We start from the raw sequence: 55,090 nt of genomic DNA, 5'->3' as shown, positions 1-55,090 counted from the left end.
CGACGACGACGCCGCGGGAGTTCGCGCGGGCGTCGCGCTGCACGACCCCGGCGACGACCTCGCCCTCCTGGGTGGCGAACTCGCCGTAGGTGCGCTCGTGCTCGGCGTCGCGCAGCCGCTGCACGATCACCTGGCGCGCGGTGGTCGCGGCGATCCGGCCGAAGCCCTCGGGGGTGTCGTCGAACTCGGGGCCCGGCGTGCCGTCCTCGCCCGCCTCGTCGGGGTCGCGGGCCAGCACCCGGACGACCCCGGTCTTGCGGTCGATGTCGACGCGGGCGTCGGAGAAGCTGCCCTCGGTGTGGCGGTAGGCGGTGAGCAACGCGGACTCGATCGCCTCCAGCACGGTCTCGAACGGGATCTCCTTGTCCCGCTCGATGGCCCGCAGGGCGGGGATGTCGACGTTCACCGGTTCTCCTCGTGCGTGTGCGTGCTGTCCGTGTCCCCGTCGCCGTCCCTGCCGCTGTCGCCGCTGCCGCTGTCGCCGCTGTCGCCGCCGGGGTCGAGCAGCGCGGTCTCGGCGGCCGGGGGCGCCTTGAACTCGACCTCGACCCGGGCCTTGTCCACCTCGTCGTAGGGCAGGTCGCGCAGCTCGGGCCTGCGGCCCTTGCCGGTGCCGCGCACGGCGACCTGGACCCGCTCCTCGCCGGCCTTCCCGATCCGCGCCTCGATGGCGTCGCCGCCGGTGAGGGTGATCGTGGCCAGCCGCAGGAAGTTGCGGCGCCAGTCCCGCGGGCGGGTCAGCGGGCGGTCGAGCCCCGGCGAGGTCACCTCGAGGGTGTAGGAGCCCTCGATGAGGTGCTCGTGCGGGTCGAGCTCGGCGGCGGCGGCGCGACTCAGCTTCGCGATGGCGTCGAGGTCGATGCCGGTCTCGCCGGAGGTCTCCGGGTGGTCGACGACCAGCTTGACCGAGTGCTTGCGGCCCGCGGTCCGCACCTCCACGGCGTCGATCTCGAGGCCGGCGTCGCTGACGACGGGCTCGAGCAGGCCGCGCAGCTGCTCGGACAGCTCTGCGGGGTCCGTGCTGCGCATGGGAGGCCTTCCTGGTCGCGGGTGCGGTCGCCGTCGCACGCCGGGCCGCACCGGTCCGGGCGAAGTGGCTCCCGGCTGCGGGAGTGCACGACGGACGGCCGGTGGATCGGTGGGCGGGGACGGCCGACGAGCCTAGCGTGCCGCCGCCGGTGATCGGCGGCCGACCGGCCTCCGCCGCCCGTCCGGCGCCGCGGTGAGCGGCCGGTACGTGGCCCGGGCCACGTGGGTGGCTGCCGGACACGGCCCGTCCGGCTGGCACCATGACCGCTCGTGAGCAGACGACCGCGCGCCGTGCGAGCGGCCGACCAGACCCGAGGCGGCTCCGTCGCCTCCCGCAGGCAGGTGCTCCGCATCGCGGCCACCGCCGTCGCCGCCACTCCCCTGCTGGCTTCCTGCAAGTCGGACTCCGGCGGGAACAACGGCTCGTCCGAGCCGCTGCTCGGCATGGCGGACCAGGCCCGGATGGACGCCTCGATGATCGCCGCGGCCGTGACGTCGGACCCGAAGCTGGCCGAACGCCTCGAGCCGCTGCGGGCCGCGCGGATGGAGCACGCCACCGCGCTCGACGCGGCCGCCGGACGCACCCCCGGCGAGGCGCCCGTCCCGGCGACCCCGCAGCGGGCCTCGCTGGCCGACGTCCGCGACGCCGTGGACGCCTCGGCCCGCACGGCAGGCGAGGTCGTCAACCAGGCACCGGCCATGCAGGCCGGCCTGGTCGCGGAGATCGCGGCCTGCTGCTCCACCTACGCCGGGATCCTGACGTGACCGGCACCGCGGCAGCGTCGCCGCGCCAGGACGACGACTCCGGTGACGACTCCGACGACCGCTCCGGGCTGCCCAAGGTGGCCGTGGAGGCCCTGCAACGGGCGCTGGCCAGCGAGCACGCCGCGCTGTGGGCGTACTCGCTCGCGGTGGCGTTCGTCCCCCCGGACTGGGCGAAGCACGCCCGCGGCGACATCGAGGCGCACAAGACGCTGCGCGGGCAGGTGACCGCGACGCTGTCGAGCGTCGGTGAGCGCCCGGTCTCCGCGCTGCCCGCCTACTCGCCGCCGCAGCCGGTGGTCGACGCGCCATCGGCCGGGGCGCTGCTGGTCGCCGCCGAGACCGACGCGATCGCCGGGTGGCGCTCGGTGCTGGAGCGTTCGAGCGCCGCGGCGCTGCGCGGGGCCGCGCTCAGGGCGATGGTCGCCTGCACCGGCCGGGTCGCGTTCTGGCGGCAGGTGACCGACCGGTCGCCGGTCGTGCCGGTGTTCCCCGGCCGCACCTGAGTCGCCCCGCTCCTCGGCCGGTGACCGCCCCTCAACCGGCGAGCGCGGCGCCGGACAGCGCCCGGGCGGCCGCGTCGACGTCGTCGCCGGTGGCGGCGAGGTGGAACGCCAGCCGGGCCGCACCGCCCCGGACCGACGCGGTGATCCCCTCCCCGGCGAGCCGGTCGGCCACACCGGGGTCGCGCACCGACACGACCGCCGAGCCGGACGGTGCGAGCCCCAGCCGGTCGCGCAGCGCGTCGGCGTGCCCGACGACCTCGTCGTACAAGGCCTGCGGGTCCAGCTCCGCCAGCCAGGGCAGCGTCACCGCCGCGCCGACGTGGGCGAGCCACACCGGGGACTCCTCGGTCCCGGCCGGACCGGGCCGCGGCGCCGGGTCGGGCACGTACATCCCGGTGGCGCGGTCGGCGGCGCCGTACCAGCCGGCCGCGCTGCCCGGGGGCTCCGGCCACGCCCGTCCGCGCGGCGGACCGTCCGTCCACGTCGGACGGCGGGCGAGCCAGGCCGCGCCGCGCGGGGCCATGAGCCACTTGTACCCGGCCGCGACGACGGCGTCGGCCCCGGTGACCGCGGTGCGGCGGACCGGGAACCAGCCCGCGGCCTGGCTGAGGTCGTAGAGCAGCCGGACGCCGTGCCGGGCGCGGGCGTCGTGCAGCGCGTCGAGGTCGGCGATACGGCCGTCGGCGGACTGCACCACCGACACCGCGACGACGTCGTGCCCGCCGGCGTGCGCGGCCAGCTCGGGCAGCGGAACCGCGGTGACCCGCACCCCGCGCCGGGCCTGCCGGGCGAACGGCCGGGTGAGGCTGGCGAACTCGTGCTCGGCGACGAGCACCCGGGTGCCGTCCGGGACGCCGGCGGCCAGATCGGCGACCAGCCCGGACACGGTGGCGCCCTGGGCGACGTCGTCGACCGGCATCCCGGTCAGCGCCGCGAACCCGGCGCGGGCGGTCTCGACGGCGGAGTCGAAGTCGGCGGGCCGGGACCGGCCGTCGGCCCAGGAACGCACCGCCTCGGCGACGGCGTCGGCCGCTTCCTGCGGGGGAACGCCGATGGACGCGGCGTTCAGGTAACCCGGTCGGTGGCGGAACTGTCGCCCGAAAGCATGCACGGTCACAGCGCGTTCCATGCTGCCCGACCCTAGTGACGAGCCTAGGGTTCGTGGACGTGCACAGCGAACTGATCGAGATCCACACCGGGGCGGAGGAGACCGTCGTCGATCTGACGCACCGGATCGAACGGTTCCTGTCCGAGGCCGGTGCGGTCGACGGACTGCTGAACGTCTTCGTCCCGCACGCCACCGCCGGTATCGCCGTGATCGAGACCGGGGCAGGCAGCGACGCCGATCTGCTCGCCCGTCTGCGGGAGCTGCTCCCCGCCGACGACCGCTGGTACCACCGGCACGGCAGCGCCGGCCACGGCCGCGACCACGTACTGCCCGCGTTCGTCCCGCCGTCGACGACGGTGCCGGTGCTCGACGGCCGGCTCGCGCTCGGCACCTGGCAGTCGATCTGCCTGGTGGACACCAACGTGGACAACCCGACCCGCTCGGTGCAGTTCACCCTGCTGCCCGGCTGACCTGCACGGCGACGCCCGTACCGCGGGTCCCGCACCGGCTCGGGGTGACGCTCGGAGCCGCCCGTACCCTGCTCGGGTGACCTCCCCCGGCCGGACGCCGACGACCCGCCGTCCGGGCGACTCCCCCGGGCATCCGGCGGAGCCGTCCCCCGAGCCCATCCGCTGGTGGCGCCCCGCGCTCGCCGCGCTCGTCGTGGTGCTGCTCGTCGCGGGCACCGTGATCGCCTTCGCGGTGCCGCGCTCCGCACCGCCGCCCGCCGGGGCCCCCGCGGCACAGCCCCGGGACGGGGCCCCCACGGCACAGACCCGGGACCCGGACGCGTTCGCCGTCCAGTCCCCCGACGGCTGGGCCCCCGTGGCCGCCGGGGCCGCACCGCTGGAGGTCTTCGGGGTGCCCTTCACCCCGCTCACCGAGGTGCCCGCGCCCGAGGCCGTCGCGTGCCCGTCGCCGGTGGCGACGCAGGGCGTGGCCGCGTCCGGGCTGGTCGCCGTACCGGCCGGGACGAGCGTCGAGCAGGCCGCAGGCGCGTTCGCCCGCGGCACGGGCGAGGCCGTCTACGCCGGGACGCAGCCGCAGGTCACCGTGGGTGCACCGGGGCCGCGGCCGGGCAGCGGTGCGGGGATCGAGCAGGGCACCTGGGTCGAGGCGACCGTGCACACCGACGGCACCGGCCCGGTCGCGGGCGGGGCGCCGTCACCCGGCTGCCGCGCGACGGACGCGCACGTCGGGGTGCTCGCCGTGCCGCGCACCCGCGCCCAGGACGGCTCGGTCGGCGTCGCGATGCTGCTGGTGGCCGCGGACGCCGCCGGCGGTCCGGGCAGGCCCGTCCCGCACGACGACCTCACCCGGCTGGCGTCCTCGGCGGTCCCGCCGCGCTGAGCCCGGCTACACGCCCGGCCCGCCGCACGCTCGGCCCGTCGCCCCGAGGGGCACCCTGGTTGCCACCGGCGGTGGCGAGGGTGCCCCTCGGGGCACACGGGTCAGACCCCGTGGACGATCGCGGCGACCTGACCGGCGACGCCGTCGCGGTCGACCTCGGTCCGCTCCCCCGAGGCCCGGTCCTTGATCTCGACCTTGCCGTCGGCCAGCCCGCGCCCGACGACGACGATCGTCGGCACCCCGACCAGCTCGGCGTCGGCGAACTTCACGCCGGGGCTGGCCTTGCGGTCGTCGAGCAGCACCGACAGGCCCCGCTGCTCCAGCTCCGCGGCGACGGCCTCGCCGCCCTCGAGCAGCTCCGCGGACTTCCCGGCGACGACGACGTGCACGTCGAACGGGGCGACCGCGCGCGGCCAGACCAGGCCCTTGTCGTCGTGCGCCTGCTCGGCGATCGCGGCGACCAGCCGGGAGACACCGATGCCGTAGGAGCCCATGGTGATCCGGACCGGCTTGGAGTCCGGGCCCAGCGCGTCGAGGGAGAACGCGTCGGCGTACTTGCGGCCCAGCTGGAAGATGTGCCCGATCTCGATGCCGCGGGCGGCCTCCAGGACGCCCTGGCCGTCCGGCGAGGGGTCACCGGCGCGGACCTCGGCGGCCTCGATGGTGCCGTCCGGGGTGAAGTCGCGGCCCGCGACCAGGTCGACGACGTGGTGGTCGGCCTTGTCCGCCCCGGTCACCCAGGCGGTGCCGGTGACGATCCGGGGGTCGACGAGGAACCGGACGCCGTTCGCGGCGAGCGCGCCCGGCCCGATGTAGCCCTTGACCAGGAACGGGTTGCGGGCGAAGTCGGCCTCGTCGAGCAGCTCCACCTGAGCGGGCTCCAGCGACGCCTCGAGGCGCTTCATGTCGACCTCGCGGTCGCCGGGCACGCCGATGCCGAGCAGCTCCCACTCGTCGGCACCGGGCTGCTTGATCTTCACCAGCACGTTCTTGAGGGTGTCGGCCGCGGTGAAGGTGCGGTCGGTGGTCGCGTTCAGGTGGTCCACCAGCGACTCGATGGTCGGGGTGTCCGGCGTGTGGTGCACCTGTGCGGCGGGCAGCCCGTCGAGCGGGATCTCCGCGGGCGCGGGCGTGGTGACGGCCTCGACGTTGGCCGCGTAGCCACCGGGGCCGCGGACGAAGGTGTCCTCGCCGGTCTCGGACTCGGCCAGGAACTCCTCCGACGCCGAGCCACCCATCGCCCCGGACGTCGCGGCCACGATCACGTAGTCCAGCCCGAGCCGGTCGAAGATCCGGATGTAGGTGGCGCGGTGGTTCGCGTAGGACTCCGACAGGCCCTCGTCGGACAGGTCGAACGAGTAGGAGTCCTTCATCAGGAACTCGCGCCCGCGCAGGATGCCGGCGCGCGGCCGCTCCTCGTCGCGGTACTTGTTCTGGATCTGGTAGAGCACGACCGGGAAGTCCTTGTACGAGGAGTACTCGCCCTTCACCGTGAGGGTGAACAGCTCCTCGTGCGTGGGGCCGAGCAGGTAGTCCCCGCCCTTACGGTCGTGGAGCCGGAACAGGTTGGGGCCGTACTCGGTCCACCGGTTCGTCGACTCGTAGGGCTCGCGCGGCAGCAGCGCCGGGAGCTGGATCTCCTGGCCGCCCATGGCGTCCATCTCCTCGCGCACCACGTTCTCGATGCGGCGGAGCACCTTGAGCCCGAGCGGCAGCCAGGAGTAGACCCCCGGGGCGACGCGACGGACATAGCCGGCGCGGACCAGCAGCTTATGGCTGGGCACCTCCGCGTCGGCCGGGTCCTCACGCAGGGTGCGCAGGAACAGCGACGACATCCGGGTCAACACCCGGCACAGGGTAGCCACCCCCTGCGGGGCGGCTCACCCCGGTTCCGGTGGGAACACCTCGCGCGCGTCCGCTCGTTGACCGGGCATGGGAGACGAACAGCACGAGCTGCTGGCCGGAGCACGCCAGGGCGTCCTCGCGACGATCAAGCGCAGCGGGATGCCGCAGCTGTCGCCGGTCACGCCGTACTACGACCGCGAGGCCGGGACGATCCAGGTCTCGATGACCGCGGGCCGCGCGAAGACCGCCAACCTCCGCCGCGACCCGCGGGCCGCGCTGTCGGTGGAGAGCGAGGACGGCCGCGCCTGGGCCACCGCCGAGGGCCCCGTGGAGCTCGCCGGCCCGGACGAGACCGTCGACGGCCCGGCCGTCGAGGCGCTCGTCGCGTGGTACCGCGCCGCGGCCGGGGAGCACCCGGACTGGGACGAGTACCGCGAGGTCATGGTGCGCGACCAGCGCGTGCTGATGACGATGCGCGTGCAGCGGGTCTACGGCGAGCGCGTCGGCTGAGAGCCACGCCGGGGCCCGCATCGGCGGGCGCCCCGGGGGCGCCGGGGTGCTCAGCCGATCGCGGGGCGCACGGCCCAGCGGCCGGGGAGGTCGTAGAGCCAGGTGCCGTGCGCGGCGCGGATCGCCTTGTGCAGGCCGAGCGCCCCGGCGATCGTCGCCACCACCATCACGGCAAGCACCGCCACCTGCGCCGGGGCCGGGAGGGCCAGGCCCGCGACCGGCGTCGTCAGCAGGCCGATGAACAGGATGTTCGTCAGGTAGATCGGCAGGGTGCGGCGGCCGAGGAAGATCGCGACCCGGCCCACCTTCCACCGTGCGAGCAGCCCGGCGACGAGCACCCCGCCGCCGACGGCGACCACGTTGAGCGCGAACGCCACACCGAACACGTTCTTCAGGTTCAGCAGCACCTCGGCGCCGGCACCGAGCCCGGCGAGCACCGCGGCCAGCCCGACCCGCAGCGGCGTCGCGGCGGCGGCGAGCTTCTCCACGATCGACCGGGCGTGCCAGCCGAGGGCGAAGAAGAACGCGTAGCGGGCCATGAACTCCCAGGCGAACGCGTCCACCTGCAGGATCTCCGCGCCGGCCAGCGCGGACAGGATCCCGGTCGCGCCGAGCAGCACCCAGGTGGGGACGTTGCGGGTCAGCCGCGCACCGATGGAGAACACGGCCAGCGCGTAGAGGAACCACATCGACGGCGCCGGGAGCAGCGGGCTCAGCAGCAGCGACGACAGGTCCTGGGTGGCCAGCGACGGCGCGACGCCCGCGGGCAGCAGCGAGGTCACCCCGAACTGGATCCCGGTCCACAGGAAGTAGAGCCAGGCGAACAACGCGACCCGGCGGTGCAGCAGCGTGCGCCACGGCTTCGCCAGCACCGAGGGCAGGAACAGCCCCGAGACCAGGAAGAACAGCGGCATCCGCAGCGACGCGAGCGCGGTGTTGAGCATGTTCAGCGGGCCCGGGATCAGCCCGTGCGGCTCCAGGAACATCACCGCGTGGTGCACGACGACCAGCACGATGCAGATGCCCTTGGCCGCGTCGACCCAGTCGGTACGGCGACGGCCGCCGCGCTGCTGCGGGAACGCCTGCCCGACGACGCCGCGCTCGGCGGCCCGGCGGGCCCCGGCACTGCGCTCGACCGACTGCTCCGGCGACCCGTTCGCCTCGGCGTAGGCGGCGCGGGCGGACCGCGCGGCCTCCCGGCGGTGCCGACCGGTGTCGGTGGGGGTTCCGGCCGGGCGGCCCGGGGCCGTCACATTCCCGGCCACATCCCCGGCGGGGTCGATCGGAGCGGTCGGGGCCCCCGCCTCGGGAACGCGGCCGGACACCCGACGATGCCGACCGGTGCCGGTGGCGGTCACCGTCGCGGTCTGCGGACGTGCCGTCGTGTAGGTCACGGTGCGCTCTTCCGGATGGGGTATCGGGACGAGCGGAACACTAGGGACATGGCGCTGAGAGAACACTGAGAGTGGCTGAAACCCTCTCAAGATCGACACAGCGCAACTCCTGTTGCGCCGTTCAGCTGACGATCATGCCGATTCGGCGAGCAGCTCCGTGAGCAGGCGTCCCACCGTCGGCGTCTCGATGAGGAAGCCGTCGTGGCCGTACGGGGAGTCGATCACCGTGAGGTCACCGGCGCCGGAGATGCCGTCGGCGAGCCGCTGCTGGTCCGCGATCGGGTACAGCCGGTCGGACACGACGCCGGCCACCCGGGTCCGGGCCCGCACCCGGCGCAGGCCCGCCTCGACGCCGCCGCGCTCGCGCCCGACGTCGTGCAGGTTCATCGCACGGGTCAGCAGCACGTAGGACGCGGCGTCGAACCGGCGCACCAGCTTGTCGGCGTGGTGGTCGAGGTAGGACTCGACGGCGAACCGGCCGCCGTCGAGCGGGTCCTCCCCCGGCTGCCGGTCGCGGCCGAACCGGGTGTCGAGCTCGATCCCGGAGCGGTAGCAGAGGTGCGCGATCCGGCGGGCGACGCCGAGGCCGCGCCACGGCCCCTCCCCGGGCCCGAGGTCGTGGTAGTCGCCGCCGTGCCAGCCCGGGTCCGCGCGGATCGCCTCGATCTGCGGTGCGGCCCAGCCGATCTGGTCCGCCGACGACGCCGCCGGACCGGCCAGCAGCGCGAGGCGCCGCACCCGGTCGGGCTCGGTCGCGGCCCACTCCAGCGATCGCATCGAGCCCATCGACCCGCCGATCACGCAGGCGAAGGAGTCGATGCCGAGCGCGTCGGCGAGGTGCTGCTCGGCGGCGACGGTGTCGCGGATGGTGACCGCCGGGAACCGGCTGCCCCACGGCCGCCCGTCCGGGGCCGGCGACGCCGGGCCGGTCGAGCCCTGGCAGCCGCCGAGCGCGTTCGGGGCGACGACGAACCAGCGCGCCGGGTCCAGCGGCAGGCCCGGCCCGATCAGGCCGGGCCACCAGCCCGCGGTGGGCTGTCCGGGCCCGGCGGGGCCCTCGACGTGCGCGTCCCCGGTGAGCGCGTGCAGCACCAGGACCGCGTTCGAGCCGTCCGGGGCGAGCTCGCCCCACGTCTCATAGGCCAGCCGGGCCTCCGGCAGCTCCCCGCCGGCCTCCAGCTTCAGCGGACCCGGCAGGTCCAGGAACCGTCGCGCGCCGGGGTCGTCTCCCTCCCGCCAGGCACCGCTGGCGGGAGGGAGACGGTCGGCACTCACGCGCCCTTGGCCGCGCGGAAGCCCGCGTCCAGGTCGGCCTTGAGGTCCTCGGCGCCTTCCAGGCCCACCGACAGGCGCACCAGGCCGGGGGTGACGCCGGAGGCCAGCTGCTCCTCCGGGGAGAGCTGGCTGTGCGTCGTCGACGCCGGGTGGATCACCAGGCTGCGCACGTCACCGATGTTGGCGAGGTGACTGAACAGCTCGAGCGAGTCGACGAACTTCCGGCCCGCCTCGACCCCGCCGCGCAGCTCGAACGCGACGATCGCACCGGCGCCCTTGGGCAGGTACTTCTGCGCCGCGGTGTGCCACGGCGAGGACTCGAGCCCGGCGTAGTGCACGGTCTCGACCTCGTCGCGCTCCTGCAGCCACTCCGCCAGCTCCTGGGCGTTGGCGTTGTGCTTGTCCATCCGCAGCGACAGCGTCTCGATGCCCTGCAGGATGTAGAACGCGTTCTGCGGGGAGATCGCCGGGCCGAGGTCGCGCAGCAGCTGCACGCGGGCCTTGATGATGTAGGCCAGCGGGCCGACGGCGTCGGTGAACACCGCGCCGTGGTAGCTCGGGTCCGGCTGGGTCAGGCCGGGGAACTTGTCGGCGTGCGCGGTCCAGTCGAAGTTGCCGGAGTCGACGATGATGCCGCCGACCGAGGTGCCGTGCCCGCCCAGGAACTTGGTCAGCGAGTGGACGACGATGTCGGCGCCGTGCTCGATCGGCCGCAGCAGGTACGGCGTCGGGACGGTGTTGTCGACGACCAGCGGCACGCCTGCCTCGTGTGCCACCCCGGCGACGCCCTCGACGTCCAGCACGTTGCCGCGCGGGTTGCCCAGGGTCTCGGCGTAGAGCAGCTTGGTGTTCGGCCGGATGGCCGCCTTCCACGCCTCCAGGTCGTCCGGGTCGTCGACGAACGTGACCTCGAGCCCGAGCTTGGGGAACGTGTAGTGGAACTGGTTGTAGGTGCCGCCGTAGAGCGAGGCGCTGGCGACGATGTGGTCCCCGGCCTCGGCGATGTTCAGCACGGCGAGCTGCTGCGCGGCCTGCCCGGAGGCGACGGCGAGCGCCCCGACCCCGCCCTCCAGGGCGGCGACGCGCTGCTCCAGCACGTCCTGGGTCGGGTTCATGATCCGGGTGTAGATGTTGCCGAACTCCTGCAGGCCGAACAGCTTCGCGGCCTGCTCGGAGTCCCGGAAGACGTAGGACGTCGTCTGGTAGATCGGCGTGGCCCGCGCGTTGGTGGTCGGGTCGGGCTCGGCGCCGGCGTGCACCTGCTTGGTCTCGAACGACCAGTTGGCGGTGGGGTCGGGCTCGGTCATGACGGGATGTGCTCCTCGGATGCGGTCCGGCGACTTCCGTGCCTCGGCAGCGGTGCCGGACGGGACGGGTCGTGCGGGGCGCCCGGCCTGCGGGACGGCAGGTGCGCCCTCGGTCGGGCGGAGGTCAGCCGCAGCGTCGACAACTCGCGCTGGACAGGCGCATGAGGTCGACGTGCAGGCGCGCCACGAGGCAGGTCACGGCCTCGAACCTAGCGGCGCCCGGGATGGGGCACAACGCCCCCGCCGGGCGGCGCGCTGTGGCCGCGATCGCAGGTGGGGGCCGCCGCCGGTGATCACCGGGGAAGTACTCTCGCCCGCCGTGCTCGTGCTGCTGCCGCCCTCGGAGACCAAGCGCGCCGGCGGGGACGGCCCGCCGCTCGACCTCGCCGCGCTGTCCCACGACGCCGACCTCGGCGCCGTCCGCAAGGAGCTGGCCGACGAGCTGGTGGCCCTGGCCGCGGACCGCCCGGCCGCCCGCGCCGCGCTCGGCGTCTCCGCCCGGCAGGACGCCGAGATCGACCGGAACGCCGCGCTGTTCACCTCGCCGACGATGCCGGCGCTGGACCGCTACACCGGGGTCCTCTACGACGCCCTCGACGCCGGATCGTTCACCCGCGCCGTCCGCGACCGGGCCCGCTCCCGGCTGGCCGTGCAGTCGGCGCTGTTCGGCGTCGTCGGCGCGGACGACCCGATCCCGGCCTACCGGCTCTCGGCCGGGTCGAAGCTGCCCGGCTCGGGGACGCTGGCGTCGCGGTGGCGGCCGGTGGCCGACCCGCTGCTGGCGCGGATCGCCGCCGGTGAGCTGGTCGTCGACCTGCGCTCGGGTGGCTACGCCGCCCTGGGCGCGGTGCCCGGCGCGGTCACCGTGAACGTGCTCGCCGAGCGCCCGGACGGGTCCCGATCGGTGGTCAGCCACCACAACAAGTCCCACAAGGGCGGGCTGGCGCGGCTGCTCGCGGCCTCGCGCGCCGAGCCCGCCGACGCGACCGCCGTCGCCCGGATCGCGCGCCGTGCCGGGCACACCGTGGAGCGCGACGGCGACCACCTGGACCTCGTCATCCCGGCCTGAGGGGTCCCGGCCGCGAGTTCCCGACCGCGAGTTCCCGACCGGAGACCGGCACGACAAACCGGACATACGGCACCATCGAGGCATGATGGAGCAGCTGAACGCGTGGGTGACCGACCTGCACCCGGTCCTGGCGTTCCTCGCGGTGTTCGTGATCGGCGTGGTGCCGTTCCTGGAGTCCTACATCGGCACGCTGGTCGGGACCGCGGCCGGGATGCCGGTCCTGCTCGCCGGGACCGGGGCGGTCGTGGGGAACCTGCTGGCACTGGCCGTCGCGGTGTGGCTCGGGGACCGGGCCCGGCGGGGACTGGACCGCCGCGCGCAGCGGCCGCCGAGCGCCCGGCGGCAGAAGATGATCGCGCGGGTGGACCGTTACGGCGTCCCGGTCGCCTCCCTGCTCGCACCGACGCTGCTGGCGATCTCGCTGACCGCGTTCGGGATGATCGCGGCCGGGCTGGACCGGCGGCAGGTCGTGATCTGGCAGGTCGTGACCGTCGTGGTGTGGGCGCTGGTGTTCGGACTGATCGGGATCGGGGCGCTGCGGACGTTCGGCTGAACCGGCTCGCCGCTGACGTGACGGTGACCACCCGGCCCCGGCTGCGGGGCGGGTGGCGGTCCCGCACCGGATCCACGGGGCGTACGGTGATTCGACGAGTGCCCCGGGCAGACAACCCGCCGGGCCCACCGTTCGAAGCCCTTCCCATCACGGAGCGCGCCCGCATCGACGCGGCGACCGCGCCCGGGCCCGTCGGCCGAGCTCCCTCCCCGAGGTCTCCGCATGGCGTGCCACGTCCTGCGAGGAGCCCTGTGACCAGGCCCCAGTTCCGTTCGCCGTCGTCCGACCAGACCGGTGACGCCGGTGAGCGCCGTCCGCGCCGTCGCGCCACCCGGCCGACCGGCGCCCCCGAGCAGCCCCGTTCCGAGCGTCAGCGCCCGGAGCAGCACCGTTCCGAGTCCGCCGGTTCCGGCCGCCCGCGCCCCGAGCGCCGGTCCGACCGCGACCGCCCGGCCCGTACCGAGAACACCGACCGCACCGCCGGCCGCGGCGGCCGTGACAGCCGTGACGGCCGTGACGGCCGCGACGGGGACCGTCCGGCCGGTGAGCAGAGCCGTCGCCGTCGTGGTGGCGGCGGCCGTGGCGGGGCCGGGTCGGCCCCGAAGCCGCGCAACAACACCCCCCGCAACGGCGGCGGGAAGGCCCCGAAGCAGAAGTCCGCACCGCAGGGCCAGGCGGTGAGCACCGACGTCGAGCCGTGGACCGAGCCCGCGTCGGGCATGCCGTCGTTCGCCGAGCTGGGCCTGCCCGAGCGCCTGGTGAAGGCGCTCGCCGAGGAGGGCTTCACCGCCCCGTTCCCGGTGCAGGCCGCGACGCTGCCCGACACCCTGTCCGGGCGTGACCTGCTCGGCCGCGGCCAGACCGGCTCCGGCAAGACCCTGGCCTTCGGGCTGGCGCTGCTGGCCCGCCTCGCCGGGGAGCGCTCGCGCCCGTCGACCCCGCGCGGGCTGGTGCTGGTGCCGACCCGCGAGCTCGCCACCCAGGTCGTCGACGTGCTCGCGCCACTGGCGAAGGCCGTGGACCTGAAGGTCGCCGTGGTCGTCGGCGGGATGTCGATGAACCGGCAGATCGCCGAGCTGCGCCGCGGGGTCGACCTGCTCGTCGCCACCCCGGGCCGGCTCACCGACCACCTCCAGCAGGGCACCTGCGACCTGTCCGAGGTCACCGTCACCGCGCTCGACGAGGCCGACCGGATGGCCGACATGGGCTTCCTGCCCCAGGTCCGCGCGATCCTCGACCGCACCCCCTCCGACGGTCAGCGGCTGCTGTTCTCCGCGACGCTCGACGGCGACGTCGACACCCTCGTCCGCCGGCACCTCACCGACCCGGTGACCCGGTCGGTGGCCGCCCCCACCGGCAGCGTCTCGACGATGGACCACTACGTGTTCGTCGTGGACCGCGACCAGCGCAACGACGTCGTCGCCGAGATCGCCGCCCGCGAGGGCCGCACCATCCTGTTCGTGCGCACCAAGCACGGCGCGGACCGGCTCGTGCGGGTGCTGCGTCGCCAGGGCGTCCCGGCAGGCCCGCTGCACGGTGGCCGCTCGCAGAGCCAGCGCAACCGAGCGCTCGACGACTTCCGCTCCGGTGAGGTCCCGACGCTCGTCGCGACCGATGTCGCCGCCCGCGGCATCCACATCGACGACGTCGGGCTGGTCGTGCACGTGGACCCGCCCGCCGACCCGAAGGCCTACCTGCACCGTGCCGGGCGCACCGCCCGCGCCGGGGAGGACGGCGTCGTCGTCACCCTGGTCACCCGTGACCAGCGCCGGGAGGTCGACACCCTGACCCGCCAGGCCGGGGTCGACCCGACCGTCGCTGAGGTCTCCCCCGGCGACGCCGAGCTGGTCCGGGTGACCGGCGCCAGGACCCCGTCCGGGGAGCCGATCGTCGTCGCGAAGCCGGCGCAGCCGCAGCGCAAGCCGCGGGCGGCCAAGGACGGCTCGCCTCGCCGTCAGAGCGGCAACGCCGGCGGCGGGCGCCAGCGGGGCCGCCGCCGCTGACCCTCGGACGACCTCGTACGACGCGGAGACGCCGCCCGGTGCTGCACCGGGCGGCGTTCTCGTGTCGGGAGCGGCGTCTCAGCCGGCCTTGCGGATCGCGCGGCGCAGCTGCGCGATCCGGATGCTGCCCGGGATCGCGACCAGCACGATCCCGGCGATCGCGGCGAACAGCAGCGCGACACCGGTCGGCAGCTCGCCCTCGTAGCCCAGGAAGTTGATCTGTGCGGGCGCGGTGTTCTGCGCGATGAAGATCAGCAGGATGATCAGGACGAGCGCGGACAGGATCAGTCCCGCCCAGAGCCCGCCGGTGCGGCTCTTCGGCGCCTTCTGCTTCGTGCGCCCCTTCTTGCCGGCCGGCTCCTGGGGAGTGCCGTGCTCGCCGGTCGACGGCTGCCCGCCGGGCTCACCGGTCGGGATGGCGGTCGTCGGCTCCTCGGGGCGCGCGTGCGCGCCTCCGGTCCGTTCCGGCGTCATGGCCGGCTTCGTCGCGGGGTCGGCCGAGGGGTCCTCCGGCCCGACGCGGCCCCACGACGGCGAGTTCTCGCGCGTTCGGTCGTCGCTCATGCGCTCCCGTCCCTCCGGGTCGGTGCCCCGGCCGCACGGCCGGGCATTCGGCGCATTGTCGCGCAACGATGGCGTCCCGTCCGTCCGGCGCGCTCACGTGATCGGGGGGTTTGACGCTGCGTTGTGTGGGGAAAGTCCGCTGGTCAGGCGGGATCCGGCTGCGGCCGCCAGGCCATCGGGACGTGCGGGATGCCGTCCTCGACGAACTGCTCCCCGGTGACGACGAACCCGTGCCGGGCGTAGAACGCCTCCTGCACCACCTGGGCGTCGAGCACGCAGGGCGCGCCGCCGACGTCGTCGAGCACGGCGGTCATCAGCCGGTGACCGAGGCCGCGGCCGCGGGCGTCGAGCCGGGTGCAGACCCGCCCGATCCGGAACCCGCCGCCGGGCTCGACGAGCAGCCGCAGCGTGGCGAGCACGGTGCCGTCGTCACCGGTCAGCCAGTAGTGCCGGGTGCCGGGTTCGAGGTCGCGGCCGTCGATCTCGGGGTACGGGCACTCCTGCTCGACGACGAACACGTCGACCCGCAGCCTGAGCAGCGCGTGCAGCGTCGCGGCGTCGAGGTCGGCGGCGGAGCTGCGGTGCAGGGCCGGGTCCGGGGGGTGCAGAGCGGGATCCGGGGCGTGCGCGGTCATGCGGGCGTGCGTACCAGAGCGGCGGCGGTGTGCGGTGAGCGGTTAGCCTCGCGGTCGTGGCTCACCATGATCTGGTCGTCGTCGGCACCGGCTCGGGCAACACCTTCCTCGACGAACGGTTCGCCGGCCTGGACGTGGCACTGGTCGAGCACGGCGTCTTCGGCGGGACCTGCCTGAACGTCGGCTGCATCCCGACCAAGATGTACGTCTACGCCGCCGACGTCGCCGAGGAGATCCGGCACTCCTCGGTCTACGGCGTCGACGCGAGCATCGACAAGATCCGCTGGACCGACATCCGGGACCGGGTGTTCGGCCGGATCGACCCGATTTCCGCCGGCGGGCGCGAGTACCGCGTGGACCGCAGCCCGAACGTCACCGTGTACTTCGGGCACGCCCGGTTCACCGGGGACCGGGAGTTCGCCGTCGAGCGCACCGACGGCTCGGGCACCGACACCCTCACCGCCGACCGCGTCGTCATCGCCGCGGGCAGCCGGCCCGTCGTGCCCCCCGTGGTCGCCGACTCCGGGGTCCCGTTCGAGACCTCCGACACGGTCATGCGGGTCGACGCCGTGCCACGCCGGCTGGTGATCCTCGGTGGCGGCTACATCGCCGCGGAGTTCGCGCACGTCTTCCACGCGCTCGGCGCCGAGGTCACCATGGTCGCCCGCGGGCCGCGGCTGCTGCGCCACCTCGACGAGACGCTGTCGCAGCGGTTCACCGAGATCGCGCAGGACCGCTGGGACACCCGGCTGAACACGCAGGTCACGGGCCTGTCCGGGGACGGGAGCGGCGGGCCGGGCGAGGTCACGGTCACCCTCGACGACGGCTCGGAGATCGTCGCCGACACGTTGCTGGTCGCGACCGGCCGCCGCCCCAACGGCGACCGGATGGACCTGCCCGCCGGCGGGGTCGCGACGCTGCCCGACGGCCGCGTCGAGGTCGACGCCTACCAGCGCAGCGTCTCCGCCGACGGCGTCTGGGCGCTCGGTGACGTCAGCTCCGAGCACCAGCTCAAGCACGTCGCCAACCACGAAGCGAAGGTGGTGGGGCACAACCTCACCCACCCCGACGACCTGTGGGCCACCAACCACCGGTTCGTCCCGGCGGCGGTGTTCACCGAGCCGCAGATCGCCTCGGTCGGGCTGACCGAGGCCGCCGCCCGCGAGGCCGGCCACGACATCGCGGTGAAGGTGCAGAACTTCGGCGACGTCGCCTACGGCTGGGCGATGGAGGACACCACCGGCCTCTGCAAGATCATCGCGGAGAAGGGCTCCGGACGGCTGCTGGGCGCGCACCTGCTCGGCCCCCAGGCGTCGACGGTGATCCAGCCGCTGATCCAGGCCATGTCGTTCGGCCTCGACGCCCGCGCGATGGCCACCGGGCAGTACTGGATCCACCCGGCCCTGCCCGAGGTCGTGGAGAACGCGCTGCTCGGCCTCGACCTCTGACGGAGCTCGGACCCACCTCACACCCCCGCGCCGGTCCCCACACCCCATATTTCGGGTGTGCGAACCCCGGCAGAGGTGTGCGGGCCGGCGCAGGGGTGTGGGAACCGGCTGCGGGGTCAGCCGGCCGCGGTCAGCCGGCCGCGGTCAGCCGGCTTCGCGCTCCCCCACCGGCGTGCCCGGTGCCGCCGGGGCGTCGGCAGGCGCGGCGATCCCGGGGGCGGCCTTCTTCGCCGCGGCCGGGTCGTACGGCGGCCGGTCGGGGGCCTTCTCGCCCCGCAGGTCCTCCAGCAGCACCAGCACCGCGTCCATGATCTTCGTGGTGGCGGCGTCGAGGGTGGTCTTCGTCAGCGGCTTGCCGGCGAACTCCGACAGGTCGACGGGCGGGCCAACCGAGATGCCGATCCGCTTGCGCGGGAACATCTTCGGCTTCCCGTCGGCGGGCAGGAAGTCCTGGGTGCCCCAGTTCGCGACCGGGATGACCGGGGCCCCGCTGCGCAGCGCGATCCGCGCGACGCCACTCTTGGGCTTCATCGGCCAGCCCTCGGGGTCCTCGGTGTAGGTGCCCTCCGGGTAGACGGCGACGATCTCGCCGCGCTCCAGGGCGTCGATCGCACCCTGGAACGACTCCCCCGCCCGCTTCGACGCGCGGTACACCGGGATGTGCCCGCCGCCGCCGAGCACCCACTTCACGACCGGGACGTCCCACAGCTCGGCCTTGGCCATGAACCGCGGCATCCGCCCGTGCGCGGTGCCGAACGCGATGTCGAAGATCGGGTCGGAGAACGACACGTGGTTGCCGACCAGCAGCGCCCCGCCGGACTTCGGCAGGTTCTCCCCGCCGCGCCAGCCGAGCCGGGTGCCCCACAGCACGATCGGCCAGATCACCGCGATCGCGAGCCCGAACCAGAATCCCGAGGTCCGGCGACGCCTGCGCAGCGTCGCCTCGATCCGCTGCCACACCGTCAGCTCCGGTGGCATGCCCATCTCGTCGTTCTCCCTCGTTCTCGTCCGGTTCGTCGGAGTGGCCGATTCCGGGGGTACGGTCCGGACGGCCTGCTCACATCTTCGCCGGTCGCCGGTGGCCGGATCACCGCACCCGGGCGATGATCCGATCGGACACGTTCACATGGTCCGCGACCGGGGAGACCCGGTGCAGCGAACCGCTTGTGACTCCTGTCGCACCATCCGGCCGTCCCGGACGGACCGGACGAACGCCCCGGTGTCCCGCACCCCGACCGCGTCCGAGGAGGCCAGCCCGTGTCCGACCGTCCGCTGCCGCGGCTGGAGGCCGTGCCCGGGGCGCACGTCCGGGCGGAACCGGCCGCCGTCGTCCTGGTCGCGCACGGCGGGCAGTCGCACTCGACGGTGCCCGCCACGCGCCGCGGGCTGGCGTACTGGCGGATGCGGCCGTTCGCGCACGCCCTGGACCGGTACGGCCGGCACGCCCGCAGCGAGCTGGGCGTCGGCGTCGCGGTGTACCTGCTGCGCTACCGGGTGCGGGGCTGGAACGGTGCCGCCCGCGACGCGCTCGTCGACACCGAGTGGGCGATCGGCGAGCTGGCCCGCCGGCACCCCGGGCGCCCCCTCGCGCTGGTCGGGCACTCGATGGGCGGCCGCGCCGTGCTGTACGCGGCCGGTGCCCCGGACGTCGTCGCGGTCTGTGCGCTGGCGCCCTGGCTCGACGGCACCGACCCGGTCGCGCAGCTCGCCGGGCGCTCGGTGCTGATCGCGCACGGCGACCACGAGCGGATCACCGACCCCGCCGAGTCCCTCGCCTACGCCGAACGCGCCCGCGCGGTGACCGACCGGGTCGCCCGCTTCGACGTGCACGGCGACGGGCACGCGATGCTCCGCCGCGCCGCGGACTGGACGTCGCTGGTGCGGCGCTTCGTCCTCGGCGAGCTCGGCGCCGAACCCCCGGACCCCTCGATCACGAACGCCATGGCGGAGCCCGCGCCCGCGGGGCTGCAGGTCCCGCTCGAGGCGGGATCCCGCCGAGGACCCCGAAGGAGCACGACATGAACGGACGGCCGACGGTCGCGGTGGTCGGCAGCGGGGTGTCCGGCCTGACCGCCGCGTACCTGCTGGCGCCGTCACACGACGTGACCCTCTACGAGGCCGACGACCGCACCGGCGGGCACGCCCACACCCACGAGCTCGCCGCCGCCGACGGCCGCACGACCCGCGTCGACACCGGGTTCATCGTGCACAACGACCGGACCTACCCGAACCTGCTCCGGCTGTTCGACGAGCTCGGCGTGCCCACCCAGGACTCGGACATGTCGATGTCGGTGCGTTGTGAGGGCTGCGGACTGGAGTACGCCGGGGCGCGCAAGCTCGGCGGGCTGTTCCCGCAGGCGTCGAACCTGTTCCGGCGGCCCGCCTACCTGCAGATGCTCGGCGAGGTCGTCCGCTTCCACCGGCACGCCCGGCGGGTGCTGGAGTCCCCCGACGCGGGCGACGTGACGCTCGGGGCGTTCCTGGCGATCGGCGGCTACTCCCGCTACTTCGTCGAGCACTTCATGATCCCGGTGGTGTCCTGCGTGTGGTCGGCGGGCGCGGCGATCTCGCTGGACTACCCGGCCCGCTACCTGTTCACGTTCCTGCACCACCACGGGATGCTCGGGATCGGCGGCTCGCCGCAGTGGCGCACGGTCACCGGCGGCTCCCGTTCCTACGTCGACCGGATCGTCAAGCAGCTCCCGGCCGTGCGGACGTCGACGCCGGTGCGGTCGGTGCTGCGCACCCCGGCCGGCGTCGAGATCCGCGACGACGCCGACGACGTCGCCGGGTTCGACCGCGTCGTGATCGCCACGCACCCGGACCAGGCACTGGCGCTGCTGGCCGACCCCTCCGCCGACGAGCGCGACGTCCTCGGCGCGTTCACCTACTCCCGCAACGAGACCTGGCTGCACCACGACACCGGGGTGCTACCCACCCGGCGCGGGGCGCGGGCGTCGTGGAACTACCTCAAGCCCGCCTGCGGGGATGCCAGTGACAGCCCGGTACTGGTCAGCTACGACATGAACCGGCTGATGCGGCTCACCGACCCGGAGTCCTGGGTCGTCACGCTCAACGGCCGCGACCGGGTCGCCCCGGACACCGTCGTCGCCCGGATGACCTACGAGCACCCCGTCTACACGCCCACCTCGGTCGCCGCGCAGCGCCGCCTACCGGAGCTGAACACCCCGGTCACCGCCTACGCCGGCGCGTACCACGGCTGGGGTTTCCACGAGGACGGCTGCGCCTCCGGGGTGCGCGCCGCCCGCGCACTGGGGGTGGCCTGGTGAGCGGGGGCACGGCCGGCAGTGACACGGCGAACAGGGCCGCCCCGGTGCTCTACGACGCCGAGGTCCGCCACGCCCGCCGGCGCGACCTGCCGACCGCGTTCGCGCACCCGCTCTACGTGTGGCTCGTCGACCTCGACGCGTTGCCCGAGCTGCCCCGGTGGCTGCGCCCGTTCGCCCGGTTCGACGCCGCCGACCACCTCGGCGACCCGGACCGTTCGATCCGCGAGAACGTCGACGCCTACCTCGCCGCGCACGGCATCGACCTGCGCGGCGGCCGGATCCGGATGCTCGCGCACGCCCGGGTGCTGGGCTACGTGTTCAACCCGATCTCGGTGTTCTGGTGCCACCACCCCGACGGGTCCCTGGCCTGCGTGGTCGCGGAGGTGCACAACACCTACGGCGAGCGGCACTGCTACCTGCTCCACCCGGACGAGGCGGGGCGGGCGACGGCGGACAAGGAGTTCTACGTCTCGCCGTTCCTCACCGTCGACGGCAGCTACTCGATGCACCTGCCCGAGCCCGGCGAGCGGCTCGGCATCTCCGTCACGCTGCACCAGGAGGGCGCGCCCGCCCTGGTCGCGACGCTGGCCGGCACCCGCCGCCCGGCGACGGTCCGCGAGGTCGCGCGCACGGTACTGCGCCGGCCGCTGGTCACCCAGCGCACGTCGGCGCTGATCCGGTGGCACGGCATCGGGTTGTGGTTGCGCCGCATCCCGATCGTGGCGCGCTCCACTCCTCCGCCGCAGAACCAGACGACCCAGCTGCCCGAATCTCCTCCCGTAGCGGAACGCCACCAGGAAGGGGTCACGCGATGACCACGCAGCACGACCTGTCCCGCGCCACCGCGGCCGGACCCCGCGGCGGCGCGTCGCCGGGCCGTGGCCGCAGCCACGCCGTGCCCCGCCCGAACGAGGGCGTCTGGCCGGGACTCGCGACGCCGCCGGTGGCCCCGGTGAAGGCGCGGGTCGCGGAGTCGTTGTTCCGCAACGCCGTCCGCAGCCTCCCGGTGCGGGTGATCTTTCCGGGCGGGGCGCGGATCGGGGCCGGGGACGCGTCGTCGCCGGTGATGCGCATCGAGCGCCCGGAGGCGTTCTTCGCCCGGCTCGGCGCCAACTCCAAGATCGGGTTCGGCGAGTCGTACATGGTGGGCGACTGGACGACGACCGACCTGCCGGGCCTGCTCACCCCGTTCGCGGCGCGGCTGTCGACGCTGATCCCGCCGGCGCTGCAGCGCCTGGGCCGCCGGTTCGCCGAGGCCCGCCAGCCCGCCGCGGAGGTCAACTCGGTGGAGGGGTCGCGGGAGAACATCCACCGCCACTACGACCTGTCCAACGACCTGTTCTCGATCTTCCTCGACGAGACGATGTCGTACTCCGCAGGCTGGTTCGCCGACGACTCCGACGACCTGGTCCTCGCGCAGGAACGCAAGATCGACGGCATCCTGGACATGGCCGCCGTCCGCGAGGGCATGCACGTGCTGGAGATCGGGACCGGCTGGGGCGGGCTCGCGACGCGGGCCGCGCAGCGCGGCGCCCGGGTCACCACGCTGACGATCTCCCAGGAGCAGAAGGAGCTTGCCGAGGCGCGGGTGGCCGAGGCCGGGGTCGCCGACCGCGTCCAGGTGCTGCTGCGCGACTACCGCGAGGCCCAGGGCTCCTACGACGCCGTCGTCTCGGTGGAGATGATCGAGGCCGTCGGGGTGGCGTACTGGCCGACGTTCTTCGCCACGCTGGACCGGCTGCTCAAGCCGGGCGGCCGCGTCGGGCTGCAGTCGATCACCATGCCGCACCAGCGGATGATGCTGGCGCGCAACGACTACACCTGGATCCACAAGTACGTGTTCCCCGGCGGCATCATCCCGTCGGTCACCGCGATCGAGGAGAACCTCGACGCGCACACCGGCCTGCACGTCGCCGAGCGCCGCAGCCTCGGCTTCGACTACGCCCGCACGCTCGGCCACTGGCGCGAGCGGTTCCTGTCCCGCTGGGACGACGTCGCCGCCCTCGGGTTCGACGAGACGTTCCGCCGGATGTGGGAGTTCTACCTGGGCTACTGCGAGGCCGGGTTCCGCGTCGGCTATCTCGACGTCTTCCAGTTCTCCCTGCAGCGCAAGCCCTCCTTCGTCCCCGGAGCCGCCTCGTGAGCACCACCCCCGCCGCCCGTCTCGCCGGACTGCTGGAGGACGTCCTCGGCGCCCCGCTCCCGGTGCGGCTGCGGGCCTGGGACGGCAGCGAGGCCGGGTTCACCGGCACCGCGGACGACCCGAACCCGCCGACGGTGATCGTCAACCGCCGTCGCGCGCTGCGCAGGCTGCTGTGGGCGCCGGGCGAGCTGGGCCTGGCCCGGGCGTTCGTGTCCGGCGACCTGTCCGTCGACGGCGACGTGGCGGACGGGCTGTCCCGCTTCTGGAAGCTCTCGCGGAGCGCAGGCGGAGCGAGCACCGGCACGGCACGGCCCGGCGCGGGTGCGGTGAAGCTCGGGTGGCGGCAGAAGCTGGGCGCGCTGCGCACCGCGGCACGGCTCGGCGCCGTCGGGCCGCCGCCCGCGCCGCCGGCGTCGGAGGCGAAGCTCGGGGGCAGGCGGCACACGCGCCGCCGCGACCGGGACGCGATCAGCCACCACTACGACCTGTCCAACGACTTCTACGAGTTCCTGCTCGACCCGCAGATGGCCTACTCCTGCGGCTACTGGGCCCGCGACACCGACGAGCACTACGGCCTGGAGCAGGCCCAGCGCGACAAGCTGGACCTGATCTGCCGCAAGCTCGGGCTGGCGCCGGGGATGCGGCTGCTCGACGTCGGCTGCGGCTGGGCGTCGCTGCTGGTCCACGCGGCCGAGCACTACGGCGTGCACGCCACCGGCGTGACCCTGTCCGCCGAGCAGCGCGACTACGGCCTGGAACGCGTCCGCCGCGCCGGGCTGGCCGACCGCGTCGAGATCCGGCTGCAGGACTACCGCGAGATCGCCGAGGACCCTGCTGCGGCATTCGACGCCGTCTCCTCGATCGAGATGGGCGAGCACGTCGGCCAGGAGAACTACGCCGTCTACGCCGGACAGCTGCACCGGATGCTGCGCCCGCACGGCAGGCTGCTGCTGCAGCAGATGTCGCGCGGCTCGGTCGGTGCGAACACCGCCCCGGGCGGCGGCGCGTTCATGGAGGCCTACGTCGCCCCGGACATGTACATGCGCCCGCTCGGCGAGACGCTCGGGTTCCTGGAGCAGGCCGGGCACGAGATCGTCGACGTCCAGTCGCTGCGCGAGCACTACGTCTGGACGGTCCGGCCGTGGCTGGACACCCTGCAGGACCGCCGCGACGAGGCCGTCGCGCTGATCGGCGAGGAGCAGTGGCGCGTCTGGCTGCTGTACCTGGCCGGTGCGGCGCTGGCGTTCGAGGAGAACCGGATGGGCGTGCACCAGATCCTGACCGTGCGCCCCGGCGCCGACGGCGCTTCCGGGCTGCCGCGCAGCCGCACCGGGATCCTCGGGCTGGACCCGGCGGTCTCCCCCGGCTCGACGGTCACCACCGAGTCCGCGAGCGCATGACCGGCTTCCCGTGGGCGGCACTGGCCGCGAACCTCGGCGTCACGCTCGTCGCCGTCGCGGTGGTGATGGGCGTGGCGTGCCTGGTCGGGCTGCGGCGCGACCGGCACGACGGCGTCGACGTCGTCTGGGGGCTCGGGTTCGTGGTGATCGCGCTGGTCAGCGCGGTCACCGCCGGGCTGCTCGACCCGGCGGGCAGCACGTGGCGGCGGGTACTGGTGGTGCTGCTCGTCGCCGTCTGGGGCGGGCGGCTGGCCTGGCACGTGGGCCGGCGCAACCACGGCAGGCCCGAGGACCGGCGCTACGTCGATCTGCGCCGCCGTGCCCCCGCGACGTTCCTGGCGAAGATCTACCCGACCCAGGGCGCGGTGATGTGGATCGTCTCGCTGCCCGTGCAGATCGCCTGCTACGGCGGCGTCGGCGGCTGGGGTGTGGCCGTCACCGTCGCCGGGGTGGCGCTGTGGGCGGTCGGGTTCGTCTTCGAGACCGTCGGCGACGCCCAGCTGGCCCGGTTCACCGCCGACCCCGCGCACCGCGGCGAGGTGATGGACCGCGGGCTGTGGCGCTACACCCGGCACCCGAACTACTTCGGCGACGCGTGCGTCTGGTGGGGCCTGGGCGTGCTCGCCCTGCACCATCCGGCCGGGCTGGTCGGGCTGGTCGGGGTCGCCGCCATCACGGCGAACCTGGTGAAGGGCACCGGCGCCGCGCTGCTCGAACGCGACATCGCGGCGCGCCGCCCCGGCTACGCCGACTACGTCCGCCGCACCAGCGGGTTCCTGCCGATGCCGCCGCGAACCCCCATGCCGCCACGAACCCCGATGCCGCCACGAACCGGATCGTCGCGCCCGACGAACACCCCCTGACCGACCCCGTCCCCCGAGGAGCTCCCCATGGCCGTCGGCGATCTCGCCACCGACTTCACGCTGCCCGACGACACCGGCACCCCACGCCGGCTGAGCGAGCTGCTGGCCACCGGCCCGGTGGTGCTGTTCTTCTACCCGGCCGCGATGACCGGCGGCTGCACCGCCGAGGCCTGCCACTTCCGCGACCTGGCTGCGGAGTTCGCCGAGGTCGGCGCGCAGCCGGTCGGGATCTCCTCGGACCCGCCCGGTAAGCAGAGCATGTTCGCCGCCGCGAACGGCTTCGGCTTCCCGCTGCTGTCCGACGCCGACCACACCGTCGCGAAGTCCTTCGGCGCGTGGCGGGCCTGGCTGCCCGGCAACTTCCACACCCGGCGCCGCACCTACGTGATCGACACCGACCGGGGGATCCTGGCCGAGATCGGGTCGGAGACGGCGATGGAGCGCCACGCCGACGACGCCCTGGCCGCCCTGCGCGAGCGCCGGGCCGCCTGAGCCCGTCCCAGGTTCGCAGAGACCCGGCCCGGTCAGGGCAGGGTCAGGATCTCCGAGCCGTCGTCGGTGACCAGGATGGTGTGCTCGAACTGGGCGACCCAGGACTTGTCCTTGGTGACGACGGTCCAGTCGTCGTCCCAGGTGTCGTAGTCGATCCCGCCGAGGGTGATCATCGGCTCGATGGTGAAGGTCATGCCGGGCTCGATGACGGTGTGCACGTCGGGCTGGTCGTAGTGCAGGACGACCAGCCCGGAGTGGAACTCGTGGCCGATGCCGTGCCCGGTGAAGTCGCGGACCACGCCGTAGCCGAAGCGCTTGGCGTAGGACTCGATGACCCGGCCGACGACGTTGAGCTCGCGCCCGGGGCGGACGGCCTTGATCGCGCGCATCGTGGCCTCACGGGTGCGCTCGACGAGCAGCCGCGCCTCCTCGGACACGTCGCCGGCGAGGAACGTGGCGTTGGTGTCGCCGTGCACGCCGCCGATGTAGGCGGTGACGTCGACGTTCACCACGTCCCCGTCGTCGATCACCGTGGTGTCCGGGATCCCGTGGCAGATGACCTCGTTGAGGCTGGTGCAGCAGGACTTCGGGAAGCCGCGGTAGCCCAGCGTCGACGGGTAGGCGTCGTGGTCGATCAGGAACTCGTGGACGGCGCGGTCCACCTCGTCGGTGGTGATCCCCGGCCGGACGGTCTCCCCCGCCACCTGCAGCGCCTGCGCCGCGATCTTCCCGGCGTACCGCATGGCCTCGATGGTCTCGGGCGTCTGGACGTCGCCGCTGCGGCTGCGCGCCGGGGCCGCCTTGCCGACGTACTCCGGGCGCGGGATGTGCTGGGGCACGTCCCGGATCGGGGTCGGGGTGCCGGGGACGAGCAACGTGCGGGACGACATGTCCCCCATGGTAGGCCTCGTCCGACGCCCGGGCCGGGGTCCCCGGGCCCGTAGCACGGTGCAGCCCGGTGCAGATCAGTGCTGGGAGGGCTCGCGGGTGCGCAGGTAGGCCACGACGGCCGCCAGTCCCCGCCAGCCGAGCAGCAGCACCGCGAGCGAGATCGTGGCGACGACGGCGAACGACAGCGGCAGGCGGTCCAGGAACCCGAGCCGCAGCACGAACCCGACGACGACGCTGCCGGCCAGCACCACCGCGCCGGCGCGCGCGGTCGTCGGCGCGGCCCGCACCCACGGCGTCGCCCAGGCGGCGACGACCCCGAGGGCGAAGGGGAGCGCGGTGCCGATCAGGCCCAGGATGCTGTCGGCCTCGGCGTGGCTGATGCGCCCGATCGCCGCGAAGACGACGACGGCGACCAGGTCGGCCACGAGCGCCAGGGCGGGGACACGGCGGGGATCCACGGCGTACAGGGTAGGCCCTCGTGGCAAGGGTGCACGGCGTCAGCACCACATCCGTTGTGCGCCACCGGCCTCAGCGGGGTGCCTTCCCCAGGAACTTCGCCGCCATCTCCACCGCCGGGCCGGAGGACTTGCCGTCGACGATGAGCGCGGCGAACGCGAGGTCGCCGCGGTAGCCCATGAACCAGCCGTGCGCCTTGTTGTCCCCGCCCCCACCTGCGGAGTACTCGGCGGTGCCGGTCTTGCCGTAGACCTCGCCCTGCCCGGCGGCGGCCTTCGCGGTGCCCTCGGTGACCACGGCCCGCATCATCGGCCGCAGCTGGGCCAGGACCTTCGGGTCCGGGGTGCCGGGGGCGACGGCGACCTCGGTGCGCTGCCCGCGGATGAACGTCGGCGTCACCGGGGCGCCCTTGTCGACGGTGGCGGCGACCATCGCCAGCCCGAACGGCGAGGCGAGGACGTCGCCCTGCCCGAAGCCGTCCGAGGCGCGCTGCAGGTCCTCGGTCGCGGGGTCGACGGAGCCGGTGATCGTCGTCATCCCTGGGATCTTCCAGTCGGCACCGAAGCCGAGCGCCTTGCCCGCGGCGGGCAGCGCGTCGGGGGCGAGGCCGAGCGCGAGCCGGGAGAAGGTCGTGTTGCAGGACTTGGCGAACGCCGTCTGCAGCGGGACGTTCCCGAGCACGAACTCGTCCTCGTTCGGGATGGTGCGGCCGTCGATGACGGTGGTGCCGGGGCAGTCCACCGGCGAGCCCGGGTTGAGCTTCTCGGCGGGCAGCGCGGCGTAGGCGGTGACCGTCTTGAAGGTCGATCCCGGCGGGTAGCGGCCGGTCAGTGCCAGTGCGCCGTCGGCATCGGCCTTCGGATTCTGCGCGACGCCGACGATCGCGCCGGTCGACGGCTTCACCGCCACGATCATGGCCTGGTTCGACTCGCCGTCGACGGCGGCCTGCGCGGCGTCCTGCACCTGCTTGTTCAGCTCCAGAGTGACCGGCTTGCCCGCGATGGGCGGGACGCCGGTCAGCGAACGGGGCTTCCCGCCGGCGCCGACCGCATCGACCGACCAGCCGGGGACGCCGCCCGCGGCCTTCTCGATGTCCCCCCGAGCGCCCTGCAGCACCTGGCCGGCGAACTTCGCGTCCGGGGCGAGCAGCCGGGTCGACGGCGCGAAGGTCACGCCGGGCAGGTCCTGGATGCGGTCCTTCACCTTCGCGTAGTCGCCCTGGCGCAGGACGGCGACGGTGTAGACCTGCCCGTCCGGGACGGCCCCGGCGCCGTCGGCGATCGACTTCGCGGTGATCGTCGGGTCGACCGAGGACAGGGCAGACCCCAGCGGCCCCGAGGACTGCGCAGCGTTCGCCTTGGCCAGGGTGATCGTGACGACGGGGGTCGGGGCCTGCAGCGTGGCGCCGGAGGCGTCCAGCACCGGGGCCGGGGTCGCGTTCACGGTGCGGTTGACCGGGCGCTCCCCCTGCTCCAGACCGGGTGCGAACGCGGCGGGCGACCAGTCGACGGCCCAGCCGGTGTCGTTGCCGTCGGTCTCCTCGGCGCGCACCAGCGGCAGGTTCAGCGTGTACGCCCAGCGGCGGCCCTGCCCGAGGTCCCACGCGACGTCGACGGTCGAGGTGGCGCGGTCGCCCTCGGTGCGGGTTCCGGTGACCGTCGCGGTCATCGAGGTCGCGGACAGGTCGGTGCGGGCACGGTCGAGGTAGCGCGACGCCTCGGCGGGCGCGCTGGTCAGCGCACCGGCGGCCGGGGCGTTGCCGGCCGACCAGGCGGTCGCGTACTGCTCCGCGGTGTCCGACGGCCCGGCCCACGGCCGCAGGACCGCGACGACGATCCCGGCCGCCAGCAGCACGGCGACCACGGCCGCGACGACGATCGGACGTTTCCCCAGGGAGCCCAGCACGGTGATCGAGTATGCCGACCCGGACGTCAGGACCGTGTGGTCCCCCCGGGCTCCTCGGCCTCGGCCGTGGCGAGGTGCTCGCGCACGGTCCGCAGCATCGTCACCAGTTCGGTCGCGCGGTCGGCCTGCAGTCCCATCGAGGCCGGCGCGTTGAACGCGCGGACCAGCGGCCACGCCCGCTCCAGGGTCGCCCGGCCGTCGGCGGTGAGCTCCAGCCCGGCCCTGCGCCCCCGGCCGCCGGGGCCGTCCCGGCGGACCAGCCCCCGGCCGACGAGGTCGGTGACCAGCTCGCCGACGCTCTGCGGCCGGAGCAACGTGATCCGCGCCAGCTCGGCCTGCGACGGCGGCGGGCCGCCGCCCTGCTCGCGGTGTTCGAGCTCGGCGAGCACGCCGAATCCCGTCGCGGTGAGGCCGGCGCGGGCGAAGACCCGGTGGAACCCGCGCGTGACGACGTGCGCGGTCTGGACCAGCTCCCACAGGGGCACGTCGGGCTCTTGCACGAGCCGACAGTATCAGGCACCTTGTAGTCACTATCAGGTTCCTGATATCGAGGAGTTCGCCATGCGCGTCGTCATAGCCGGAGGCGGGATCGGCGGGCTGGCGCTCGCCCAGGGGCTCGAACGGGCCGGCATCGGGACCGTGGTGCTCGAACGGGACGCCCGGCCCGAGGACACCGGCGGCTACCGCCTCAACCTGGACGCAGACGCCCGCACGGCCCTCTCGCGCCTGCTCCCACCGCAGGTGTTCCAGGCCGTCCTCGGCTCGGCGGCGGCCGGCACCGACGTCGACCGGTTCACCTTCTGCAACCACCGGATGCGGGTCCTGGCCGAGACGCCGCTCCCGCCCGCCCACCGGGTGATGATCGGGCGCGTGGCCCTGCGGACGCTGCTCGCGACCGGCCTCGACGTCCGCTGGGGCGCGGCCTACCGCTCGCACACAATCGAACCCGGCGGATCGGTGCTGGTCCGGCACGACGCGGGAACCGAGACCGCGGACGTGCTGGTCGGGGCGGACGGCACCCGGTCGGCCGTGGCCCGGTCGCTCGCGGGCCGTACCTTGTCCGCGCCCACCGGGGTGGACGGCGTCGCGGGCACGGTCCCGCTCGACGACACCGCCCGCGACCTGCTCCCCTGCGTGCTGGACCACGGGTCGGCACTCGCCTTCGGCCCGCGCGGAGCCGGGATGTTCCTGACCGTGCACGACCCGTCGACGAGCCCGGTGAACCCGTCGGCGTGCACCTCCCCCGCCGCGATCCGCGGAGCCGCGAGCGTGCTGATCGGGGTGCACGTCCCCGCGGACCGGCTCCCGTCCGGAGCCGGCCGGCTCGACGGCCCGGGGCTCCTCGCGCTGCTCGGCCGGCTGCTCCGCGAGTGGGACCCGGCGCTGCGGACGCTGGTCGACCGGATCGACCCGGCCACCCTGACGCACTTCCGCCTCCAGGCCGCGGACCCCGATGCCGACCCGGCGCCGTGGCCGTCCGGGGTGGTGACCGCGATCGGCGACGCCGTGCACGCGATGCCACCGACCGGTGGGCGGGGCGCGGCGACCGCCATCCGCGATGCCGACGTCCTGACCGGCCGGCTGGTCGCCGCGCGCGACGGCCGGACGACGATCCCGCTGGCGCTGCACGCCTACGAACGGGAGATGGCCACCTACGGCCCCGAGGCCGTCCGGGTCTCGCTCGAGCCGCTGGCCCGGCAGCGGCGGATGTCCGGCCCGCTCGGCGGTGCGCTGCTGCGGGCAGCGGGTCTCGGCGCGACGCTCAGAACAGCACGGTCGCGAACTGCGCGACCTGCTCGAACCCCACACGGCGGTACGCGGCCCGCGCCGGCGAGTTGAAACCGTTGACGTAGAGGCTCGCGCAGCGCCCGGTCGCCGCGAGCGCCGCCGCGACGGCCGCGGTGCCCGCCGTACCGATGCCGTGACCGCGCCAGGCCGGGTGCACCCAGACGCCCTGGATCTGCCCGACCGTGCGGGACAGCGCCCCGATCTCGGCCTTGAACACGACCTCGCCGTCGTGGAACCGGACGAACGCGCGGTGCGAGGTGATCAGCTCCGCGACCCGGGCGCGGTAGCCGGCGCCGCCGTCGCCGTCGCACGGGTCGACGCCGACCTCCTCGGTGAACATCGCGACGGCCGCCGGCAGGTAGCGGTTCAGCTCCTCGAGCTTCGCCGGGCGCACGTGCGGGTCCGCGGCGACCGCGGGGGCGCCCTCGAGCGTCATGAGCGGCTGGTCGGCGCGCACCTCGCGGGCGGGGCCCCAGCCGGGGGCGAGCTCGTCCCACAGCGGCAGGACCAGCTCGGCCCGCCCGACCAGTGACGAGCAGATCCGCCCGGCGCGGCGGGCGCGGTCGGCGAAGGCGCGGATGGCGGTGCGCTCGCCGCGGAGCGGGACGAGGTTGGCACCGGAGAAACAGAGGCCGTCGGCGGTGGAGCCGTGTGCCCACATCTCGCCGCCGAGCCGCCAGGGGTCGAGCCCGACGGACTGGACGCGGGACGCGACCATGCAGGTGGCGACGGGGTCGGCGTCGAGCACGTCGTCGACCTCGAAGCGGTGACGATCATCGAGAAGCCGTGCTCCGGCCACCCTCAGCACGTCGTCAATCATGCCACGCTCCGGACACCCGAAGGCGTGCCGCCGGCCGCTCGTCGGTCACCTCGCGCTCCTTCGTCGCTCACCTCTCCGACGCCCTCCCCCGCCCGACCGGCGGGCTCAGCCGACGGTGACCTCGGGCTCGCCGGAGGTCACGTCCTCGCCCATCTCCTCGGCGATCCGCATGGCCTCCTCGATCAGCGTCTCGACGATCTGGGCCTCGGGCACGGTCTTGATGACCTCGCCCTTGACGAAGATCTGGCCCTTGCCGTTGCCGGACGCGACACCGAGGTCGGCCTCGCGGGCCTCACCGGGCCCGTTGACGACGCAGCCCATGACGGCCACGCGCAGCGGGACCTCCATGCCGGTCAGACCGGCGGTGACCTCGTCGGCGAGCTTGTAGACGTCGACCTGGGCACGCCCGCAGGACGGGCAGGAGACGATCTCCAGCTTCCGCGGGCGCAGGTTCAGCGACTCGAGGATCTGCTGGCCGACCTTGATCTCCTCGACCGGCGGCGCGGAGAGCGAGACGCGGATCGTGTCGCCGATGCCCCGGCTGAGCAGCGCGCCGAACGCGACCGAGGACTTGATCGTGCCCTGGAACGCGGGGCCTGCCTCGGTGACGCCGAGGTGCAGCGGGTAGTCGCACTGCTCGGCCAGCAGCTCGTAGGCCCGGACCATGACGACCGGGTCGTTGTGCTTGACCGAGATCTTGATGTCGTGGAAGTCGTGCTCGGCGAACAGGCCCGCCTCCCACATCGCCGACTCGGCGAGTGCCTCGGGTGTGGCCTTGCCGTACTTCTCCATCAGCCGCTTGTCCAGAGAGCCGGCGTTGACCCCGATCCGGATCGGCGTGCCGTGGTCCTTGGCGGCCTGCGCGATCTCCTTCACCTGGTCGTCGAACTTGCGGATGTTGCCCGGGTTCACCCGGACGGCCGCACAGCCCGCCTCGATCGCGGCGAAGACGTACTTCGGCTGGAAGTGGATGTCGGCGATCACCGGGATCTGCGACTTCTGCGCGATGGCCGGGAGGGCCTCCGCGTCGTCGGCCGACGGGCACGCGACGCGGACGATGTCGCAGCCGGCCGCCGTCAGCTCGGCGATCTGCTGCAGGGTCGCGTTGATGTCCGACGTCAGGGTGGTCGTCATCGTCTGGACGGAGATCGGGTAGTCGGAGCCGACACCGACCGGGCCGACGTGCAGCTGCCGGGTCGTCCGGCGCGGGGCCAGGGTCGGCGCGGGCGCGGAGGGCATACCCAGGGAGACGCTCACGGGCCCCACTATCCCATCGTCGTCCGTGCATCGCCGCCCGCGGTGAGTGAGGGCACTCGCGGACGCCTCACCGATCGGGCGACCGCGGCTGCCGCGCTGTCCGCTCGCTGTGTGCCACGGTGATCGGGATCCGACCGGAGCCGAGGTGAGGCCGCATGAGCACCGTACCGTCCGACGACGCAGCCCGGGAGGTCCTCGTCGTCCTCCTGATGTGCCCGGAGACGGTGGAACAACTGGTGACGATGCTCCCCGAGGACGTCGAGAAGGGCCTCGCCGGCCGGGACGGCAGCGTCCGGGCCGGCGTCGGACGTGTTCTCGGTGCCCTGCACCGGGACGGTCTCATCCGGCCGGTGCGGCCCGCCCACGACTCGTGGGAACTCACCGGGGCCGGCCGCACCGTGGCCCAGCGGATCGACGACGCCTCGGGCTGACTCATTCAGGTGCGGCCGTGCTTCTCCTGCGCGTCCTGCAGGGTCGACGAGTGCGGCAGCCAGGTCGCGAGCTCGACCGGCCAGCCGTCCTCGGTGAGCATCCGGACCACGGCCGGGTCGTCGTCGAGGACCAGGGCGATGTCGCGTTCGCGGGCCAGCTCGCGCAGTACCTCGCGCTTGACGTAGCGGGCGGGGCGGTGGTCGTCGTCGGGACGCATGTACAGCGGCCCGGTGGGCAGGCCGAACTCGGCGAGCCAGGTCTCGGTCAGCTCGCGGTTCCGCTCGGGGCGCCCGGTCAGGTAGACGACGTCGTAGTTCTCCAAAGCCTCGCTCAGCCGCTCCGCGCCCTCGTCGAGCAGCGGGTCGGCGTGCGCCGCGGAGAAGAACCGCTCCCAGCGGTGCACGTCGAGGTAGTGCAGCCGGTGCGAGACGTCGGCGAGGACACCGTCGATGTCGAAGACCGCCAGCGGGCGGCGCTGCTCCCCCGTCACCCGGGCAGCCGGACCGGGTTGACGATGTCGGCGACCAGCAGCACGGCGCTGAACGCGAGGAACACCATCACGAACACGTACGCCACCGGCAGCAGCTTCGCCGCGTCCACCGGGCCGGGGTCCGGGCGTCCGGCCAGCCGGGCGAGCCGCCGCTTGATCGCCTCCCAGATCGCCGGGACGATCTGCCCGCCGTCCAGTGGCGGGATCGGCAGCAGGTTCAGCACGAACAGCGAGATGTTGACCCCGGCCAGCAGCTGCAGGAAGAACGTGACCTCCTCCCGCCACGGCTCCTCCTGCGCCAGGATCTGCCCGCCGATCCGCGAGACGCCGACGACGCCGACCGGGCCCTCGGGGTCGCGCTGCTCGCCGAGGAATGCGGCGCGGAAGAGGGCGGGGACGCGCTGTGGGATCTCGGCGATCGACTGGCCGGTGCGGGCGACGTAGAAGCCCATGAGGTCGGCGACGGCGCCGGGGCCCTGCCGGACGTAGTCGCCGGGGAGCAGTGAGACGCCGACGAACCCGGCGGACACCGTCCGGCTCGGGTCCCGCATGTCCTGCACCTGGTTCGGGACGATGTTCACCGTCAACGGGATCCGCTGCCCGTTCCGGTCGACGACGAGCGGTGTCGGCCCGGAGGCGACGCGGATCGCCTCCCGCAGCGCAGTGCCGTCGTTGCGGCCGTACTCCTTGCCGGCGAGCCCGACGATGCGGTCGCCGGGCAGCATGCCCGCGGCCGCGGCCGGTGCGAGCGGGGCACCGGCGGGGCAGTCCGGCGTCGGGCTCTGCGCGGTCTGCGCCGTCGCCGGGACGACGCACTTGCTGACCTCGGAGACCTGGGTGCCACTGGCCGGCAGCCCGATCCCCATGAGGATCACCGCCATCAGGAACACCGCCAGGACCAGGTTCATGAACGGCCCGGCGAACATGACGACGATTCGCTTCCAGGGCGCGCGCGTCCAGAACTGCCGGTCCGCGTCCTGGGGCAGGACGTCAGCCTGGGACTGGGCCCGGGCGTCGTCCATCAGGCCCTGGAACGGCCCGGTGCGACGGCTGCGGCCGAGCCGGCCGTGCCCGGGCGCCGGCGGCAGCATCCCGATCATGCGGACGTAGCCGCCGAGCGGGATGGCCTTGATGCCGAACTCGGTCTCGCCGCGCCGGCGCGACCAGATCGTCTTCCCGAAGCCGACGAAGAACTCGGGGACCTTGATCCCGAACCACCGCGCGGTCGTGAAGTGCCCCAGCTCGTGCCACGCGATCGACAGCAGAAGCCCGAAGAAGAACAGGGCGATTCCGACGATCGTCCAGAGAACGGTCACGACTCCGCCTTCGCACGCGCGTGGGCGCGGGCCCACTCCTCGGCCGCCAGCACGTCCGCCACGGTAGCCGGATCGGTCGTCCAGGCGTCGGCGGCCTCCAGGACCTCGCCGAGCAGGTCGGTGATCCCGGTGTAGCCGATCCGTCCGGCGACGAACGCCTCGACCAGCTCCTCGTTGGCCGCGTTGAGCACCGCGGGCAGGCAGCCGCCGCGCTCGCCGGCCGCGCGGGCGAGCCGGACGCCGGGGAAGGCGTCGTCGTCGAGGGGCTCGAAGGTCCAGGTCGACGCGGTGTCCCAGGCGCACGGCGTGGACGCGCCTGCGATCCGGTCCGGCCAGCCCAGCGCCAGCGCGATCGGCAGCCGCATGTCCGGCGGGGAGGCCTGGGCGAGCGTCGAGCCGTCGGTGAAGGCGACCATCGAGTGCACGATCGACTGCGGGTGCACGGTGACCTCGATGCGGTCGTAGGGCACGCCGAACAGCAGGTGCGCCTCGATCACCTCCAGCCCCTTGTTCACCAGGGTCGCGGAGTTGATCGTGATGACCGGACCCATGTCCCAGGTCGGGTGCTTGAGCGCCTGCTCGACGGTCACCCCGGCCAGGTCCGCGCGGGTCCGGCCACGGAACGGGCCGCCCGACGCGGTGAGGACCAGCCTGTCGACCTCGCTCGCGCGGCCGCCGCGCAGGCACTGCGCCAGCGCCGAGTGCTCGGAGTCCACCGGCACGATCTGGCCGGGCTCGGCCGCGGCGAGCACCAGCGGGCCGCCCGCGACCAGGGACTCCTTGTTCGCCAGCGCCAGCCGGGCCCCGGTCTCCAGCGCGGCCAGGGTCGGGCCGAGACCACGCGAGCCGGTGATGCCGTTGAGCACGACGTCGGCGCCGCAGGCGGTCACCAGGTCGGTCGCCGCGGCGGGCCCGTCGAGCACCTCGACGCCGGGCAGCAGCTCGCGCAGACGGGCCGCGGCGTCGGTGGAGGCGACGGCGACGCGCGGCACCGCGTGCGCACGCACCTGCCGGGCCAGCAGCTCCAGGTCCGACCCGCCCGCGGCCAGCCCGGACACGGTGAACCCACCGGCCTTGTCGATCACGTCGAGGGCCTGGGTGCCGATCGACCCGGTGCTGCCGAGCACTACGAGTGACTTCATCACCGCACATCATCCCCGGAGCCCGACCTGTGCGACGATGAACCCCGCATCGCAGCGGGACAGCAGGAGGCAGCACGTGGCGAGCAACATGCGCGAGGTCGCGGTCCGGTCCGGCGTGGACCCGGCCGAGGAGCCCTCGGTCGACTGGGGCTGGCACGGTCGCTTCCCGAAGGGCATCAAGATCGCCGGCATCTCCACTGCGGTCGCGCTCCTGCTGATGCTGATCGGGCACGAGACCAGCTGGACCGAGCGGCTCTGGATGGGCATCCCGGCCCTGATCTGCCTGCTCGGCGTCGGCTACCTGGTCCTGCGGCAGCGCCACAGCTGGCGGAACTGATCCGCAGGCGCCGGTCGTGGTCGCCGCTGCCGGTGAGCCGGTCGAGCTGACGATCGGCGGCCGGACCGTGCGGCTCTCCAGCCCGGACAGGGTCTACTTCCCGGCCCGTGGCGAGACCAAGCTCGACCTGGCGCGGTACTACGAGTCCGTCGGCGACGGGATCGTGCGTGCGCTGCGCGACCGGCCCTGCATGCTGCACCGCTTCCCCACCGGCGTCACCGGGGAGAAGGTGCACCAGAAGCGGCTCCCCCGCGGTGCACCGGACTGGGTGCCGACGGTGCGCGTGCACTTCCCCCGCTTCGACCGGACCGCCGACGAGCTGTGCGTCGCCCACCTCGCGGACGTGATCTGGGCGGTGCAGATGTCGACCGTGGAGTTCCACCCCTGGAACTCCCGGGCCGGCGACGTCGAGTCCCCCGACGAGTGGCGGATCGACCTCGACCCCATGCCCGACGCGTCGTGGCCGGACGTGCAGCGGGTCGCCGGTGTCGTGCACGAGGTGCTCGACGAGCTGGGCGCGACCGGGTTCCCGAAGACCTCCGGCGGGTCGGGCCTGCACGTCTACGTCCGGATCCCGCCGGACCACGGGTTCGCCGACGTCCGCCGCGCCGCGCACGCGTTCGCCCGCGAGGTCCGGCGGCGATGCGATCTGGTCGACCTGTCCTGGTGGCGCAAGGACCGCGACCCGGCGTCGATCTTCGTGGACTACAACCAGAACGCCCGCGACCACACCATCGCCTCGGCGTACTCGGTGCGCGGGACGCCGGAGGCGCGGGTCTCCGCCCCGGTGACCTGGGACGAGATCGACGACTGCGAGCCCGGGGACTTCACGATCGCGACGATGCCCGCGCGCTACGCCAGGCTCGGTGACCTGACCGCCGGCATCGACGACACCCTCTTCTCGATCGAGCCGCTGCTGGAGTGGGCCGACCGCGACGCCCGGGACGGGGACGGCACACCGGATCCGGTGGACGTCCCCGATCTCGACCGCGCCTGAGGACCCCGGCGCCACTCCTCCGGCCCCCGATCATGGAACGGGTCTGCTTCACTTCAATCGGATGATACGAACATTCCGGACACGGGAGACGCCGAGATGAAGCAGCCGGACCAGATGGACCCGATGCAGCGGATGTGGACCTACGTCGGGATCGGGGCGGTCATCGGCCTCGTCGTCGGCGTCGTCGTCGCTCTCGTGCTGGGCACGATGACGGCCGCACCGATACTGGTGCTCGCCGGTATAGCCGGCGGGGTCGCCGCCCACTACCTGACCGCCGGCAAGCCGGCACGGCCCGAGCAGCCCGGTCCCGATCCGGCCGACCCCACGCCTCGCGGCTGATATCCCGCAAGGCCGGATCAGCTGAGCGGACCCACCTGACCCGGTACCCGGCCACCCGTGATCAGCCGCTACGAGGGTTTCGGTGCCACATCCGGCACCGGATCCCTCACGGAAGACGATCATGGAGGTCCGCGGCCACCGGTGATCACCGTTCTGCCGGTGTCCGGTGCCACATCCGGCACGGGACACCGGCAATCCGCCGATCATGGCGACGCCGGGCCCCGCGCCGCTCCATGATCGGCGGCTCCAAGGGGTTCGGTGCCGGATGTGGCACCGGATCCCTCAGGGACGATGATCAGCGGCCTCCCGGAGCCGGGCGAACTCGGCGACCATCGCCTCCCGGGACCAGTGCGCGTTGAGCCCCGACGGGTTCGGCAGCACCCACACCCCGGTCTCCCCCAGCCCCTGCGACTGCGGGCCGACGCGGGCGTCGCGCACCCCGAACGCCGTCCGGTAGGCCCCGATCCCGACGACTGCGAGCCACCCCGGCTCCCGCTCCGCGACCAGCGCACGCAGCCGCTCCCCGCCGGCGACCAGCTCGTCGTCGGAGAGCTCGTCGGCGCGGGCCGTCGCACGGGGCGCCATGTTCGTGATGCCGAGCCCGAGGCCGGAGAGCGAGCCCTGCTCGTCGGGACGCAGCAGGCGGGGCGTGAACCCGGACTCGTGCAGCACCGGCCAGAACCGGTTGCCGGGCCGGGCGAAGTGGTGCCCGGTCGCGGCGGAGACCAACCCGGGGTTGATCCCGCAGAACAGCACCCGCAGCGCGGAGCCCGGTGCGGGCAGCACGTCGGGGACCGTGGCGTCGCGGGCTCGGTCGAGCGCGGCGCGGTCGGGCAGGCGTCCCACACCGGTCATCCGATCACACCGGCTGACCGCCACACCGATCAGTTCGGCTGCCGGCGGCGGTCGTCCCTGCGTACCCCCGGTTCGAGGAGGAGACTGCCGACGTGGACCTGCCCGTGATGCCCCCGGTGAAGCCGATGCTGGCCAAGCCCGCGTCGTCGATCCCGGCGGGGCGGCTGTACGAGCCCAAGTGGGACGGCTTCCGCTCGATCGTCTTCCGCGACGGCGACGACGTCGAGATCGGCTCCCGCAACGAGAAGCCGATGACCCGCTACTTCCCCGAGGTCGTCGAGGCGCTCCGCAAGAACCTGCCCGAGCGTGCGGTGGTCGACGGGGAGATCGTCGTCGCCGACACCGGGCGGAACACGCTGGACTTCGAGGCGCTGCAGCAGCGGATCCACCCCGCCGCGAGCCGGGTGACGCTGCTGTCGGAGCAGACGCCGGCGTCGTTCGTCGCGTTCGACCTGCTGGCCCTCGACGACGACGACCTCACCGGCCGCCCGTTCGCCGAGCGTCGTGCGCTGCTGGAGTCCGCGCTGGCCGACGCGCAGCCGCCGGTGCACGTCACCCCGATCACCGACGACACCGCCACGGCGCAGCGCTGGTTCGAACGGTTCGAAGGTGCAGGGCTGGACGGCCTGATCGCGAAGGCCCCGGACGGCGTCTACCAGCCGGACAAGCGGGTGCTGACCAAGATCAAGCACGAGCGGACCGCGGACTGTGTGGTCGCCGGGTACCGGGTGCACAAGTCCGGCCCGGACGCCGTCGGATCGCTGCTGCTGGGCCTCTACGACGACCGCGGCGTGCTGGTGTCGGTCGGGGTCGTCGGTGCGTTCACCATGGCGCGGCGCCGCGAGCTGATGACCGAGCTGCAACCGCTGGTCACCGGCTTCGACGACCACCCGTGGGCGTGGGCGAAGCAGGAGGAGGGCGAGCGGACCCCGCGCAAGTCCGAACAGAGCCGGTGGAACGCGGGCAAGGACCTGTCGTTCACGCCGCTGCGCCCGGAGAGGGTGGTGGAGGTGCGCTACGACTACATGGAGGGCGCCCGGTTCCGGCACACGACGCAGTTCGTGCGCTGGCGCCCGGACCGCGATCCCGGGTCGTGCACCTACGACCAGCTGGAACGGCCCGTGCGCTTCGATCTGGCCGAGGTGCTGGCCGGGCGGAGCTGAGCGCCGGGACACTGCCCGGACGCTCACCCGGGCACGCACCCGCAGGACTCCCGGTGCACGAACCGGCCCGGCAGCCGCACCGTGCGCGGCGGCTCCGCCGGCTCGGCCATCCGCGCCAGCAGCATCCGCACCGCCTGGCGCCCGATCTCGGCGAAGGGCTGCGCCACGACGGTGAGCCGCGGCCGGAACGCGTCGGCCCACGGGAAGTCGTCGAACGCGACCAGGGCGACGTCGCCGGGCACAGTCAGGTTCTCGTCGTGCGCGGCGAGCATCGCGCCGATCGTCATCGCGTTGTTGCCGGTGACCAGCGCGGACGGCGGATGCGGCCCGGTGAGCAGGTCGCGGACCGCGGCGCGCGCCGGTTCGGACTCCGAGTGCCCGTCGACCACCGACGACCAGGTCAGTCCCGCCTGCCGCAGGCCGAGCCGGTACCCGGCCAGGCGCTCCTCGGTCGTCGTCAGCCCGGAGGCGCCGGCCACGAACGCGATCCGCCGGTGCCCGGCCGCGGCGAGGTGGGTGACGAGCCCGGCGACCGGTGCGGTGTTCTCCACCCCGATCTCGTCGTGCCCGTCGCCGAGGAGCCGGTCGACCAGCACCGTCGGGACCCGGCGTCCGTCGAGGGCGGCCAGCGTGCCGGCGGCGTCGGCGGACGGGGCGAGCAGGACGCCGTCGACCCGGGTGATCAGCCGGGCGACCGCGGTGCCCTCGTAGGCGGGGTCGTCGTGCGGGTCGGCGAGCAGCAGCATGTGCCCGGCTGCGGCGGCCTCGGACTCGACGGCGTGCAGGAGCTCGCCGAGGTAGGGATTGGAGATCGCGGACAGGGCCAGCCCGAGGGTCGCCGTCCGGGAGGTGGCCAGCGAGCGCGCGGCCGCGTTGGGCAGGTAGCCGACCTCGCGGACGGCGCCGAGTACCGCGCGGCGGGTGTCGTCCCGCACGGCGCGGGTGCCGTTGAGGACGTGCGAGACGGTCGCCGTGGAGACCCCGGCGAGCCGGGCGACATCGGCCATGGTCGCGATGACCCACCTCCAGCTCGGCACGCTCTCGCCGCGTCGCGATGTGGCGCAGACTACAGGCAAGCGCTTGCGCAAGCGGTTGATTCGCCCATACCGTGCACGCATCCTCCGTTCGTGGGTGCCTCACATCACAGCACCGCGGCCGGGTCCTCGACGACGAGGAGCGACTCGTGAATTACGCACGACCCGGCTCCCGGGTGCGGCGCCGCCTCCGTCCGGCGTTCGTCGCGCTGGCCGCCGTGCTGACCCTGGTCCTCTCCGGCTGTGCCGGTGCCGGGTCCCTCGGGGCACCCGCCGACGCCCGGATCGTGACGATCGCGATCGTGTCCAACCCGCAGATGGAGGACGCGGTCGAGCTGACCCCGCGGTTCGAGGCCGAGAACCCCGGCATCAAGCTGCGGTTCGTCAGCCTCTCCGAGAACGAGGCCCGCGCGAAGATCACCGCCTCGGTCGCGACCGGCGGCGACGAGTTCGACGCCGTCATGATCTCGAACTACGAGACCCCGCAGTGGGCCCGCAACGGCTGGCTGACCGACCTCGACCCGATGATGGCGGCCACCCCCGGCTACGACGAGAACGACTTCATCCCCAGCATCCGCAGCGCGCTGTCCGGTCCGGACGGGCACATGTACTCGGTCCCGTTCTACGGCGAGTCCTCGTTCCTGATGTACCGCAAGGATCTGTTCGCCCAGGCCGGCCTGACCATGCCGGCCCGCCCCACCTGGGACGACGTGGCGCGCTTCGCCGACCGGCTCACCGACCGGGACCGGCAGCAGGCCGGGATCTGCCTGCGCGGCAAGCCCGGCTGGGGAGAGCTGATGGCCCCGCTGGACACCGTGATCAACGCGTTCGGTGGCCGCTGGTTCGACGAGCAGTGGAACGCGCAGCTGGAGTCGCCCGAGGTCCGCCGGGCCGTGAACTTCTACGTCGACCTGCTCTCCCGCGACGGCCAGGACGGTGCACCGGCCTCGGGCTTCTCCGAGTGCGGCACGCAGTTCGCCCAGGGCAACACGGCCATGTGGTACGACGCGACCGTCGCCGCCGGGCTCGTCGAGAGCCCCGACGAGTCGACGGTGGCCGGCAAGGTCGGCTACGCCCCCGCCCCCACCGGGCCCGACGGGCGCCCGGCCGGGTGGCTCTACACCTGGTCGCTGGCCATCCCGAAGACCACCGCGGAGAAGGGGCCCGAGCAGGTCGACGCGACCTGGAAGTTCCTGTCCTGGATGACCTCCAAGCCCTACCAGCGAATGGTCGGCGAGGAGCTCGGCTGGACCTCGGTGCCGCCCGGGGCGCGGCGGTCGACCTACTCGATCCCGGAGTACGCGCAGGAGTCGAAGGCCTACGCGCCGCAGACCCTGCAGGCGATCAGCTCGGCCGACCAGTCGAAGCCCAGCGCGCGGCCGGTCCCCTACACCGGTCTGCAGTTCGTCGGGATCCCGGAGTTCCAGGACCTCGGCACCCGGGTCAGCCAGCAGGTCTCCGCCGCGATCGCCGGTCAGCAGACCGCCGACGAGGCGCTGCAGGAGTCCCAGCGCTACGCCGAGACCGTCGGCGAGAGCTACCAGCAGGAGGGGGCGGGCCGATGACGGTCACCGACGACCGTGGGCAGGCGGCTCCCCCGCCCACCGCCCCGGCCGAACGCGGCGACCCGCGCCGCGAGGGCTGGATCCGGCGGGCACCCCTGCTCCCGGCGCTGATCTTCACGATCGTCGTCACGCAGATCCCGTTCCTGATCACGATCTGGTACTCGCTGCAGTCCTGGAACCTGGTCCGTCCCGGTGGGCAGCGCTTCGTCGGACTCACCAACTACCTGACCGTGTTCACCGACTCCCAGTTCCGCGGCGTCGCGTTCAACTCGGTGCTGCTCACGCTCGGGTCGGTCGCGATCGCGATGGTCCTCGGGCTGCTGATCGCCCTGCTGCTGAACCGGACCTTCCCCGGCCGCGGCATCGTCCGGACACTGATCATCACGCCGTTCCTGATCACCCCGGTCGCCGGCGCTCTGCTGTGGAAGACGGTGCTCTTCCACCCCAACTACGGCCTGGTCAACTTCCTGCTGTCCCCGTTCGGCGCCACCGGCACCGACTGGGTGTCCTCGTTCCCGCGGACCTCGGTGATCATCGCGCTGGTGTGGCAGTGGACCCCGTTCATGATGCTGCTGATCCTCGCCGGGCTCGGGTCACAGCCGGCCGAGGTGCTCGAGGCCGCCCGGATGGACGGCGCGACCGGATTCGCGGTGTTCCGCGAGGTCACGCTGCCGCACCTGCGCAGGTTCATCGAGCTCGGCGTGGTCCTGGGCGCGATCTACCTGGTCAACACGTTCGACACGATCTACATGATGACCCAGGGCGGGCCCGGCACCGCGTCGGCGAACCTGCCGTTCTACATCTACCAGCGCGCGTTCCTGGGCTTCGACATCGGCGAGTCCGCCGCGATGGGCGTGGTCACCGTGGTGGCCACGATCGTCGTCGCCACGCTGGCCCTGCGGCTGATCTTCCGCAGCTTCTCCGCCGCCGAGGAGGCGTGATGACCACCGTCGCCGAGACCGCCTCCGAACCCCGCACCGGACCGGCTGTGCGCCCGGCCCGGCCGAAGGGCCGCGGCACCGGGGCCCTGCTCACCACGCTGGCCTGGATCGTGGGCATCGGGTTCTTCTTCCCGGTGCTCTGGATGGTCATGACGGCGTTCAAGACCGAGGCCCAGGCCGTCACCGTCCCGCCGACGGTGTTCTACGTGCCGACCTTCGACAACTTCGCCGAGGTCTTCCAGGGCGGGGTCGGGCCGTACCTGCTGAACTCGTTGTTCGCGACCGTGGTGTCCACGCTGCTGGTGCTGGTGCTGGGTGTCCCGGCCGCGTTCGCGCTGAGCCTGCGGCCGGTACGCAAGACCTCCGACGTCCTGTTCTTCTTCATCTCGACCAAGATGCTGCCGGTCGTCGCCGCGATCGTCCCGATCTACGTCGTCGTGAACCACCTGGGCGCGCTGGACAACATCTGGACGCTGATCGTGCTGTACACGGCGATGAACCTGCCGATCGCGGTGTGGATGATGCGGTCGTTCTTCCTCGAGGTGCCGCGCGAGCTGCTGGAGGCGGCGAGCATGGACGGCGCCTCGCTGGCCCGGTCGCTGCGCGAGGTCGTGCTGCCGATCATCTCGCCGGGGATCGCGGCGACCGCGCTGATCTGCATGATCTTCGCCTGGAACGAGTTCTTCTTCGCGGTGAACCTGACCGCCTCCCGGGCCGCGACGGTCCCGGTCTACCTGGTCGGGTTCATCACCTCCGAGGGCCTGTACTTCGCCAGCCTCTGCGCCGCGGCGACCGTCGCCGCGCTGCCCGTGGTGATCGCCGGCTGGATCGCGCAGAACAAGCTGGTCCAGGGCCTGTCCTTCGGCGCCGTCAAGTGACCGTGTCCGGATGACCAAGTCATGATCGAGTCGCATTCTTCGAGGGGAGCCCGCCGTGGCTGACGTGGTGTTCGACCAGGCGAGCCGGATCTACACCCCGGGCGCGAAGCCTGCGGTCGACCGGCTGGACCTGGAGATCGGCGACGGCGAGTTCGTCGTCCTCGTCGGGCCGTCGGGTTCGGGCAAGTCGACGGCGCTGCGGATGCTCGCCGGGCTGGAGGAGATCGACGGCGGCGCCATCCGCATCGACGGCGACAACATGGTCGGGGTGCCGTCGCGGGACCGCGACATCGCCATGGTCTTCCAGAACTACGCGCTCTACCCGAACAAGACCGTCGGGGAGAACATGGCGTTCCCGCTGCGGATGGCCGGGGTCGACAAGAGCGAACGGGCCGAGAAGGTCCGCGACGCCGCCCGCATCCTCGGGCTGACCGACTACCTCGACCGCAAGCCCGGTGCGCTGTCCGGCGGGCAGCGGCAGCGGGTCGCGATGGGGCGGGCGATCGTGCGGGAGCCGCGAGTGTTCCTGATGGACGAGCCGCTGTCGAACCTCGACGCCAAGATGCGGGTCTCCACCCGCACCGAGATCGCGTCGCTGCAGCGGCGGCTCGGTGTCACCACCGTCTACGTCACCCACGACCAGGTCGAAGCCATGACGATGGGCGACCGGGTCGCGCTGCTGGCCGACGGCAGGCTGCAGCAGTTCGCCACCCCCGCCGACCTCTACGACCGGCCCGCGAACGCGTTCGTCGCCGGGTTCATCGGCTCACCGGCGATGAACCTGTTCACCGTGCCGGTCACCGAGAAGGGCGCGCGGATCGCCGGCTGGGACGTCCCGCTCCCCCGTGACGCCCGGGCGACGATCGCCGAGCACGGCGTGCAGACGGTCACGATCGGCATCCGGCCCGAGCAGTGGCGGATCGTGGGCGACGGCGAGGAGGGCGTCCCGGCGCACGTCGACGTCGTCGAGGAGCTGGGCAGCGACGCGTTCCTCTACGGCCGCCCCGACTCCCCCGCCGACGGGGCGGCGGCCGGCGGAGCGGAGGACGGCGCGGAGAACGGCGCGGAGAACGGCGCGGAGAACGGCGCGGACACCGTGGTCGTACGGACCACGGGGCGCAGCGGCGTGCGACGCGGCGACCGCATCACGCTCGTCCCGGACACCGAGGGTCTGCACCTGTTCCACCCGGAGTCCGGCGAACGGCTCTGAGCCGGCCGTCTCCCCGAAACGGCAGAGGCGACACAGGCGGGGCGGCAGCAACGACGGCGGACGCGCAGACGGTGGACGCGCAGACGGCGCGCGGACGGCGGGCGGTGCCGCGTGAGCTCAGCCGGAGTGCGAGGCGGCGAGCTGGCCGCAGGCCGCGTCGATCTCCTGGCCCCGGGTGTCGCGGACGGTGCACGCGACTCCGGTGGCCCGTACGCGGCGCACGAACTCCTCCTCGACCGGCTTCGGCGAGGCGTCCCACTTGCTGCCCGGGGTGGGGTTGAGCGGGATCAGGTTCACGTGCACCCGGGAGGTGCCGATGTGCTGCCGCAGCATCTTCCCGAGCAGGTCGGCGCGCCAGCCGTGGTCGTTGATGTCGCGGATCAGCGCGTACTCGATCGACACCCGGCGCCCGGTGGTGGTGGCGTAGCGGCGCCCGGCGTCGAGGACCTCGGAGACCTTCCACCGGTTGTTGACCGGGACGAGGGTGTCGCGCAGCTCGTCGTCGGGGGTGTGCAGGGAGATCGCCAGCGTGACCGGCAGCTCCTCCTCACGCAGCCGGTCGATCGCCGGGACCAGCCCGACCGTCGACACGGTCACGCCGCGCGCGGAGATCCCGAACCCGTCCGGCGACGGCGAGGTGATCCGGCGCAACGCCGCGACGACCCGCTTGTAGTTGGCCAGCGGCTCGCCCATGCCCATGAACACGATGTTGGACAGCCGGGTCGGCTCGCCGAGCACGCCGTCGCGGGCGGCGGCCGCGGCCTGCCGGACCTGGTCGACGATCTCGCCGGTGGACAGGTTGCGCTGCAGCCCGCCCTGCCCGGTCGCGCAGAACGGGCAGGCCATCCCGCAGCCGGCCTGGCTGGAGATGCACACCGTCGCGCGGTCCGGGTAGCGCATGAGGACGGACTCGGCGAGCGTGCCGTCGTGGCCGCGCCAGAGCATCTTGTGGGTCTCGCCGTCGTCGCAGGACTTCTCGGTGACCGGGGTGACCAGCGCCGGGAGCAGCGGGCGGAGCTTGTCCCGGACGTCTGCGGACAGGTCGGTCATCGCGTCGACGTCGGCGGTGAGCCGCCCGAAGTAGTGCCGGGCGAGCTGGTCCAGCCGGAACTTCGGCACGCCGAGGTCGGCCGCGGCGGCGGCCCGGTCGGCGGGGGCGAGGTCGGCGAGGTGGCGGGGCGGCATACCGCGGCGCGGGGCGTCGAAGACGAGCGGAAGGCTGGACATGGCGCCCTCCAGTGTGCCAGCCGCTCCCGGACGACGGCCGGGCGGCGGGTCAGCCGACCCCGGGGATCCGCAGGTTGTAGCGCCGGGAGAGCTCGTCGAGGATCCCGAGACGGCGGGCGGCGGCGATCCACAGCACCACTCCCGCACCGAGGCCGAGGACCGCCTGCGCCGAGGACCCCTCCGGTGAGCCGAGCGCCAGGAACGCCGCGAACGCGGCCAGGACCAGCACGATCCCGCCGACGGCGACCAGGCTGCGCTCCTCCAGCACCGCCGAGGCCTGGATCAGCAGCACCCCGATCAGCGCGACGGACACGGCCAGGCCGAGCTCGCCGTAGCCGAGCAGGGACAGCAGCGAGGGCAGCAGCACGATGCCGGCGACGCCGATGAGGATCAGCCGCTGCATGCGCCGCTTGCGCTCCGGGTGCAGGACGACCGCCATCGCCCGGTTCCGGCGCCGCACGATCCACAGGTAGACGGTCAGGCCGACCCCGAGTGCGACGAGCACGGTGCCGAGCCCGCTGTCGAGCCCACCGGCGCCGACCGCCCAGGTCAGCGCCCCGAGGACGATCTCCAGGCTGGGCGCGGGCGTCCCGAGCGCCGGTTGACGCATGGTGTTCGGCATCGGTCCACGGTAGCGAGGAACGACCCCGGGACGCCTCGGGGTCGTCCCTGATTCCGTCACCGGCGTCGCGCCGTCGCCGTGTGGGTCGCCGATCGGACGATCGACGCGGACCGGAGGGTCGGCGCGGGCCGGAGGGTCGGCGCGGGCCGGACGGACGGTCAGCGCGGCGGTACCGGTGCGGCCGGACGGCGCCGGGTCAGCAGCCGGTAACCGACCCGGAGGGTGGTCCCGGCGACGTCGTCGATCGCCGTCCGCGCGGTGCGGGCGGAGAACTCGATGCGCAGGACGTCCTCGAGGTCGGCCCGGCTGTCGAACCGCCAGGTGGACACCACCCGGCGGAGTGCGAAGCCGCGCCGGGCGAAGAACCGGTCGACCGCGGGCGGGTCGTAGCGGGGCAGGTCCGCGCACAGCCACGGGCCGTACGGGCGGGCGGTGAAGTCCAGGTCGACGACGGCGAGCACTCCCCCGGGGCGCAGCACCCGGTCGGCCTCGGCGAGGCCGGCCTCGCAGCCCGGCCCGAAGAAGTACGCGGTGCGCGCGTGCAGGACGTCCGCGCTCGCGTCCGGCAGCGGGAGGTCCGCGGCGCCGGCCTCGTGGATCGTGATCCGGTCGTCGCCTGCGCAGCGGGCGCGGGCTCGTTCGACCAGCGGTGGATGCGGTTCGACGCCGACGACGCTCGCCGCCTCGCCTGCGAAGCGCGGCAGGTGGAACCCGTCCCCGCAGCCGATGTCGACGACGTCGGCGCCGGTCCAGCCGCCGGTCTCCTGCCACAGCGCGGACCAGAGGGCGCCGTCGGCGTCCTGGGCGCGGTTCTCGACCTCGTAGATCTCGGGCCAGTGCCAGATGTTCGGGCTGGGGATGGCGGATCCGGACCGCCTCGGCCCGCCGAACGTGCGCTTCACGCCGCGCACCTCAGCCGACCGGGACGACGACTCCGAGCGCCGCCCACGCCACGAACGCGGCGGGCAGCAGGGAGTCCATCCGGTCGAGCAGGCCGCCGTGACCGGGCAGCAGGTGCCCCATGTCCTTGATGCCGAGGTCGCGCTTGACCAGCGACTCGACGAGGTCGCCGAGGGTCGCGGTGGCGACCAGCAGCAGACCGACGACCGTGCCCCAGTACCAGGGGGCGCCGAAGAACAGGGCGACGCACAGCGAGCCGGTGATCGCGCCGGCGGCCAGCGACCCGGCGAAGCCCTCCCAGGACTTCTTGGGGCTGATCGTCGGGGCCATCGGGTGCCGGCCCGCGACGACGCCGGCCGCGTACCCGCCGACGTCGGAGGCGACGACGCAGAGCAGGAAGGTCAGGACCCGGCCGATGCCCTGCGGGGCGACCGTCATCTGCACCGCGAACGCGACGAACAGCGGCACGTAGACCGCCACGAACAGCGACGCGCTCATGTCCCTGACGAAGTGTGCAGCGCCGGACCGCATGCGCCACAACAGGATCGCGAGCACCGTGCCGGTGAGGGCGGTGAGGGCGCCGTGCAGGCCGTACGGCCAGGAGAACCAGACGATGGCCTGCCCGCCGACGAGCAGGACCGGCAGCGAGACACGGATGTCGGCGCCGCGGCGCAGCGCGCCCGCCAGCTCCCAGGTCGCGACGACCGTGCAGACCGCCAGGACCAGGACGAACCACTGGGGGACGATCAGCAGGCTCAGCAGGATGACCGCGCCGAGCCCGACGCCGACGCCGATCGCGGCGGCGAGGTTGCGGCCGATCCGGGAGCGCTTGTAGCCCTTCATCCCCCGCGTCAGCTGCGGGGGCTCCGGCGCCGCGGCGGGAGCAGGCTGCGGCGCCCCGGGCGTCGCCGAGGCACCGGCCGGGCCCTCGTGGGGCAGGTCGGACGTCATCGGGACAGCGGCGTCGGGAGAAGAGGGCACCGGGCTCACACCTCGAGGAGCTCGGATTCCTTGCTCTTGACCAGCTCGTCGATCTGCGTGACGTAGCGGTCGGTGATGGTCTGCAGTTCCTTCTCCGCGCGGCCGACCTCGTCCTCGCCGGCCTCGCCGTCGCGCTGAATGCGCTGCAGCTCGTCCATCGCCTTGCGACGCAGGCCGCGCAGGACGACGCGGGCGTCCTCGCCCTTGCCGCGGGCGATCTTGACCATGTCGCGGCGGCGCTCCTCGGAGAGCGCGGGGATGATCACGCGGATGATCTGGCCGTCGTTGTTGGGGTTCACACCGAGGTCGGACTCGGCGATCGCCCGCTCCATGGCCTTCAGCTGGCTGGCGTCGTAGGGCTTGATGACGGCCATCCGGGCCTCGGGGATGGACACCGAGGCGAGCTGGTTCAGCGGGGTGAAGGCGCCGTAGTAGTCGACGACGATCCGGGAGAACATGTTCGGCGTGGCCCGTCCGGTCCGGACGCCGGCGAGGTCGTCACGTGCGACGGTGACGGCCTTCTCCATCTTCTCTTCGGCGTCGAAGAGGGTTTCCTCGATCACGGCTGCTCCCCGCCTGGTGTCGTGCTGTCGTCGTCGATCCTCTCACCTCCGGGCCCGGGCGGTGCGCACGCACCGCCCGGGACACCGGATGCGGGGATCAGCTCTGGCCGACCTCGAAGCGCACGAAGCGCTCGATCGTCAGGCCGGCCTCGTCGGCGACGGCCTTGACGGTCTTCTTCGGGTCGGTGACCGACGCCTGCTCGAGCAGCACGACGTCCTTGTAGTAACCGTTGACCCGGCCCTCGACGATGCGGGGCAGCACCTGCTCGGGCTTGCCCTCCTCGCGGGCGGTGGCCTCGGCGATGCGCTTCTCGTTCTCGACGACGTCGGCGGGGACGTCGTCACGGGTCAGGTACTCCGGGCGGGCCGCGGCGACCTGCATGGCGATGCCACGGGCGGCCTCGGCGTCGTCACCGGTGTACTGCAGCAGCACGCCGATCTGCGGGGGCAGGTCGACGGCGCGCTTGTGCAGGTAAACGGCAACGGGGCCGTCGACCTGGGCGTAGTTCTTGAGCTCGAACTTCTCGCCGATGCGGGCGGACAGCTCGTGCACCGCCTCGCCGACGGTCTTGTCCTCGAGCTTGGTCTCGCGCAGCGCGTCCAGGTCGGCCGGCTTCTGCTCGACGGCGACCGACACGATCTTGTCGGCGAGCTCGATGAAGTCGTCGGACTTGGCGACGAAGTCGGTCTCGCAGTCGAGCTCGACCAGCGCGCCGTGCTGGGCGACGACGAGGCCGTTGGCGGTGGCGCGCTCGGCACGCTTGCCCACGTCCTTCGCACCCTTGATGCGCAGGAGCTCGACGGCCTTGTCGAAGTCGCCCTCGGACTCCTCCAGGGCCTTCTTGCAGTCCATCATGCCGGAGCCGGTGAGCTCACGGAGCCGCTTGACGTCGGCGGCGGTGTAGTTCGCCATCGGGTGTCTCTCGTCCTCTGTGTCGTGACGGGAAAGGACCGGGCCGCGTCCCGGGGCCCGTCGTGCGGGCCCCGGGACGCGGATCGCTCAGTTCTGGGTGCCGTTGGAGGTCGACGCCGGAGCGGTCGCGGCCTCCGCGCCCTCGCCACCGGCGGCGGACAGGCTGGCGCCGTCCGAGCCGACCTCGTTGCCCGCGAGCACGTCCTGCTCCCACTCGGCGAGCGGCTGCTCGGGAGCGGCGGTCTCGCCCTCGCCACGGCGCTGGCCGCGGGCGGTGAGCCCGTCGGCGACGGCCGTCGCGACGACCTTGGTCAGCAGCGCGGCGGACCGGATCGCGTCGTCGTTACCCGGGATCGGGAAGTCGACCTCGTCCGGGTCGCAGTTGGTGTCCAGGATGGAGACGACCGGGATGTTGAGCTTCCGGGCCTCGCCGACGGCGATGTGCTCCTTCTTGGTGTCCACGATCCAGACCGCGGACGGGACCTTGGACATGTCCCGGATACCGCCGAGGGTCTTCTCGAGCTTGTCCTTCTCACGGGTCAGCGTGAGGATCTCGCGCTTGCTGCGACCCTCGAAACCGCCGGTCTCCTCCATCGACTCCAGCTCCTTGAGGCGCTGCAGACGACGGTGGACGGTCTGGAAGTTCGTGAGCATGCCGCCCAGCCAGCGCTGGTTGACGTAGGGCATCCCGACGCGGGACGCCTCCTCGGCGATGACTTCCTGGGCCTGCTTCTTGGTGCCGACGAACATGATCGTCCCACCGTGCGCGACCGTCTCCTTGACGAACTCGTACGCACGGTCGATGTACGACAGCGTCTGCTGCAGGTCGATGATGTAGATGCCGTTGCGCTCGGTCAGGATGTAGCGCTTCATCTTCGGGTTCCAGCGACGGGTCTGGTGCCCGAAGTGCACGCCGCTGTCGAGCAGCTGCTTCATGGTGACGACGGCCATGGCCTGCGTTCACCTCTCGGTCGGGCGCGGCGGATGCCGCGCGTGCGGTTGTCGCGGGGCCACCGGTCGGTGGTCTCGCCCTGGCGCCCGACGCGGAACCGGACCCGGCTCCCCTGCTGCCGTGAGCTGCTGCTCGACGGCGACGGGGCGCGGGACCGCCCGGCTCCGCTCCCGGTTCACCGCCCTGGCGGGCGGCCTGCGGGTACGCGGGCGCGCGAAGTCACCACGACGGGTCGTGGTGCGGGAGTCAGTGTACGCCCGGGCCTGCGAGGTCACGACGGCGGAGCCCGGGTTCGCCGGGAGTTCGCCCGGGGTTCGGGTTCACCGGTCCGCGGGGGTCGTCGGGCGGTCGGTGGCACGTTCCGATGGCACGGTCGATGTCGCGGCCGGCCGGCGCGGCTGCGAGAAGGCCGACCGGCCGGTGCCGGTTGTCCACACCGTGCGGATCGGTCCACAGCCTGCGGATCTCCGATATCACGGCCGCGCGCCGGGCGCAGGATTCCGGGATGAGGTCGTCGCGACGCCGTTCCGTTCCGCCGCATGCCGGGTCCCTGGCGTGCCGTGCCACGTCCGGCCGGGCAGGGCACCGGGGTCGCCCGCGGCACCTGCGGTGGGCGGCGACGGGTCCGCGGCGCTCGCCGTGGGGTGCGGTGCGGGTGATGGCGGTGGTGGTGGCCGCCGTCATGGGGGTGGCGCCGGGGGCAGAGGCCGCGGCATCGTCTGCGGGCACGGGGCCGGGGCCGGTGGCCGCGGCACTTGAGGGCGGTGCCGGGCCGGTTCGCGAGGATCCGCCCGGTGGTCCGGCCCGACCGGCGCCCGCCGCACCGACACCTACCGCACCGCCATCCGCTGCACCGACACCCTCCGCACCGCCATCCGCTGCACCGACGGCGGCCGCACCGCACTCAGGCGCGCCGTCTGCCGTACCGGCTCCGCCGCGGCCGCCCGGGGCGGGGATCCGGGCGCCGGGGGCGCACTACGCGTGGCCGCTGCTGCCGGTGCCGGAGGTGACGCGGCTGTTCCGCAAGCCGACGTTCCGCTACGGGAGGGGCCACCGGGGCGCCGACCTGGCGGGGGTGCCCGGCCAGGCGGTGCTCGTCGCACGGGAGGGCGTCGTCGTGTTCGCGGGCAGGCTCGCCGGACGCGGTGTCGTCTCGGTCGACCATCCCGACGGGCTCCGCAGCACCTACGAGCCGGTGACGGCCTCGGTCACGGCAGGCGCGCGGGTGGGCGCCGGGGACCCGGTCGGTGTGCTCGAACCGGGGCACGGCGGCTGCCCTGTCGCGGCGTGCCTGCACTGGGGCGTCCGACGGGACCGGCTCGATCACCTGGATCCGCTGGTGCTGCTGCGGTCGCCACGGGTGCGGCTGCTGCCGTGGGAGGGGGCGCCTGGGTGACGAGCACCCCGGCATGATCGGCGGGTTCGTGACCAGGCGTTCGTGTGGCGACCGCCCGGTCACGATCCTGCTGATCACCGGTGGGCAGCGCTGGGTCGGCCCCGCGGCTCACCGGGCGTGCCGGGCTCGGCCGGTCGGCCCGCGGCTCACCGGTGGTCCGGGGTCGGGCCGGCCGGCCCCGCGGCTCGCCGGGCGGGCCGGGCTCGGCCGGTCGGCCCGCGACGCTCAGCAGGCCAGAGCGTCCTGCAGCCGCCCCCGTAGCCGGAGGATCAGCCGCCCGTGCAGCTGGCACACCCGCGACTCGGTGACGCCGAGCCGGGCCCCGATCTCGGCGAGCGTGCGGTTCTCCAGGTAGTACAGCTGCACCACCAGCCGGTCGCGCTCGTCGAGCAGGGCGATCGCCGCACACAGCGCCGCCCGGATCTCCCCCTGCTCGGCGACGACGACGGGGTCGGCGGCGTCGGCGGGCAGGCGGGCGAGCACCTCCGTGCCCTCCCCCAGGTCATCGGCGCTGACCAGGTGCACCGGCCGGGTCGCTGCACGAAGCTCGCGGACCGCGACACCCAGTTCGAGCGCGAGCTCGCGGTCGTTCGCGGGCCTGCCGAGCCGCAGCAGCAGCGCCTCACGGGCGCGTTCGACCTCGCGGGTGCGGGAGCGGACGGTGCGCGGCACCCAGTCCTGGGCGCGCAGCTCGTCCAGCATCGCGCCACGGATCCGTTGCGCGGCATAGCCCTCGAAGCGGACCCCGCGGGCGGGATCGAACCGGTCGATCGCCTCCATCAGCCCGAACGTGCCGGACTGCACCAGGTCCGCGGCCTCGATCGACGACGGCAGCCGCACCGCCAGCTTCATACCGACGCCGCGCACGAGATCGGTGTAGTGCTCGACGAGCCGGCAGCGCGCCGCGGGGTCGCGACCGGAGAGGAACGCCCGCCACCGGCCGACGGCCTCCGGGTCGACGGTCTCGATCAGGTGATCGCGGACCTGCCCGGGAGTGTCGCGGGCCCCGTGTCCCACGGAGCGGACGCGGGCCAGCCCCGGAACGGTGCCGCCGGCGTGCCGGGCCAGCGCCGAGGCGAGGACGGAGGGGAACGGGTCGGGCCTGTGCAGGGGCGACGAGGACGTCCGGGACGCCCGCGACGACTCACGCCCGAGGGTGGGCCTGGTCATGAACCACCTTCAGCCGGTCAACGGTCACGTGGGTGTAGAGCTGGGTCGTTGACAGCGTAGCGTGACCGAGCAACTCCTGTACGTAACGAAGATCCGCGCCGCCCTCGAGCAGGTGGGTCGCTGCGGCGTGCCGCAGGCCGTGCGGACCGACGTCGGCCGCCCCGGGTACCGCGCGCATCGCCCGGTGGACGACGGTCCGCGCGACCCGCGGGTCCAGCCGCCCGCCCCGCACTCCGAGCAGCAGCGCGGCCGGCGACGACGGCGTCACCAGCTCCGGGCGGCCGCGCTCGAGCCAGCGGCGCAGCGCCCGTCCGGCGGGCAGGCCGAAGACCACCGTCCGTTCCCGGTCGCCCTTGCCGCGGACCCGCAACGTGCGCCCGGCCTCGTCGACCCGGTCCAGGTCCAGGCCGCAGAGCTCGGCGACGCGGATCCCCGTGCCGTAGAGCAGCTCCAGCACGAGCAGGTCGCGCAGCGCCTCCGGGTGGTCCTCGGTGGCGCCGGAGATGGCCGCGTCGAGCACCGCGGCGGTCTCGGCGGCCGCGGGGACCTCGGGCAGCTCGGCCGACGCCCGCGGCGAACCCAGCCGCGCCGACGGGTCGCTGTCGAGCAGCCCGGCCCGCACCGCCCAGCCGCAGAACGTGCGGGCCGCCGCGGTCCGCCGGGCCACGGTCGCCCGGCCGGCCCCGGCGTCGTGGGTGGCGGTGAGTCCGCGGCGCAGGTGGTCGAGGTCGAGCGCCCCGATCCGGGAGAGCCCCTGGAGCAGGTCGGTGAGGTCGGCACGGTAGGCCCGCACGGTGTGCGGTGAGCGTCCGCGCTCGTCGCGCAGGTGCCCGGTGAAGCGCTCCAGGGCCGCGGCGACGTCCGGGGCGAGCACCGGACCGGACTCGGGCTTGTCGACCTCGGACGGCGCCATGCCCGGACGGTGCGCGTCGCGCCGCGCACGGTCAAGCACCACGACGGCGCGCCGGGCGTTGCCAGAGCCCCTGGTGGTACTCGGCGAGGCC

General features: G+C 73.7%; 58 protein-coding genes (2 of these 58 running past the window's edge). 27 read left to right on the top strand and 31 right to left on the bottom strand.

Annotation, left to right across the window (positions count from 1 at the left end):
* A protein-coding gene (nusA, locus tag ACLE50_RS19725; RefSeq protein ID WP_410945068.1) for a transcription termination factor NusA crosses the window boundary here: on the bottom strand, positions 1-406 show its beginning. 629 nt of this gene lie to the left of the window's left edge; 406 of the gene's 1,035 nt are visible here — the first part of the coding sequence; its start codon is at positions 404-406; its stop codon lies beyond the left edge, outside the window.
* Positions 403-1,029: a ribosome maturation factor RimP gene (rimP, locus tag ACLE50_RS19720; protein WP_410945067.1), complete on the bottom strand. Its 627-nt coding sequence runs from the start codon at positions 1,027-1,029 to the stop codon at positions 403-405. Before rimP ends, nusA begins: the two co-directional genes overlap by 4 nt.
* Before the next feature lie 270 nt (positions 1,030-1,299).
* On the opposite strand from rimP, the gene ACLE50_RS19715 reads away from it, so the two are divergent.
* Positions 1,300-1,794, top strand: coding sequence for a hypothetical protein (locus ACLE50_RS19715; protein WP_410945066.1), 495 nt, complete (start codon positions 1,300-1,302; stop codon positions 1,792-1,794).
* Entirely contained in the window at positions 1,791-2,297 is a 507-nt protein-coding gene (locus ACLE50_RS19710; RefSeq protein ID WP_410945065.1) for a DUF4439 domain-containing protein, read from the top strand. The genes ACLE50_RS19715 and ACLE50_RS19710 overlap by 4 nt, the downstream gene beginning before the upstream one ends.
* A 31-nt stretch (positions 2,298-2,328) precedes the next feature.
* Here the strand turns inward: ACLE50_RS19710 and ACLE50_RS19705 are convergent, their stop codons facing one another.
* On the bottom strand, positions 2,329-3,426 hold the full coding sequence (locus tag ACLE50_RS19705) for an aminotransferase class V-fold PLP-dependent enzyme (protein ID WP_410945064.1): 1,098 nt from the start codon (positions 3,424-3,426) through the stop codon (positions 2,329-2,331).
* Positions 3,427-3,464: 38 nt separating this feature from the next.
* Between ACLE50_RS19705 and ACLE50_RS19700 the strand changes: the two genes are divergently transcribed.
* Both ACLE50_RS19700 and ACLE50_RS19695 read left to right on the top strand, forming a co-directional pair.
* Positions 3,465-3,875, top strand: a complete 411-nt coding sequence (locus ACLE50_RS19700) for a secondary thiamine-phosphate synthase enzyme YjbQ (protein WP_410945063.1) — start codon at positions 3,465-3,467, stop codon at positions 3,873-3,875.
* A 76-nt stretch (positions 3,876-3,951) separates the two neighbouring features.
* On the top strand, positions 3,952-4,755 hold the full coding sequence (locus ACLE50_RS19695; RefSeq protein WP_410945062.1) for a hypothetical protein: 804 nt from the start codon (positions 3,952-3,954) through the stop codon (positions 4,753-4,755).
* Between the two features lie 101 nt (positions 4,756-4,856).
* On the opposite strand, the gene ACLE50_RS19690 is transcribed toward ACLE50_RS19695, so the two are convergent.
* Positions 4,857-6,602 (bottom strand): proline--tRNA ligase, encoded by a 1,746-nt coding sequence (locus ACLE50_RS19690; protein ID WP_410945061.1) that lies wholly within the window; start codon positions 6,600-6,602, stop codon positions 4,857-4,859.
* An 85-nt stretch (positions 6,603-6,687) separates the two neighbouring features.
* Here ACLE50_RS19690 and ACLE50_RS19685 point away from each other — a divergent pair, with 85 nt between their 5' ends.
* A complete protein-coding gene (locus tag ACLE50_RS19685) occupies positions 6,688-7,110 on the top strand; it encodes a PPOX class F420-dependent oxidoreductase (protein WP_410945060.1) in 423 nt (140 codons plus the stop codon).
* A 50-nt stretch (positions 7,111-7,160) separates the two neighbouring features.
* Here the strand turns inward: ACLE50_RS19685 and ACLE50_RS19680 are convergent, their stop codons facing one another.
* The 3 genes from ACLE50_RS19680 to ACLE50_RS19670 all read right to left on the bottom strand — a co-directional run bounded on the left by ACLE50_RS19680 (position 7,161) and on the right by ACLE50_RS19670 (position 11,086).
* Positions 7,161-8,363, bottom strand: a complete 1,203-nt coding sequence (locus tag ACLE50_RS19680; protein ID WP_410945059.1) for an acyltransferase family protein — start codon at positions 8,361-8,363, stop codon at positions 7,161-7,163.
* Between the two features lie 273 nt (positions 8,364-8,636).
* A complete protein-coding gene (gene metX, locus ACLE50_RS19675) occupies positions 8,637-9,779 on the bottom strand; it encodes a homoserine O-acetyltransferase MetX (RefSeq protein ID WP_410945058.1) in 1,143 nt (380 codons plus the stop codon).
* On the bottom strand, positions 9,776-11,086 hold the full coding sequence (locus ACLE50_RS19670; protein ID WP_410945057.1) for a bifunctional o-acetylhomoserine/o-acetylserine sulfhydrylase: 1,311 nt from the start codon (positions 11,084-11,086) through the stop codon (positions 9,776-9,778). Before ACLE50_RS19670 ends, metX begins: the two co-directional genes overlap by 4 nt.
* A 319-nt stretch (positions 11,087-11,405) precedes the next feature.
* Between ACLE50_RS19670 and yaaA the strand changes: the two genes are divergently transcribed.
* From yaaA to ACLE50_RS19655, 3 genes are all read left to right on the top strand, one after another.
* Positions 11,406-12,155 carry a peroxide stress protein YaaA gene (gene yaaA / locus ACLE50_RS19665; protein ID WP_410945056.1) on the top strand — a complete coding sequence of 250 codons (750 nt, stop codon included), beginning with the start codon at positions 11,406-11,408 and terminating at the stop codon, positions 12,153-12,155.
* Positions 12,156-12,237: 82 nt separating this feature from the next.
* Positions 12,238-12,708: a hypothetical protein gene (locus tag ACLE50_RS19660; protein ID WP_410945055.1), complete on the top strand. Its 471-nt coding sequence runs from the start codon at positions 12,238-12,240 to the stop codon at positions 12,706-12,708.
* Between the two features lie 719 nt (positions 12,709-13,427).
* Positions 13,428-14,711 carry a DEAD/DEAH box helicase gene (locus ACLE50_RS19655; RefSeq protein ID WP_410945095.1) on the top strand — a complete coding sequence of 428 codons (1,284 nt, stop codon included), beginning with the start codon at positions 13,428-13,430 and terminating at the stop codon, positions 14,709-14,711.
* 78 nt (positions 14,712-14,789) lie between these two features.
* Here ACLE50_RS19655 and ACLE50_RS19650 read toward each other — a convergent pair whose 3' ends face one another.
* Entirely contained in the window at positions 14,790-15,275 is a 486-nt protein-coding gene (locus tag ACLE50_RS19650; protein ID WP_410945054.1) for a LapA family protein, read from the bottom strand.
* A 143-nt stretch (positions 15,276-15,418) separates the two neighbouring features.
* Positions 15,419-15,910, bottom strand: a complete 492-nt coding sequence (locus ACLE50_RS19645; protein WP_410945053.1) for a GNAT family N-acetyltransferase — start codon at positions 15,908-15,910, stop codon at positions 15,419-15,421.
* A 56-nt stretch (positions 15,911-15,966) separates the two neighbouring features.
* Here ACLE50_RS19645 and ACLE50_RS19640 point away from each other — a divergent pair, with 56 nt between their 5' ends.
* Positions 15,967-17,358, top strand: coding sequence for a mycothione reductase (locus tag ACLE50_RS19640; RefSeq protein WP_410945052.1), 1,392 nt, complete (start codon positions 15,967-15,969; stop codon positions 17,356-17,358).
* A 144-nt stretch (positions 17,359-17,502) separates the two neighbouring features.
* Here ACLE50_RS19640 and ACLE50_RS19635 read toward each other — a convergent pair whose 3' ends face one another.
* Complete coding sequence (locus ACLE50_RS19635) at positions 17,503-18,336, bottom strand: lysophospholipid acyltransferase family protein (RefSeq protein WP_410945051.1); 834 nt, start codon at positions 18,334-18,336, stop codon at positions 17,503-17,505.
* Between the two features lie 279 nt (positions 18,337-18,615).
* Here ACLE50_RS19635 and ACLE50_RS19630 point away from each other — a divergent pair, with 279 nt between their 5' ends.
* Genes ACLE50_RS19630 through ACLE50_RS19600 form a run of 7 tightly spaced genes read left to right on the top strand, consistent with a single transcriptional unit; the run spans position 18,616 to position 25,546 of the window.
* Entirely contained in the window at positions 18,616-19,380 is a 765-nt protein-coding gene (locus ACLE50_RS19630) for an alpha/beta hydrolase (RefSeq protein ID WP_410945050.1), read from the top strand.
* The gene (locus ACLE50_RS19625; RefSeq protein WP_410945049.1) at positions 19,377-20,648 is read left to right on the top strand and encodes an NAD(P)/FAD-dependent oxidoreductase; all 1,272 of its coding nucleotides are present in this window, start codon (positions 19,377-19,379) and stop codon (positions 20,646-20,648) included. Before ACLE50_RS19630 ends, ACLE50_RS19625 begins: the two co-directional genes overlap by 4 nt.
* A complete protein-coding gene (locus ACLE50_RS19620) occupies positions 20,645-21,463 on the top strand; it encodes a DUF1365 domain-containing protein (protein ID WP_410945048.1) in 819 nt (272 codons plus the stop codon). Before ACLE50_RS19625 ends, ACLE50_RS19620 begins: the two co-directional genes overlap by 4 nt.
* Positions 21,460-22,791, top strand: a complete 1,332-nt coding sequence (locus tag ACLE50_RS19615; RefSeq protein ID WP_410945047.1) for a class I SAM-dependent methyltransferase — start codon at positions 21,460-21,462, stop codon at positions 22,789-22,791. Before ACLE50_RS19620 ends, ACLE50_RS19615 begins: the two co-directional genes overlap by 4 nt.
* On the top strand, positions 22,788-24,191 hold the full coding sequence (locus tag ACLE50_RS19610) for a class I SAM-dependent methyltransferase (RefSeq protein ID WP_410945046.1): 1,404 nt from the start codon (positions 22,788-22,790) through the stop codon (positions 24,189-24,191). Before ACLE50_RS19615 ends, ACLE50_RS19610 begins: the two co-directional genes overlap by 4 nt.
* Positions 24,188-25,054: a DUF1295 domain-containing protein gene (locus ACLE50_RS19605; protein ID WP_410945045.1), complete on the top strand. Its 867-nt coding sequence runs from the start codon at positions 24,188-24,190 to the stop codon at positions 25,052-25,054. Before ACLE50_RS19610 ends, ACLE50_RS19605 begins: the two co-directional genes overlap by 4 nt.
* 27 nt (positions 25,055-25,081) lie before the next feature.
* Positions 25,082-25,546 (top strand): peroxiredoxin, encoded by a 465-nt coding sequence (locus tag ACLE50_RS19600; protein ID WP_410945044.1) that lies wholly within the window; start codon positions 25,082-25,084, stop codon positions 25,544-25,546.
* 32 nt (positions 25,547-25,578) lie between these two features.
* Here the strand turns inward: ACLE50_RS19600 and map are convergent, their stop codons facing one another.
* From map to ACLE50_RS19580, 4 genes are all read right to left on the bottom strand, one after another.
* Positions 25,579-26,436: a type I methionyl aminopeptidase gene (map, locus tag ACLE50_RS19595; protein ID WP_410945043.1), complete on the bottom strand. Its 858-nt coding sequence runs from the start codon at positions 26,434-26,436 to the stop codon at positions 25,579-25,581.
* A 75-nt stretch (positions 26,437-26,511) separates the two neighbouring features.
* Positions 26,512-26,895 carry a DUF3054 domain-containing protein gene (locus ACLE50_RS19590; RefSeq protein WP_410945042.1) on the bottom strand — a complete coding sequence of 128 codons (384 nt, stop codon included), beginning with the start codon at positions 26,893-26,895 and terminating at the stop codon, positions 26,512-26,514.
* Positions 26,896-26,965: 70 nt separating this feature from the next.
* Positions 26,966-28,798 carry a penicillin-binding transpeptidase domain-containing protein gene (locus ACLE50_RS19585; protein WP_410945041.1) on the bottom strand — a complete coding sequence of 611 codons (1,833 nt, stop codon included), beginning with the start codon at positions 28,796-28,798 and terminating at the stop codon, positions 26,966-26,968.
* A gap of 26 nt (positions 28,799-28,824) precedes the next feature.
* Positions 28,825-29,298: a MarR family winged helix-turn-helix transcriptional regulator gene (locus ACLE50_RS19580; RefSeq protein ID WP_410945040.1), complete on the bottom strand. Its 474-nt coding sequence runs from the start codon at positions 29,296-29,298 to the stop codon at positions 28,825-28,827.
* A gap of 61 nt (positions 29,299-29,359) precedes the next feature.
* Between ACLE50_RS19580 and ACLE50_RS19575 the strand changes: the two genes are divergently transcribed.
* Positions 29,360-30,637 (top strand): FAD-dependent oxidoreductase, encoded by a 1,278-nt coding sequence (locus ACLE50_RS19575; RefSeq protein WP_410945039.1) that lies wholly within the window; start codon positions 29,360-29,362, stop codon positions 30,635-30,637.
* Here the strand turns inward: ACLE50_RS19575 and ACLE50_RS19570 are convergent.
* Complete coding sequence (locus ACLE50_RS19570) at positions 30,561-31,394, bottom strand: GNAT family N-acetyltransferase (RefSeq protein ID WP_410945094.1); 834 nt, start codon at positions 31,392-31,394, stop codon at positions 30,561-30,563. The two genes, ACLE50_RS19575 and ACLE50_RS19570, sit on opposite strands and share 77 nt — an antisense overlap.
* Positions 31,395-31,511: 117 nt before the next feature.
* Positions 31,512-32,663, bottom strand: a complete 1,152-nt coding sequence (gene ispG / locus ACLE50_RS19565; protein WP_410945038.1) for a flavodoxin-dependent (E)-4-hydroxy-3-methylbut-2-enyl-diphosphate synthase — start codon at positions 32,661-32,663, stop codon at positions 31,512-31,514.
* A gap of 155 nt (positions 32,664-32,818) precedes the next feature.
* Here ispG and ACLE50_RS19560 point away from each other — a divergent pair, with 155 nt between their 5' ends.
* Positions 32,819-33,094, top strand: coding sequence for a hypothetical protein (locus ACLE50_RS19560; protein ID WP_410945037.1), 276 nt, complete (start codon positions 32,819-32,821; stop codon positions 33,092-33,094).
* 5 nt (positions 33,095-33,099) lie between these two features.
* Here the strand turns inward: ACLE50_RS19560 and ACLE50_RS19555 are convergent, their stop codons facing one another.
* From ACLE50_RS19555 to dxr, 3 genes are read right to left on the bottom strand one after another with little or no spacing between them, the layout of a single operon-like run.
* On the bottom strand, positions 33,100-33,585 hold the full coding sequence (locus tag ACLE50_RS19555; protein ID WP_410945036.1) for a phosphatase domain-containing protein: 486 nt from the start codon (positions 33,583-33,585) through the stop codon (positions 33,100-33,102).
* Positions 33,582-34,901, bottom strand: a complete 1,320-nt coding sequence (locus tag ACLE50_RS19550; RefSeq protein WP_410945035.1) for a M50 family metallopeptidase — start codon at positions 34,899-34,901, stop codon at positions 33,582-33,584. The genes ACLE50_RS19555 and ACLE50_RS19550 overlap by 4 nt, the downstream gene beginning before the upstream one ends.
* On the bottom strand, positions 34,898-36,043 hold the full coding sequence (gene dxr / locus ACLE50_RS19545; RefSeq protein WP_410945034.1) for a 1-deoxy-D-xylulose-5-phosphate reductoisomerase: 1,146 nt from the start codon (positions 36,041-36,043) through the stop codon (positions 34,898-34,900). Before dxr ends, ACLE50_RS19550 begins: the two co-directional genes overlap by 4 nt.
* 76 nt (positions 36,044-36,119) lie before the next feature.
* Here dxr and ACLE50_RS19540 point away from each other — a divergent pair, with 76 nt between their 5' ends.
* The 3 genes from ACLE50_RS19540 to ACLE50_RS19530 all read left to right on the top strand — a co-directional run bounded on the left by ACLE50_RS19540 (position 36,120) and on the right by ACLE50_RS19530 (position 37,716).
* Positions 36,120-36,380 carry a DUF2631 domain-containing protein gene (locus ACLE50_RS19540; RefSeq protein ID WP_410945033.1) on the top strand — a complete coding sequence of 87 codons (261 nt, stop codon included), beginning with the start codon at positions 36,120-36,122 and terminating at the stop codon, positions 36,378-36,380.
* Positions 36,381-36,396: 16 nt separating this feature from the next.
* Complete coding sequence (gene ligD, locus ACLE50_RS19535; RefSeq protein ID WP_410945032.1) at positions 36,397-37,377, top strand: non-homologous end-joining DNA ligase; 981 nt, start codon at positions 36,397-36,399, stop codon at positions 37,375-37,377.
* A 96-nt stretch (positions 37,378-37,473) separates the two neighbouring features.
* The gene (locus ACLE50_RS19530) at positions 37,474-37,716 is read left to right on the top strand and encodes a hypothetical protein (protein ID WP_410945031.1); all 243 of its coding nucleotides are present in this window, start codon (positions 37,474-37,476) and stop codon (positions 37,714-37,716) included.
* Positions 37,717-37,998: 282 nt separating this feature from the next.
* Here the strand turns inward: ACLE50_RS19530 and mug are convergent, their stop codons facing one another.
* Positions 37,999-38,571, bottom strand: coding sequence for a G/U mismatch-specific DNA glycosylase (mug, locus tag ACLE50_RS19525; RefSeq protein WP_410945030.1), 573 nt, complete (start codon positions 38,569-38,571; stop codon positions 37,999-38,001).
* Positions 38,572-38,663: 92 nt separating this feature from the next.
* Here mug and ACLE50_RS19520 point away from each other — a divergent pair, with 92 nt between their 5' ends.
* Positions 38,664-39,734 carry an ATP-dependent DNA ligase gene (locus tag ACLE50_RS19520; protein WP_410945029.1) on the top strand — a complete coding sequence of 357 codons (1,071 nt, stop codon included), beginning with the start codon at positions 38,664-38,666 and terminating at the stop codon, positions 39,732-39,734.
* Between the two features lie 23 nt (positions 39,735-39,757).
* Here the strand turns inward: ACLE50_RS19520 and ACLE50_RS19515 are convergent, their stop codons facing one another.
* Positions 39,758-40,741 (bottom strand): LacI family DNA-binding transcriptional regulator, encoded by a 984-nt coding sequence (locus ACLE50_RS19515; protein ID WP_410945028.1) that lies wholly within the window; start codon positions 40,739-40,741, stop codon positions 39,758-39,760.
* 176 nt (positions 40,742-40,917) lie between these two features.
* On the opposite strand from ACLE50_RS19515, the gene ACLE50_RS19510 reads away from it, so the two are divergent.
* From ACLE50_RS19510 to ACLE50_RS19495, 4 genes are read left to right on the top strand one after another with little or no spacing between them, the layout of a single operon-like run.
* Positions 40,918-42,333 carry an ABC transporter substrate-binding protein gene (locus tag ACLE50_RS19510; RefSeq protein WP_410945027.1) on the top strand — a complete coding sequence of 472 codons (1,416 nt, stop codon included), beginning with the start codon at positions 40,918-40,920 and terminating at the stop codon, positions 42,331-42,333.
* A complete protein-coding gene (locus ACLE50_RS19505) occupies positions 42,330-43,274 on the top strand; it encodes a carbohydrate ABC transporter permease (RefSeq protein ID WP_410945026.1) in 945 nt (314 codons plus the stop codon). Before ACLE50_RS19510 ends, ACLE50_RS19505 begins: the two co-directional genes overlap by 4 nt.
* Positions 43,274-44,152, top strand: a complete 879-nt coding sequence (locus ACLE50_RS19500) for a carbohydrate ABC transporter permease (protein ID WP_410945025.1) — start codon at positions 43,274-43,276, stop codon at positions 44,150-44,152. Before ACLE50_RS19505 ends, ACLE50_RS19500 begins: the two co-directional genes overlap by 1 nt.
* Positions 44,153-44,207: 55 nt before the next feature.
* Positions 44,208-45,362 carry an ABC transporter ATP-binding protein gene (locus ACLE50_RS19495; protein ID WP_410945024.1) on the top strand — a complete coding sequence of 385 codons (1,155 nt, stop codon included), beginning with the start codon at positions 44,208-44,210 and terminating at the stop codon, positions 45,360-45,362.
* A 117-nt stretch (positions 45,363-45,479) separates the two neighbouring features.
* Here ACLE50_RS19495 and rlmN read toward each other — a convergent pair whose 3' ends face one another.
* The 7 genes from rlmN to rpsB all read right to left on the bottom strand — a co-directional run bounded on the left by rlmN (position 45,480) and on the right by rpsB (position 51,519).
* Positions 45,480-46,589, bottom strand: coding sequence for a 23S rRNA (adenine(2503)-C(2))-methyltransferase RlmN (gene rlmN, locus ACLE50_RS19490; RefSeq protein WP_410945023.1), 1,110 nt, complete (start codon positions 46,587-46,589; stop codon positions 45,480-45,482).
* Between the two features lie 49 nt (positions 46,590-46,638).
* Positions 46,639-47,211 (bottom strand): hypothetical protein, encoded by a 573-nt coding sequence (locus tag ACLE50_RS19485; protein ID WP_410945022.1) that lies wholly within the window; start codon positions 47,209-47,211, stop codon positions 46,639-46,641.
* Between the two features lie 158 nt (positions 47,212-47,369).
* The gene (locus tag ACLE50_RS19480; RefSeq protein WP_410945021.1) at positions 47,370-48,113 is read right to left on the bottom strand and encodes a class I SAM-dependent methyltransferase; all 744 of its coding nucleotides are present in this window, start codon (positions 48,111-48,113) and stop codon (positions 47,370-47,372) included.
* Positions 48,114-48,123: 10 nt separating this feature from the next.
* Positions 48,124-49,092, bottom strand: coding sequence for a phosphatidate cytidylyltransferase (locus ACLE50_RS19475; RefSeq protein WP_410945020.1), 969 nt, complete (start codon positions 49,090-49,092; stop codon positions 48,124-48,126).
* Positions 49,093-49,097: 5 nt separating this feature from the next.
* On the bottom strand, positions 49,098-49,655 hold the full coding sequence (frr, locus tag ACLE50_RS19470) for a ribosome recycling factor (RefSeq protein WP_410945019.1): 558 nt from the start codon (positions 49,653-49,655) through the stop codon (positions 49,098-49,100).
* Positions 49,656-49,752: 97 nt separating this feature from the next.
* A complete protein-coding gene (gene tsf / locus ACLE50_RS19465; protein WP_410945018.1) occupies positions 49,753-50,568 on the bottom strand; it encodes a translation elongation factor Ts in 816 nt (271 codons plus the stop codon).
* Positions 50,569-50,655: 87 nt separating this feature from the next.
* Complete coding sequence (rpsB, locus tag ACLE50_RS19460) at positions 50,656-51,519, bottom strand: 30S ribosomal protein S2 (protein WP_410945017.1); 864 nt, start codon at positions 51,517-51,519, stop codon at positions 50,656-50,658.
* A 1,007-nt stretch (positions 51,520-52,526) separates the two neighbouring features.
* On the opposite strand from rpsB, the gene ACLE50_RS19455 reads away from it, so the two are divergent.
* Positions 52,527-52,916 carry a M23 family metallopeptidase gene (locus ACLE50_RS19455; RefSeq protein WP_410945016.1) on the top strand — a complete coding sequence of 130 codons (390 nt, stop codon included), beginning with the start codon at positions 52,527-52,529 and terminating at the stop codon, positions 52,914-52,916.
* 225 nt (positions 52,917-53,141) lie between these two features.
* On the opposite strand, the gene fliA is transcribed toward ACLE50_RS19455, so the two are convergent.
* The 3 genes in view from fliA to ACLE50_RS19440 are tightly spaced (at most 31 nt apart) and all read right to left on the bottom strand, a layout consistent with a single transcriptional unit that may run on beyond the window.
* Positions 53,142-54,086 (bottom strand): RNA polymerase sigma factor FliA, encoded by a 945-nt coding sequence (gene fliA / locus ACLE50_RS19450; protein WP_410945015.1) that lies wholly within the window; start codon positions 54,084-54,086, stop codon positions 53,142-53,144.
* The gene (locus ACLE50_RS19445; RefSeq protein ID WP_410945014.1) at positions 54,061-54,999 is read right to left on the bottom strand and encodes a tyrosine-type recombinase/integrase; all 939 of its coding nucleotides are present in this window, start codon (positions 54,997-54,999) and stop codon (positions 54,061-54,063) included. The genes fliA and ACLE50_RS19445 overlap by 26 nt, the downstream gene beginning before the upstream one ends.
* Positions 55,000-55,030: 31 nt before the next feature.
* Positions 55,031-55,090: the 3' end of a DNA-processing protein DprA gene (locus ACLE50_RS19440; RefSeq protein WP_410945013.1), read on the bottom strand. Its footprint extends 1,110 nt past the window's final position; the window shows 60 of its 1,170 coding nt (coding positions 1,111-1,170); its start codon lies off the right edge, out of view; it ends in the stop codon at positions 55,031-55,033.

Origin of the sequence: Pseudonocardia phyllosphaerae, from assembly GCF_046546475.1 — a bacterium.
GTDB lineage: Bacteria > Actinomycetota > Actinomycetes > Mycobacteriales > Pseudonocardiaceae > Pseudonocardia > Pseudonocardia phyllosphaerae.
Note: the sequence above shows the minus strand (reverse complement) of the source record. Positions and strands in the feature narration are given on the sequence as shown.

Coding starts and splice junctions, on each gene's coding strand:
- ACLE50_RS19530 (WP_410945031.1), top strand. CDS start 37,474: ATGAAGCAGCCGGACCAGATGGACCCGATGCAGCGGATGTGGACCTAC.
- ACLE50_RS19615 (WP_410945047.1), top strand. CDS start 21,460: ATGACCACGCAGCACGACCTGTCCCGCGCCACCGCGGCCGGACCCCGC.
- ACLE50_RS19625 (WP_410945049.1), top strand. CDS start 19,377: ATGAACGGACGGCCGACGGTCGCGGTGGTCGGCAGCGGGGTGTCCGGC.
- ACLE50_RS19685 (WP_410945060.1), top strand. CDS start 6,688: ATGGGAGACGAACAGCACGAGCTGCTGGCCGGAGCACGCCAGGGCGTC.
- ACLE50_RS19575 (WP_410945039.1), top strand. CDS start 29,360: ATGCGCGTCGTCATAGCCGGAGGCGGGATCGGCGGGCTGGCGCTCGCC.
- ACLE50_RS19650 (WP_410945054.1), bottom strand. CDS start 15,275: ATGAGCGACGACCGAACGCGCGAGAACTCGCCGTCGTGGGGCCGCGTC.
- dxr (WP_410945034.1), bottom strand. CDS start 36,043: ATGAAGTCACTCGTAGTGCTCGGCAGCACCGGGTCGATCGGCACCCAG.
- ACLE50_RS19500 (WP_410945025.1), top strand. CDS start 43,274: ATGACCACCGTCGCCGAGACCGCCTCCGAACCCCGCACCGGACCGGCT.
- ACLE50_RS19505 (WP_410945026.1), top strand. CDS start 42,330: ATGACGGTCACCGACGACCGTGGGCAGGCGGCTCCCCCGCCCACCGCC.
- rlmN (WP_410945023.1), bottom strand. CDS start 46,589: ATGTCCAGCCTTCCGCTCGTCTTCGACGCCCCGCGCCGCGGTATGCCG.
- ACLE50_RS19485 (WP_410945022.1), bottom strand. CDS start 47,211: ATGCCGAACACCATGCGTCAACCGGCGCTCGGGACGCCCGCGCCCAGC.
- ACLE50_RS19600 (WP_410945044.1), top strand. CDS start 25,082: ATGGCCGTCGGCGATCTCGCCACCGACTTCACGCTGCCCGACGACACC.
- ACLE50_RS19655 (WP_410945095.1), top strand. CDS start 13,428: ATGCCGTCGTTCGCCGAGCTGGGCCTGCCCGAGCGCCTGGTGAAGGCG.
- mug (WP_410945030.1), bottom strand. CDS start 38,571: ATGACCGGTGTGGGACGCCTGCCCGACCGCGCCGCGCTCGACCGAGCC.
- map (WP_410945043.1), bottom strand. CDS start 26,436: ATGTCGTCCCGCACGTTGCTCGTCCCCGGCACCCCGACCCCGATCCGG.
- ACLE50_RS19445 (WP_410945014.1), bottom strand. CDS start 54,999: ATGGCGCCGTCCGAGGTCGACAAGCCCGAGTCCGGTCCGGTGCTCGCC.
- rimP (WP_410945067.1), bottom strand. CDS start 1,029: ATGCGCAGCACGGACCCCGCAGAGCTGTCCGAGCAGCTGCGCGGCCTG.
- ACLE50_RS19515 (WP_410945028.1), bottom strand. CDS start 40,741: ATGGCCGATGTCGCCCGGCTCGCCGGGGTCTCCACGGCGACCGTCTCG.
- rpsB (WP_410945017.1), bottom strand. CDS start 51,519: ATGGCCGTCGTCACCATGAAGCAGCTGCTCGACAGCGGCGTGCACTTC.
- ACLE50_RS19635 (WP_410945051.1), bottom strand. CDS start 18,336: ATGCCACCGGAGCTGACGGTGTGGCAGCGGATCGAGGCGACGCTGCGC.
- ACLE50_RS19645 (WP_410945053.1), bottom strand. CDS start 15,910: ATGACCGCGCACGCCCCGGATCCCGCTCTGCACCCCCCGGACCCGGCC.
- ACLE50_RS19670 (WP_410945057.1), bottom strand. CDS start 11,086: ATGACCGAGCCCGACCCCACCGCCAACTGGTCGTTCGAGACCAAGCAG.
- ACLE50_RS19705 (WP_410945064.1), bottom strand. CDS start 3,426: ATGGAACGCGCTGTGACCGTGCATGCTTTCGGGCGACAGTTCCGCCAC.
- ACLE50_RS19660 (WP_410945055.1), top strand. CDS start 12,238: ATGATGGAGCAGCTGAACGCGTGGGTGACCGACCTGCACCCGGTCCTG.
- fliA (WP_410945015.1), bottom strand. CDS start 54,086: ATGACCAGGCCCACCCTCGGGCGTGAGTCGTCGCGGGCGTCCCGGACG.
- ACLE50_RS19560 (WP_410945037.1), top strand. CDS start 32,819: ATGAGCACCGTACCGTCCGACGACGCAGCCCGGGAGGTCCTCGTCGTC.
- ACLE50_RS19605 (WP_410945045.1), top strand. CDS start 24,188: ATGACCGGCTTCCCGTGGGCGGCACTGGCCGCGAACCTCGGCGTCACG.
- tsf (WP_410945018.1), bottom strand. CDS start 50,568: ATGGCGAACTACACCGCCGCCGACGTCAAGCGGCTCCGTGAGCTCACC.